The organism is Mesorhizobium sp. WSM4829, assembly GCF_055811475.1.
The window spans coordinates 1-55,275 of sequence record NZ_JBVVQJ010000006.1 but is presented as its reverse complement, the minus strand read 5'-3'; the positions used below and the strand labels follow the sequence as shown (position 1 = coordinate 55,275).

Annotated in this window: 56 protein-coding genes, 1 tRNA gene and 1 pseudogene (1 of these 58 only partly in view); 27 read left to right on the top strand and 31 right to left on the bottom strand. The window is 62.9% G+C overall.

Going from position 1 to position 55,275, the window contains the following annotated elements:
• The 3 genes from AC0L17_RS07865 to AC0L17_RS07855 all read left to right on the top strand — a co-directional run.
• Window positions 1-824, top strand: the 3' portion of a protein-coding gene (locus AC0L17_RS07865; RefSeq protein WP_473515398.1) for a GlxA family transcriptional regulator. Its footprint begins 145 nt before the window's first position; 824 of the gene's 969 nt are visible here — the last part of the coding sequence; its start codon lies off the left edge, out of view; the stop codon is at window positions 822-824.
• Window positions 825-990: 166 nt separating this feature from the next.
• Window positions 991-1,938, top strand: coding sequence for an aldo/keto reductase (locus AC0L17_RS07860; RefSeq protein ID WP_473515397.1), 948 nt, complete (start codon window positions 991-993; stop codon window positions 1,936-1,938).
• A gap of 147 nt (window positions 1,939-2,085) precedes the next feature.
• Window positions 2,086-2,703, top strand: a complete 618-nt coding sequence (locus tag AC0L17_RS07855) for a LysE family translocator (protein ID WP_473515396.1) — start codon at window positions 2,086-2,088, stop codon at window positions 2,701-2,703.
• 26 nt (window positions 2,704-2,729) lie between these two features.
• Here the strand turns inward: AC0L17_RS07855 and AC0L17_RS07850 are convergent, their stop codons facing one another.
• Both AC0L17_RS07850 and AC0L17_RS07845 read right to left on the bottom strand, forming a co-directional pair.
• Window positions 2,730-3,524 carry a lysophospholipid acyltransferase family protein gene (locus tag AC0L17_RS07850; RefSeq protein ID WP_473515395.1) on the bottom strand — a complete coding sequence of 265 codons (795 nt, stop codon included), beginning with the start codon at window positions 3,522-3,524 and terminating at the stop codon, window positions 2,730-2,732.
• Between the two features lie 79 nt (window positions 3,525-3,603).
• Complete coding sequence (locus tag AC0L17_RS07845) at window positions 3,604-4,515, bottom strand: LysR family transcriptional regulator (RefSeq protein WP_473515394.1); 912 nt, start codon at window positions 4,513-4,515, stop codon at window positions 3,604-3,606.
• 106 nt (window positions 4,516-4,621) lie between these two features.
• Here AC0L17_RS07845 and AC0L17_RS07840 point away from each other — a divergent pair, with 106 nt between their 5' ends.
• From AC0L17_RS07840 to AC0L17_RS07830, 3 genes are read left to right on the top strand one after another with little or no spacing between them, the layout of a single operon-like run.
• On the top strand, window positions 4,622-5,173 hold the full coding sequence (locus AC0L17_RS07840; protein WP_023797207.1) for a carboxymuconolactone decarboxylase family protein: 552 nt from the start codon (window positions 4,622-4,624) through the stop codon (window positions 5,171-5,173).
• 20 nt (window positions 5,174-5,193) lie between these two features.
• Window positions 5,194-5,664 carry a nuclear transport factor 2 family protein gene (locus AC0L17_RS07835; RefSeq protein ID WP_023797208.1) on the top strand — a complete coding sequence of 157 codons (471 nt, stop codon included), beginning with the start codon at window positions 5,194-5,196 and terminating at the stop codon, window positions 5,662-5,664.
• Window positions 5,665-5,676: 12 nt separating this feature from the next.
• Window positions 5,677-6,309 (top strand): pyridoxamine 5'-phosphate oxidase family protein, encoded by a 633-nt coding sequence (locus tag AC0L17_RS07830; RefSeq protein ID WP_091593088.1) that lies wholly within the window; start codon window positions 5,677-5,679, stop codon window positions 6,307-6,309.
• 24 nt (window positions 6,310-6,333) lie between these two features.
• Here the strand turns inward: AC0L17_RS07830 and AC0L17_RS07825 are convergent, their stop codons facing one another.
• The 3 genes from AC0L17_RS07825 to ftsE all read right to left on the bottom strand — a co-directional run bounded on the left by AC0L17_RS07825 (window position 6,334) and on the right by ftsE (window position 8,773).
• A complete protein-coding gene (locus AC0L17_RS07825; RefSeq protein WP_473515393.1) occupies window positions 6,334-7,053 on the bottom strand; it encodes a YdcF family protein in 720 nt (239 codons plus the stop codon).
• Between the two features lie 81 nt (window positions 7,054-7,134).
• Window positions 7,135-8,121, bottom strand: coding sequence for a cell division protein FtsX (locus AC0L17_RS07820; RefSeq protein WP_473515392.1), 987 nt, complete (start codon window positions 8,119-8,121; stop codon window positions 7,135-7,137).
• Window positions 8,114-8,773 carry a cell division ATP-binding protein FtsE gene (gene ftsE, locus AC0L17_RS07815; RefSeq protein WP_023797212.1) on the bottom strand — a complete coding sequence of 220 codons (660 nt, stop codon included), beginning with the start codon at window positions 8,771-8,773 and terminating at the stop codon, window positions 8,114-8,116. The genes AC0L17_RS07820 and ftsE overlap by 8 nt, the downstream gene beginning before the upstream one ends.
• A 194-nt stretch (window positions 8,774-8,967) precedes the next feature.
• Here ftsE and AC0L17_RS07810 point away from each other — a divergent pair, with 194 nt between their 5' ends.
• From AC0L17_RS07810 to AC0L17_RS07800, 3 genes are all read left to right on the top strand, one after another.
• Complete coding sequence (locus AC0L17_RS07810) at window positions 8,968-9,615, top strand: hypothetical protein (RefSeq protein WP_473515391.1); 648 nt, start codon at window positions 8,968-8,970, stop codon at window positions 9,613-9,615.
• Window positions 9,616-9,642: 27 nt separating this feature from the next.
• On the top strand, window positions 9,643-10,185 hold the full coding sequence (gene hpt / locus AC0L17_RS07805; protein ID WP_473515390.1) for a hypoxanthine phosphoribosyltransferase: 543 nt from the start codon (window positions 9,643-9,645) through the stop codon (window positions 10,183-10,185).
• Between the two features lie 61 nt (window positions 10,186-10,246).
• Window positions 10,247-10,618 (top strand): response regulator, encoded by a 372-nt coding sequence (locus AC0L17_RS07800; protein WP_473515389.1) that lies wholly within the window; start codon window positions 10,247-10,249, stop codon window positions 10,616-10,618.
• Window positions 10,619-10,630: 12 nt separating this feature from the next.
• Here the strand turns inward: AC0L17_RS07800 and AC0L17_RS07795 are convergent, their stop codons facing one another.
• Window positions 10,631-11,581, bottom strand: a complete 951-nt coding sequence (locus AC0L17_RS07795) for a DMT family transporter (RefSeq protein WP_287290927.1) — start codon at window positions 11,579-11,581, stop codon at window positions 10,631-10,633.
• A gap of 312 nt (window positions 11,582-11,893) precedes the next feature.
• Between AC0L17_RS07795 and AC0L17_RS07790 the strand changes: the two genes are divergently transcribed.
• On the top strand, window positions 11,894-12,751 hold the full coding sequence (locus AC0L17_RS07790) for a LysR family transcriptional regulator (RefSeq protein ID WP_473515388.1): 858 nt from the start codon (window positions 11,894-11,896) through the stop codon (window positions 12,749-12,751).
• Between the two features lie 12 nt (window positions 12,752-12,763).
• Here the strand turns inward: AC0L17_RS07790 and AC0L17_RS07785 are convergent, their stop codons facing one another.
• Both AC0L17_RS07785 and AC0L17_RS07780 read right to left on the bottom strand, forming a co-directional pair.
• Complete coding sequence (locus AC0L17_RS07785; protein WP_473515387.1) at window positions 12,764-15,418, bottom strand: TIGR02302 family protein; 2,655 nt, start codon at window positions 15,416-15,418, stop codon at window positions 12,764-12,766.
• Between the two features lie 173 nt (window positions 15,419-15,591).
• Complete coding sequence (locus tag AC0L17_RS07780) at window positions 15,592-16,533, bottom strand: threonine/serine dehydratase (protein WP_473515386.1); 942 nt, start codon at window positions 16,531-16,533, stop codon at window positions 15,592-15,594.
• Between the two features lie 50 nt (window positions 16,534-16,583).
• On the opposite strand from AC0L17_RS07780, the gene AC0L17_RS07775 reads away from it, so the two are divergent.
• Window positions 16,584-16,886, top strand: a complete 303-nt coding sequence (locus tag AC0L17_RS07775) for an ArsR/SmtB family transcription factor (protein WP_473515385.1) — start codon at window positions 16,584-16,586, stop codon at window positions 16,884-16,886.
• Window positions 16,887-16,955: 69 nt separating this feature from the next.
• Here the strand turns inward: AC0L17_RS07775 and lysA are convergent, their stop codons facing one another.
• The 3 genes from lysA to argH all read right to left on the bottom strand — a co-directional run bounded on the left by lysA (window position 16,956) and on the right by argH (window position 19,951).
• Window positions 16,956-18,224: a diaminopimelate decarboxylase gene (gene lysA, locus AC0L17_RS07770; RefSeq protein WP_473515384.1), complete on the bottom strand. Its 1,269-nt coding sequence runs from the start codon at window positions 18,222-18,224 to the stop codon at window positions 16,956-16,958.
• Window positions 18,225-18,276: 52 nt separating this feature from the next.
• Window positions 18,277-18,483 (bottom strand): hypothetical protein, encoded by a 207-nt coding sequence (locus AC0L17_RS07765; protein ID WP_473515383.1) that lies wholly within the window; start codon window positions 18,481-18,483, stop codon window positions 18,277-18,279.
• A 67-nt stretch (window positions 18,484-18,550) separates the two neighbouring features.
• Entirely contained in the window at window positions 18,551-19,951 is a 1,401-nt protein-coding gene (gene argH, locus AC0L17_RS07760; protein ID WP_473515382.1) for an argininosuccinate lyase, read from the bottom strand.
• A 34-nt stretch (window positions 19,952-19,985) separates the two neighbouring features.
• Between argH and tlpA the strand changes: the two genes are divergently transcribed.
• From tlpA to ugpC, 5 genes and pseudogenes are all read left to right on the top strand, one after another.
• Complete coding sequence (gene tlpA / locus AC0L17_RS07755) at window positions 19,986-20,672, top strand: thiol:disulfide interchange protein TlpA (RefSeq protein ID WP_128246101.1); 687 nt, start codon at window positions 19,986-19,988, stop codon at window positions 20,670-20,672.
• Window positions 20,673-20,929: 257 nt separating this feature from the next.
• Window positions 20,930-22,240 carry a sn-glycerol-3-phosphate ABC transporter substrate-binding protein UgpB gene (ugpB, locus tag AC0L17_RS07750; protein WP_027153376.1) on the top strand — a complete coding sequence of 437 codons (1,311 nt, stop codon included), beginning with the start codon at window positions 20,930-20,932 and terminating at the stop codon, window positions 22,238-22,240.
• Window positions 22,241-22,324: 84 nt separating this feature from the next.
• Window positions 22,325-23,209, top strand: coding sequence for a sn-glycerol-3-phosphate ABC transporter permease UgpA (gene ugpA, locus AC0L17_RS07745; RefSeq protein ID WP_473515517.1), 885 nt, complete (start codon window positions 22,325-22,327; stop codon window positions 23,207-23,209).
• An 8-nt stretch (window positions 23,210-23,217) separates the two neighbouring features.
• On the top strand, window positions 23,218-24,066 hold the full coding sequence (gene ugpE, locus AC0L17_RS07740) for a sn-glycerol-3-phosphate ABC transporter permease UgpE (protein WP_023797226.1): 849 nt from the start codon (window positions 23,218-23,220) through the stop codon (window positions 24,064-24,066).
• 7 nt (window positions 24,067-24,073) lie between these two features.
• Window positions 24,074-25,136: pseudogene (gene ugpC, locus AC0L17_RS07735) on the top strand (sn-glycerol-3-phosphate ABC transporter ATP-binding protein UgpC).
• A 48-nt stretch (window positions 25,137-25,184) separates the two neighbouring features.
• Here the strand turns inward: ugpC and AC0L17_RS07730 are convergent.
• The 3 genes from AC0L17_RS07730 to AC0L17_RS07720 all read right to left on the bottom strand — a co-directional run bounded on the left by AC0L17_RS07730 (window position 25,185) and on the right by AC0L17_RS07720 (window position 29,033).
• Window positions 25,185-26,267 (bottom strand): ABC transporter ATP-binding protein, encoded by a 1,083-nt coding sequence (locus AC0L17_RS07730; RefSeq protein WP_473515381.1) that lies wholly within the window; start codon window positions 26,265-26,267, stop codon window positions 25,185-25,187.
• Complete coding sequence (locus AC0L17_RS07725; RefSeq protein ID WP_473515380.1) at window positions 26,264-27,850, bottom strand: ABC transporter permease; 1,587 nt, start codon at window positions 27,848-27,850, stop codon at window positions 26,264-26,266. The genes AC0L17_RS07730 and AC0L17_RS07725 overlap by 4 nt, the downstream gene beginning before the upstream one ends.
• A 175-nt stretch (window positions 27,851-28,025) precedes the next feature.
• A complete protein-coding gene (locus tag AC0L17_RS07720) occupies window positions 28,026-29,033 on the bottom strand; it encodes an iron ABC transporter substrate-binding protein (protein ID WP_473515379.1) in 1,008 nt (335 codons plus the stop codon).
• A gap of 207 nt (window positions 29,034-29,240) precedes the next feature.
• On the opposite strand from AC0L17_RS07720, the gene AC0L17_RS07715 reads away from it, so the two are divergent.
• Window positions 29,241-29,792 carry a sigma-70 family RNA polymerase sigma factor gene (locus AC0L17_RS07715; RefSeq protein ID WP_473515378.1) on the top strand — a complete coding sequence of 184 codons (552 nt, stop codon included), beginning with the start codon at window positions 29,241-29,243 and terminating at the stop codon, window positions 29,790-29,792.
• Window position 29,793: 1 nt separating this feature from the next.
• Window positions 29,794-30,432 carry an NrsF family protein gene (locus AC0L17_RS07710; protein WP_473515377.1) on the top strand — a complete coding sequence of 213 codons (639 nt, stop codon included), beginning with the start codon at window positions 29,794-29,796 and terminating at the stop codon, window positions 30,430-30,432.
• A 274-nt stretch (window positions 30,433-30,706) separates the two neighbouring features.
• On the opposite strand, the gene AC0L17_RS07705 is transcribed toward AC0L17_RS07710, so the two are convergent.
• Window positions 30,707-31,483, bottom strand: a complete 777-nt coding sequence (locus AC0L17_RS07705; protein WP_473515376.1) for a transporter substrate-binding domain-containing protein — start codon at window positions 31,481-31,483, stop codon at window positions 30,707-30,709.
• Window positions 31,484-31,563: 80 nt separating this feature from the next.
• A complete protein-coding gene (locus AC0L17_RS07700; RefSeq protein ID WP_473515516.1) occupies window positions 31,564-32,652 on the bottom strand; it encodes a YcaO-like family protein in 1,089 nt (362 codons plus the stop codon).
• Window positions 32,653-33,094: 442 nt separating this feature from the next.
• Between AC0L17_RS07700 and AC0L17_RS07695 the strand changes: the two genes are divergently transcribed.
• Entirely contained in the window at window positions 33,095-35,623 is a 2,529-nt protein-coding gene (locus AC0L17_RS07695; protein WP_473515375.1) for a BTAD domain-containing putative transcriptional regulator, read from the top strand.
• Between the two features lie 324 nt (window positions 35,624-35,947).
• Here the strand turns inward: AC0L17_RS07695 and AC0L17_RS07690 are convergent, their stop codons facing one another.
• Window positions 35,948-37,549 (bottom strand): peroxidase family protein, encoded by a 1,602-nt coding sequence (locus tag AC0L17_RS07690; protein ID WP_473515374.1) that lies wholly within the window; start codon window positions 37,547-37,549, stop codon window positions 35,948-35,950.
• Between the two features lie 114 nt (window positions 37,550-37,663).
• On the opposite strand from AC0L17_RS07690, the gene AC0L17_RS07685 reads away from it, so the two are divergent.
• Together AC0L17_RS07685 and AC0L17_RS07680 are read left to right on the top strand one after the other, a co-directional pair.
• A complete protein-coding gene (locus AC0L17_RS07685) occupies window positions 37,664-38,350 on the top strand; it encodes a hypothetical protein (protein WP_473515373.1) in 687 nt (228 codons plus the stop codon).
• Between the two features lie 120 nt (window positions 38,351-38,470).
• Window positions 38,471-38,638, top strand: a complete 168-nt coding sequence (locus AC0L17_RS07680; RefSeq protein WP_473515372.1) for a hypothetical protein — start codon at window positions 38,471-38,473, stop codon at window positions 38,636-38,638.
• A 99-nt stretch (window positions 38,639-38,737) separates the two neighbouring features.
• On the opposite strand, the gene AC0L17_RS07675 is transcribed toward AC0L17_RS07680, so the two are convergent.
• The 7 genes from AC0L17_RS07675 to AC0L17_RS07645 all read right to left on the bottom strand — a co-directional run bounded on the left by AC0L17_RS07675 (window position 38,738) and on the right by AC0L17_RS07645 (window position 44,287).
• Entirely contained in the window at window positions 38,738-39,616 is an 879-nt protein-coding gene (locus AC0L17_RS07675) for a 3-hydroxybutyryl-CoA dehydrogenase (RefSeq protein ID WP_023797239.1), read from the bottom strand.
• Window positions 39,617-39,733: 117 nt separating this feature from the next.
• A complete protein-coding gene (locus AC0L17_RS07670) occupies window positions 39,734-40,663 on the bottom strand; it encodes an electron transfer flavoprotein subunit alpha/FixB family protein (RefSeq protein WP_473515371.1) in 930 nt (309 codons plus the stop codon).
• Window positions 40,664-40,683: 20 nt separating this feature from the next.
• Window positions 40,684-41,433, bottom strand: a complete 750-nt coding sequence (locus AC0L17_RS07665; protein ID WP_023797241.1) for an electron transfer flavoprotein subunit beta/FixA family protein — start codon at window positions 41,431-41,433, stop codon at window positions 40,684-40,686.
• A gap of 334 nt (window positions 41,434-41,767) precedes the next feature.
• Entirely contained in the window at window positions 41,768-42,571 is an 804-nt protein-coding gene (locus AC0L17_RS07660) for a rhomboid family intramembrane serine protease (RefSeq protein WP_236368698.1), read from the bottom strand.
• A gap of 23 nt (window positions 42,572-42,594) precedes the next feature.
• Window positions 42,595-43,176 (bottom strand): cob(I)yrinic acid a,c-diamide adenosyltransferase, encoded by a 582-nt coding sequence (locus AC0L17_RS07655; protein ID WP_091600130.1) that lies wholly within the window; start codon window positions 43,174-43,176, stop codon window positions 42,595-42,597.
• Window positions 43,177-43,204: 28 nt separating this feature from the next.
• Window positions 43,205-43,396 carry a twin transmembrane helix small protein gene (locus AC0L17_RS07650; RefSeq protein WP_023797244.1) on the bottom strand — a complete coding sequence of 64 codons (192 nt, stop codon included), beginning with the start codon at window positions 43,394-43,396 and terminating at the stop codon, window positions 43,205-43,207.
• Between the two features lie 24 nt (window positions 43,397-43,420).
• On the bottom strand, window positions 43,421-44,287 hold the full coding sequence (locus AC0L17_RS07645) for an SDR family oxidoreductase (protein ID WP_473515370.1): 867 nt from the start codon (window positions 44,285-44,287) through the stop codon (window positions 43,421-43,423).
• Between the two features lie 57 nt (window positions 44,288-44,344).
• Here AC0L17_RS07645 and AC0L17_RS07640 point away from each other — a divergent pair, with 57 nt between their 5' ends.
• Window positions 44,345-45,196: a YihY/virulence factor BrkB family protein gene (locus tag AC0L17_RS07640; protein WP_031254136.1), complete on the top strand. Its 852-nt coding sequence runs from the start codon at window positions 44,345-44,347 to the stop codon at window positions 45,194-45,196.
• 50 nt (window positions 45,197-45,246) lie between these two features.
• On the opposite strand, the gene AC0L17_RS07635 is transcribed toward AC0L17_RS07640, so the two are convergent.
• A complete protein-coding gene (locus AC0L17_RS07635; RefSeq protein WP_473495287.1) occupies window positions 45,247-46,122 on the bottom strand; it encodes a DMT family transporter in 876 nt (291 codons plus the stop codon).
• 406 nt (window positions 46,123-46,528) lie between these two features.
• Window positions 46,529-47,404 (bottom strand): tRNA glutamyl-Q(34) synthetase GluQRS, encoded by an 876-nt coding sequence (gene gluQRS, locus AC0L17_RS07630; RefSeq protein ID WP_473515369.1) that lies wholly within the window; start codon window positions 47,402-47,404, stop codon window positions 46,529-46,531.
• A gap of 91 nt (window positions 47,405-47,495) precedes the next feature.
• On the opposite strand from gluQRS, the gene AC0L17_RS07625 reads away from it, so the two are divergent.
• Together AC0L17_RS07625 and AC0L17_RS07620 are read left to right on the top strand one after the other, a co-directional pair.
• Entirely contained in the window at window positions 47,496-48,137 is a 642-nt protein-coding gene (locus tag AC0L17_RS07625) for a DNA-3-methyladenine glycosylase family protein (protein ID WP_473515368.1), read from the top strand.
• A 229-nt stretch (window positions 48,138-48,366) separates the two neighbouring features.
• The gene (locus AC0L17_RS07620) at window positions 48,367-48,924 is read left to right on the top strand and encodes an HNH endonuclease (RefSeq protein WP_023797250.1); all 558 of its coding nucleotides are present in this window, start codon (window positions 48,367-48,369) and stop codon (window positions 48,922-48,924) included.
• A 152-nt stretch (window positions 48,925-49,076) separates the two neighbouring features.
• Here AC0L17_RS07620 and AC0L17_RS07615 read toward each other — a convergent pair whose 3' ends face one another.
• Together AC0L17_RS07615 and AC0L17_RS07610 are read right to left on the bottom strand one after the other, a co-directional pair.
• Window positions 49,077-49,595 carry a disulfide bond formation protein B gene (locus AC0L17_RS07615; RefSeq protein WP_473515515.1) on the bottom strand — a complete coding sequence of 173 codons (519 nt, stop codon included), beginning with the start codon at window positions 49,593-49,595 and terminating at the stop codon, window positions 49,077-49,079.
• Between the two features lie 92 nt (window positions 49,596-49,687).
• Window positions 49,688-50,275 (bottom strand): YqaA family protein, encoded by a 588-nt coding sequence (locus AC0L17_RS07610; RefSeq protein WP_091600122.1) that lies wholly within the window; start codon window positions 50,273-50,275, stop codon window positions 49,688-49,690.
• A 287-nt stretch (window positions 50,276-50,562) separates the two neighbouring features.
• On the opposite strand from AC0L17_RS07610, the gene AC0L17_RS07605 reads away from it, so the two are divergent.
• Window positions 50,563-50,647, top strand: a tRNA-Leu gene (locus tag AC0L17_RS07605).
• A gap of 98 nt (window positions 50,648-50,745) precedes the next feature.
• Here AC0L17_RS07605 and AC0L17_RS07600 read toward each other — a convergent pair.
• A complete protein-coding gene (locus tag AC0L17_RS07600) occupies window positions 50,746-51,354 on the bottom strand; it encodes a hypothetical protein (RefSeq protein WP_027153358.1) in 609 nt (202 codons plus the stop codon).
• Window positions 51,355-51,855: 501 nt separating this feature from the next.
• Between AC0L17_RS07600 and AC0L17_RS07595 the strand changes: the two genes are divergently transcribed.
• Both AC0L17_RS07595 and AC0L17_RS07590 read left to right on the top strand, forming a co-directional pair.
• Window positions 51,856-52,014 (top strand): type II toxin-antitoxin system RelE/ParE family toxin, encoded by a 159-nt coding sequence (locus tag AC0L17_RS07595; RefSeq protein ID WP_473515367.1) that lies wholly within the window; start codon window positions 51,856-51,858, stop codon window positions 52,012-52,014.
• A 9-nt stretch (window positions 52,015-52,023) separates the two neighbouring features.
• On the top strand, window positions 52,024-52,320 hold the full coding sequence (locus AC0L17_RS07590; RefSeq protein ID WP_473515366.1) for a helix-turn-helix domain-containing protein: 297 nt from the start codon (window positions 52,024-52,026) through the stop codon (window positions 52,318-52,320).
• A 29-nt stretch (window positions 52,321-52,349) separates the two neighbouring features.
• On the opposite strand, the gene AC0L17_RS07585 is transcribed toward AC0L17_RS07590, so the two are convergent.
• Together AC0L17_RS07585 and AC0L17_RS07580 are read right to left on the bottom strand one after the other, a co-directional pair.
• Complete coding sequence (locus AC0L17_RS07585) at window positions 52,350-53,630, bottom strand: GNAT family N-acetyltransferase (protein WP_473515365.1); 1,281 nt, start codon at window positions 53,628-53,630, stop codon at window positions 52,350-52,352.
• On the bottom strand, window positions 53,630-55,030 hold the full coding sequence (locus tag AC0L17_RS07580) for a lipopolysaccharide biosynthesis protein (protein WP_473515514.1): 1,401 nt from the start codon (window positions 55,028-55,030) through the stop codon (window positions 53,630-53,632). Before AC0L17_RS07580 ends, AC0L17_RS07585 begins: the two co-directional genes overlap by 1 nt.
• Between the last annotated feature and the right edge of the window lie 245 nt (window positions 55,031-55,275).

Sequence of the window (55,275 nt, the reverse complement as noted above, 5' to 3'; positions counted from 1 at the left end):
CCGACGCCACGACGACGCGTGGAATCTCCTTTCACACCAGACGCGAACCCTCGCAGCGCATGGACCTGCTGATTCTGCTGGCCATGCCCGGCATGCAAGTCCCGGAGCTTGTTGCCGCGCTGGAGGAAGAGAGCCGCCACGCCGCGCCGCTTATCGCAAGGGCGCAACGCGACGGCGCCATTATCGCCGCGCATTGCGGGGCCGGTTACTTCTTGGCAGACGCCGGTCTTCTTGACCGAAAGCGCGCGACGATCTCCTGGTGGCTGAAGACCGATGCCCAGCGCCGCTTTCCGAAGGTGCGTTGGGACGCTTCACGTGTGCTGATCGGGGACGGACGGATTTATACTTGCGGCGGCGGTTTTTCAGGCCTGGAGCTCGGCAAGGCGCTTCTGCGGGATCTTGGCTTCGCCAGGGAGGAGGGCCTGGTTCGCAAGTTGCTGGTGCTGCCGCCGTCGCGGCAGATCCAGACACCCTACGAGTTCCCGCTCACCGATCTGCTGCCTTCGCAAGAGCCGTTCCGCGACCGGCTCGAAACGTTGTCCAGAAAACAGCTCGGAGCGCTCGACCTTGCCTTCCTTGGTGCGCAGCTCGGTCTGTCGCCGCGAACGCTTGCGCGCCGGTTTTCCGATGAATTGCACACCACTCCCGGCCGATGGATCCAGGACCGGCGCCTTGAGGCCGCGAAGGCGCTTCTTGAAAGCACCAAGCTCGGTATCTCGGAAATATGTTACCAGGTCGGATACCGGGATACGGCGTCATTCAGCCGGCTTTTCAACCGCGTGGTCGGACTGCCGCCTGGTGAATACCGGCGCCAGAGCCAGTAGGCATCGGCTGGAATGTGGAGCGCGGCGGATCGCGCCCCTGGGTCGCGCCCTTGTGAAGCACTGGTCCGTCGGAAAGAACGGCTAGGCCTTTGACCTCGGCGCGAGTGAGACCTAGGTAAGCGAGGGCTTTTCGCCCCGATCCTTCCCATCCTCACGGAGATCAGTCTTGCAGAAACGTCGTCTCGGTCAAACCGACCTGTCCATCGCGCCACTGGTTCTGGGTGGCAACGTCTTCGGCTGGACCGCCGACGAGAAAACCTCTTTCGACCTGCTCGACCGGTTCGTCGGCGCCGGCCTCAACGCCATCGACACCGCCGATTCCTATTCGCGCTGGGTTCCCGGCAACACGGGCGGCGAATCCGAAACGATCATCGGCAAATGGATGAAAAGCCGCGGCAATCGCGACAAGGTTGTGGTGATCACCAAGGTCGGGTCGGACATGGGGCAGGGCAGGAAAGACCTCTCCGCGGCCTATATCGAAAAGGCCATCGATGCGTCGCTGCAGCGGCTGCAGACCGAAGTCGTGGATCTCTATCTGTCGCACTGGCCGGACCCGGCCACCCCTTACGAGGAAACGCTTGGCGCCTATCAGAAGCTGCTCGACAAGGGCAAGATCCGCCACGTCGGCGCGTCCAATCTCGATGCTGGCCAGTTGCGTGCCGCGCTGGACGTGGCCAGCTTGCGGGGCCTGCCGCGCTATGCGGTGCTGCAGCCGGAGTATAATCTCTACGATCGCGCCTCTTTCGATGGGCCGCTGCGCGATCTGTGCGTGGCCGAGGATATCGGCGTCATCACCTATTTCAGCCTCGCCAAGGGGTTTTTGAGCGGCAAGTACCGCAGCCAGGCCGATCTCGGCAAAAGCGCGCGTGGCGACGACGTGAAGAACTATCTCAACGCGCGCGGCATGCGCATCCTGGCGGCACTCGACGCCGTATCGGGACGTCACGCGGCCAAGCCGGCGGAAGTGGCGCTCGCCTGGGTGATTGCGCGGCCCGGCGTCACCGCGCCGATCGCCAGCGCCACGACATTGGATCAGGTAGACAGCCTCGTCCGCGCCGCATCATTGGAGTTCGGTCCGGACGATATCGTCGAACTCGACAGCGCGAGTGCTTAGACGCCAGCGCGCAGCGGTAGCTCGATCAAACAGCAGCCAAGAGCCGTGCGCGGCCTGCGCCGGAAGGCTCCCTGCACGATCGTTCAAGACGCCCTGTTGTGCCTTGCCATACCATTGCCGGCATCGCGCCTGGATACTGGTATACAGATGGCCGAACAGGTCTTTTCCCATCCGGAACTATGGCAGCAATTGCTCGCGCTTGTGCTGGAATCGGCGGTCGTGATGGGCAGTCCGGGGCCGGCGACGATAAGCGTCACCGCCGTTGGCGCCGCCTTCGGCCCGCGCGATTCGCTCCGCTACGCCTCGGGCATCATTCTTGGTACGGTCGCCGTGCTTTTGGTCGTGGCGACGGGCATTACGGCCACGCTCGCCTCTGTGCCGACGCTCACACCCCTCCTGGCGGTGGCATCCGCAGCCTACATCCTCTACCTCGCCTTCAAGATAGCAACGGCCCCGCCTCTGGCAGCGCGTACCGGCGGCGCGGCGCGTCCCACATTCCTCGGCGGGTTTCTTCTGGCCGTTGCCAACCCAAAAGCCTATGTGGCGATTGCCGCCGTATTTGCCGGCACGTCGTCCGCTGGTGAGCTCGATGCAGGTCTCAAGCTGGCGGTCCTCGCTTCGATGATCATCGCCATCCATGTCCTGTGGCTTCTCGCCGGGGCAGCGTTTGCGCGCTTCCTGCGCAAGCCGCTGGCGTCGCGGATCATCAATCTGACGTTCGCGGCAACACTGGTTTTGACCACGGCGCTGGCTGTGATTCCCTAGGGGACAGTGCCGCAAGCTTAGATGGTTCAGGTCGGGGTGTCGGAGCCAAGTTCCCCCAGCCGCTTTACCGCCGTCGGCGGCATTGGCGGCGGGTTTGGCGCCTGGGACGCCTCGATGAGCAGCTGGTCGCAGGCGGCTTCCGTCCCGCCGATCAGCCGTTCCATGAATTCTTCCTTGCCCAAACCCGCCGGGATCGGCGGCAGGAAGCGGGCCTTGATCGTGCCGGGATAGCGCAGGAATTTCCGCCGCGGCCAATAGAGGCCGGCGACATGGGCGACCGGCACCACCGGAATGCCAAGCTGGGTATAGAGCTCGACGATGCCGTATTTATAGGCCGGATCGTCGCCCGGCGCCCGGCGCGTGCCCTCGGGATAGATGATCAGCTGGCGGGGATTGCGCGCCAGTTCCTGCCTGGTCGCGGCGACCACCGCTTTCAGCGCCTTCGAGCGGCTGCCGCGGTCGACCGGGATCATTCGCATTTTCAGGATGTACCAGCCGAAGAACGGGATCCAGGTCAGTTCCCGCTTCAGGATGTAGATCGGATCCTGCAGGAACGGGAAAAAGGCGATCGCGTCCCAGAAGGACTGATGCTTCGGCGCCAGGATGAAGGAACCCTCGGGTAGGTTTTCCTGGCCGGTGATCTCGCTTTTGGTGCCGGCGATCTTGTCATAGAGCCACATGCTGGTGTGTGACCAGAATTTCGGCACGAACCAGGCGCGGTGGCGCGGCGACAGGAAATAGTACGGGGTCCAGAGGATCATCTGGACGATCAGATTGACGTAGAAGACGAAGTTGAACGCCAGCGAGCGGACATAAAGCATGCAGGAAGAGCCCGGTGAGGAGGTGTGCGTTGGTTACACCAAGCGCGGGCAAAAAGGAAACGGTGCGATGGCCCGTTCGTCAGGTCTGCCACGTCTCTTGCACCAGCCGTTTCTTCAGGCGTGGGGCGGCGAAATCGAGGAACGCACGCAGTTTCACCGGCAGCAGACCCTGGCCGGCATGCACGAGGCTGACCGGCCATGGCTGCGGCTCGAATGCCTCCAGCACGGTGCGGAGGGTGCCCGACCGCACTGCAGCTGTGATCTGGTAGGAAAGCACCCTCGTCAACCCGATGCCGGCAATCGCGGCATCGATCGCCGCTTCCGCGGTGTTGACCCGAAGCCGTGAGCGGATCGGAACGGTGAGTTCGGTCTTGCCCGTGGCAAAAGTCCATGCGGCGGGAGCGGTGAGTCCCTCGAAGGTGACGCAGTCGTGTGCCGCGAGGTCTTTCGGCGTCCGCGGCGTGCCGTGCTCGGCCAGATAGGCAGGGCTCGCGCAGACAACGCGCCGAATCGAGCCGATGCGGGTGGCCACCAGACTGGAGTCGGGAAGCTGGCCGATGCGGATGGCGAGATCGATGTGCTCCTCGGTCAACTGGGTTATCCGGTCCGCAAGCATCAGCCGAATAGCTACGTCGGGGTAGGCAGCGAGAAAGCCGGTGACGACCGGCAGCACATGCAGGCGGCCAAAGACGATCGGTGCGGTGATGATCAGTTCGCCTGTCGGGGCGCTGTATTCGCCGGCGGCAGTCCGCTCGGCCTCGCCGACCTCGTCGAGAATGCGACGGCAGGCAGCGAGGTAGGCGTGACCTGTGTCGGTCAGCGTCAGCTGCCGCGTCGAGCGATTCAGAAGACGCGTCTTCAGATGCCGCTCCAGGTCGGAGACCTTGCGGCTGACCGTTGCAAGCGGGATGCCGAAATGGCGTCCGGCGGCCGAAAGGCTGCCGGCCTCCGCCGCGGCGACAAAAAGCGACATGGCCTCGAGGCGATCCATATTTCTCCCGGAAAATGGAAGGATAGGTTGCAAATATGGCATCTACATCCGAGCGATGGAAGGGGCCATGTTTTGGCGGCGAGCTGATCAACGAGAAGGAATGCCGATGCCCCGTATCCCTACACCAGCGTCCATAGAGGCCGCGCCTGCTGCGTCGCAGCCGATGTTACATGCCGTCGAGAAGCAACTCGGCGTCGTGCCTAACCTCTTCAGGCTTGTTTCCAATAGCCCGGCTGCGCTTGAAGGCTATCTCAGCCTGTCTGGAGCGCTTGCCAAAGGCCGACTGCCCGCGCCGACGCGCGAGCGCATTGCTCTGGCGGTTGCCGAGGTCAATGGCTGCAACTACTGCCTTTCCGCTCACACCTATCTCGGCAAGAATCTCGCCAAGCTTGATGATGCCGAAATGGTCGCCAATCGCGCGGGCAGTTCCAACGATCCCAAGGCCGCCGCAGCCGTGCGTTTCGCCACCAAGATTGCGCGCGACCGCGGCCATATCGGTGACGAGGATCTCAGCGCCGTCAGGCTCGCAGGCTACGACGATGCGCAGATCATCGAGATCGTCCAGCATGTCGCTCTCAATGTCTGGACCAACTATGTCAATGAGGTCGCCAGGACGGAAATCGACTTTCCGGTCGTTTCTGCCCGCAGGGCAGCCTGAGTCAGTCGCAAGGAGTTCCCATGTCTGAAAGCCGCCCGCCGCTCCCGCCATTCACCGCCGAGACCGCCGCACAGAAGGCACGCATGGCTGAGGATGCCTGGAACTCCCGTGATCCGGCACGGGTCGCGCTTGCCTACACAATCGACAGCCGCTGGCGCAACCGGGCCGAGTTCCTGCAAGGGCGCGAGGCTATCCAGACATTCCTCACACGCAAATGGGGTCGCGAACGCGACTACCGGCTCATCAAGGAGGTCTGGGCCTTCCGCGACAACCGTATCGCCGTGCGTTTCGCTTATGAATGGCACGACCACAGCGGCTCGTGGTTTCGCAGCTACGGCAATGAGAACTGGGAGTTTGATGAGCTTGGATTGATGCGCCTGCGCATCGCCAGCATCAACGACCTGCCGATCCTCGAGGCCGACCGCAAATATCATTGGCCGCTTGGCCGCCGGCCGGACGGTCATCCCTCTCTATCGGAACTCGGCCTTTGAAGGAGGCTTTCCATGAATGCTCACCTCTTCACCAGCGATGTCGCCTTTACGCCAACCGTCAAGGCGATCCAGGCCCGCAAAGGCTCACGCGAGGCCTATGCCCGCGTCGAGGAGCGCGGCAGCTGGCAAGCTGATATCACGCCCGATCTCGCCGCCTTCATCGAGGCGCAGACCAGCGTCTTCCTGTCGACGGCCAATGGTGAGGGCCAGCCCTACATCCAGCATCGCGGCGGGCCGGCCGGCTTCCTCAAGGTGCTCGACGAGCGGACGATCGGCTTCGCCGATTTTTCCGGCAACAAGCAATTCATCACCCAAGGCAATCTGGACGACAACCCGCGGGCTTTCCTGTTCCTGATCGACTATGCGCATCGGCAGCGCATCAAGATCTGGGGCAGCGCACGGGTCGTCGAACAGGACGCCGAACTGATGGCGAAGCTGATGCCGGAAGGCTACAAGGCGCGCCCGGAGCAGATCATCCTGTTCACGGTTTCGGCCTGGGATTCCAATTGTCCGCAGCACATTCCACAGCGTTTCGAAGCGGCCGATGTGGCGGCGGCGCTGGCCGAGCGGGACAAGCGTATCGAACGTCTCGAACACGAGATCGCGCGGCTGCGCAGCGTCTCAAGCGCCACGCTCAAGGAATGATAGCGCTGCCGGTTCCAGATCGGCTCAGTTCGGCGCAACAGCCTCGGCCAGCGCGATGCCGGTTGGCGTTGGCTTGACCGGCACGATGCCGCGCGCCAGCGCCAGTAGATATTTGTTGTATTCGGTGAACAGCACGCGCAAGGCTCTCGGCTTGGTCAGCCAGCCGCCATTGCCAAGATTGCTGTTGACCACCGGATAGGGCTCGAGCCTGGCCTTGTGCAGCAGCCGGCCCATTTCCAGCAGGCTGCGCGGCATGTGATAGTTGTTGGTGACGAGGATCACGGTGCCATAGGCGTGGTCTTCCACCCACTTGGCGCTTTCCTCGGCATTGCCGATCGTGTCGAGCGCGGCACGGTCGATGTCGACGCAGCAGGAAAACAATTCCTTGTCGCCGCGGGTCGCGACCTGAAGCTGGCGGCGGCTGGCGGAAGGATGCACGCCACTGATCAGCAGCCGCTCGCCCTTGCCGGACGCCAGCAGGCCCATGGCCGCGTCGAGACGCGAATGGCCGCCGGTCAGCACGATGATGGCATCGGCCCTTGCCGGATTGGCGGGCGTCGCGAGACGGCTGACGGTGCTGGCGAACCAGCCAAAGCCGCCGGCAAACAACGTTGCCAGCACGAGCAGAAAGAAAGCGGAGATGCGCAGCGCGCTCGCCAATCGACCGGGCTTGACGCGCTCGCTTGAACGCGTGATCACCAAGGGCAACTGTCCAGCCATTCCGGTCGAGTCGCGCGCGTCCATCGTCCTTATCGTTAACTCCGAAATACGGCGTTTAGTAGGTCGGAAAGCACAAATTTCGTTACGCTAATTCTCTATTCGTGATCACCCTGCGTCCGGCTGGCGGACATCGATGTCGCTGAGATAGGTGACGACGGTGACATGGGAGGTTGCCGCCGTCAGCGCACCGATGACCAGCACCATGAGAACAACGCCGAGATAGCCCGCCGAACCAATGGCGAAATTGCCGAACAGGGCGGTCGCCTGATCGGCCTGCGGCGTCGCCATGTTTCGCGACGACCACCACGAGAAGACGATGAAGACGAACACCGCCGCCGCACCCCCGGCGGCGGCGCCCTTCATGCCGGTGACGAGAAAGTGGTGGCGGAATTCGCGCGCGATAAAGCGCGCTTCGGCGCCGACGAAATGCAGCACCTCGATGATGTGGCCGTTGCCGGCCATGGCGCCGCGCGTCGCGAACACCACGGTCAGCACGGTTGCCGCCAGCATCAGCGCCAACACGGCGATGCCGATGGTCACCGTGGTGCGGGCCATGGCGACCAGCCGGTCGACCCAGGTGCGATGGTCGTCAAGCGAGGCACTGGGCAGTTTCGGCATGATCGCGGCGCGCATTGCGGCGAAATCGGGAGGGTTGGTCTCGTCTATGGTGACGATGATCAGACGCGGCACCGGCAGCTCGTCGATGTTGAGACCCGAACCGAGCCAGGGTTCCAAAAGCCGCGCCGTGGCATCGCGGTCGACGATCCTGGCGCTCTTCACGCCAGGAAATTCGCCGGCGATCTGCGAGGCCTGGGCAAGGGCTGCCTCGATGTCGAGGCCGTCCATCGGCTTGATCTGGATCGTCGCCTCGCGTGAGATCTGGTTCTCCCAGACCGAGGCGGTGTCGCGCACCAGCGTCACCGCGCCGAAAGTCAGGCAGGAGAGGAACGTCATGATGGCAATGACCAGGACCAGCGCCCGGCCGGCGATGTTCTGCGCCGGCACGATCGGCGCCATCTTGCGCTGAACGCGCTGCGTCCCGGCCCTCTCAGTGTGTTGGCCTTCGACATGGTGAGCGGACAGGTCAGTCATAGATATCCAGCCTTCCGCCGGACAGGATCATGCGGCGTGCGTCGACCTGTTCCATCAGGCCGAGGTCGTGCGTTGCGATCACCACGGCGGTGCCCAGCCGGTTGAGTTCGATGAACAGCCGCAACAGCCGTCGCGCCAGCGGCGGGTCGACATTCCCGGTCGGCTCATCGGCAAGCAGGATTTCGGGCTGCTCGATCAGCGCCCTGGCGATTGCGGCGCGCTGCTTCTCGCCACCCGATAGCACCGGTGGCAGCACATGCATGCGCTCGCCAAGGCCGACCCATTTCAAGAGCTCGGTCACATCGGTGCGGTAGCTGGCTTCCTCGCGCCCGCGCACGCGCAGCGGCAAGGCCACATTCTCATAGGTCGTCATGTGGTCGAGCAGGCGAAAGTCCTGGAACACCACGCCGATGCGCCGCCGCAGATGCGGCAGCTCGGCGCGCGAGATGCGCGAGCGGTCTTTGCCGAAGATGGTGATCAGCCCACGCGTCGGCTTGAGCGACATGAACAAAAGCCGCAGCAGCGTCGTCTTGCCGGCGCCCGAAGGGCCGCTCAGGAACTGGAAGGAGCGCTCCGGTATGTGCAAGGAAATGTCGCGGAGGATTTCCGGACCCATGCCATAGCGGAGGCCGACATTTTCGAAGCGGATCACGTTCGACGACCTGAAACTTGCGGCGGCGACGAGGCAGCCTTCTCTGAGAAAAGACCATCGGCCGGCATGGTTAACCGGCGGTTAATTTTGGGTTTTTTTGGGCGCGTCACAAGGGGTTTCCGGGGGAAACGTTAACCATTTCCGTTTACGCATAAGAAACGAAGAGCGAACAAGTGCGAAGTGCTGGGGCCGCGATGGCTGACGATCGAACCGCGCGCCCGGTTTCCGGCGAAATCATGACCGATACGGCCGCAAATCCTGCGCCGGAACGCATCATGCGTGATCCGCCTGGTGACATCGTCGACGCCGATTACGAGGTGCTGCCGCGTTTAACCGCCAGCACGGGCGTTTCACCGCCGCTTTTGCGCGTGATCACGACGCCATCGATCAAAGGCATGGACATGCTGCGCAAGCCGGTAGCGGCGATGGAACGGCTGCGGGCGTCGCGCGGCGGGCCGATCTTCTGGATCGCCGGCCTCAGTGCCGCGTTTGCAGCCTTCTGGATCTCGGGCGGGCACGCACTGGTGCGCCAGACGCCGCTTCTTCTGGCGGCGCGACAAGCGGGCGCTGCCCTGACCATTTCAGGCGTTACGTCGCGTATTGATGCGTCCGGGCCGCAACCTGTCCTGTTCGTCGGTGGCGAGGCCGCAAATGACGGCGCCAGCCCGTCGCCATTGCCACCGCTGGAAGTCCGGGTCACCGGCAATGACAGGCGCACAACCCGTTATAGGCTGGCGACATTTAACCGTTCGCTGGCGCCCGGCGAAAGATTTGGCTTTTCCAGCCGGCTCGACGTGCCTAGAAACGGGGTCAAGACCGTCTCGGTCAGTTTCGCCAATTAGCGGCAATCATTTCTGGAAGGGCAGCCAATGCCAATCGTGCGCGGCAAGGATATCGAGGTCCTGTTTTCGGCGTCGGCGATCGCCCGCCGCAATCTGGAGCTCGCCAAGGAGATCGCCGGGCACGATTATCACGACCTTCTGGTGATTTCGGTGCTGAAGGGATCGTTCATCTTCGCCGCCGACCTCATCCGCGCCATGCACGATGTCGGCCTGTCGCCCGAGGTCGAGTTCATCTTCATCTCCAGCTACGGCGCCGGCACCACCAGCGGCGAGGTGAGGGTGCTGCGCGACATCGACAATGAGGTCGCCGGCCGAGACGTGCTGTTGATCGACGACATCCTCGAATCCGGCAAGACGCTGTCGTTTACCCGCGACCTGATGCTGTCGCGCGGCGCCCAAAGCTGCGCCATCGCCGTGCTGCTCGACAAGCGCATGCGCCGCCAGACCACGCTCAACGCCGACTATGTCGGCTTCGACTGCCCCGACTATTTCGTCGTCGGCTACGGCATGGATGTGGCCCACGCCTTTCGCGAACTGCCGTTTGTCGGCGTCGTCAAGGGCGACGCCTAGATTTATCTTCGATGCGGTTGCGGTTCAGGAAAAGTCAACTTTTCCACGCCAACATTCGGCTATGGCAAAGCTCCTGATCGTTGAGGACGATGAGTCCGTCCGCACCCTCGCCGCTCGCGCGCTCGAACGCGCCGGGCATATGATCGACATCGCCGCCGACGGCGCGCAGGGGCTTTCCCTGATCCGCGCTGCACGTGGCGGCTACGACCTTGTCGTCTCGGATATCCGGATGCCGGAGATGGACGGCATCCAAATGGCCAAGGCGGCTGCATCGCTTTTCCCGGCGATGAAGATCTTGCTGATGACCGGCTATGCCGACCAGCGCGAGCGCGCCGAGGAATTGAACGGCGTCATTGTGGACGTCGTGCAGAAGCCGTTCACGCTGGCCGAAATCCGCGCGCGCGTCGAACAGGCGCTCGCCTGTTTCGCTTAAGATTCCGCGCAGTCAGGCCGGATCGCAGGTCGCTGCGATTGCCGGTGCGCTGCTCCGGCGCCGGCTGGCGTTGAGCGCGAACAGACCGGCGCCGATGATGAGGGCGGCGCCGATGACGGTGGTCGATCGCGGCACTTCGGCAAAGAACAGGAAGCCCCACAGCGGCGACCAGATGATGCCGGTGTATTCGAAGGTGGCGACGCCGTTGGCCGGCGCCAGCCGGTAGGCCTGCGACAACAAGATCATCCCGGCCGAAGCCACGACGCCGCAGGCGGCCATCGTCAGGAAGTCGATTGACGTCGGCCAGATCCATGGCCTGACCAGGAATTCGAGGCTCGGATGCGTGGCATGAGCTATTCCTGCCAGCCAGAACAGCCCGGCGACCGCTGCAGCGCCCAGGAGATAGACGCCGTTTTGATAGAACGCCATGACCGTGGATGATTCGGTGTCGCCGAGCTTGCGGGCCATCAACTGCGAAAAACCGTACAGCACCGCCGAGGCCAGCGACAGCAGCGCCGCCCAGTCGAACAGCCCGGCGCCGGGTCGCAGCATCACCAGCACGCCGAGCATGCCGACCATGACGGTGACCAGCGTCTGCCCCGCTACCCGTTCGCCGAGATAGGGGCCGGCAAGCGCCATGATGAACAGCGGTGCCATGAAATAGAGCGCCACCGCGTCGGCAAGCGGCAGGGCGGCGATCGCCAGGTAGTAGAGCGTGTAGGAGGTGAACAGGATCAAGGCGCGCATCGTCAACATGCGAAACCGTTTCGAAAAGATCGCCCTGAGCCCGACATCGGCATGAACCAGCACGAGAAGAATGGGCAGGGCGACGATCGAGCGGATCGCCATCACCTCGGTCACCGGATAGGTGCCCGATACGGCCTTGATCAGCGGATCCTGGAGCGAGAACACCAGGACGCCGAGGCAAAGGCTTGCCATGCCGAGGACGATCCGGTTCTGCATGGCGTTCGACGGCTCCTTGCGTGCGCGGCCCGAGAGCCGGGCCCGCGTAACTTTGTTTTATGCATATCGCCCAAAACCGCTTCGCACCCTCGGGTCAGGCCCAGGGTCGGGCCCGAGGACATGCTTTTGGGCGACCTGCATCAAAAAGAACCCGCCACCTTTTCGGGCAGCGGGTACGAGTGAGGACTTTTTTGGTCCGCAGCCGATTTCGCAGCCGCATATCCAATGGGTGAAGCGACTATTATCCGCCGTTTGACATGTTGCAAACGAATTGGAATGATGCCAGCGATCAGATTTTCTTATGGCGGACAAATGAAGCCCACGCTCGACAGCGATCTGCTGCGCACCTTCGTCGCGGTCGCCGACGCCGGCAATTTCACCAAGGCTGCGGTGCAGGCCGGCCGTACCCAGTCGGCGGTTTCGATGCAGATGAAGAAGCTCGAAGATATGGTCGGCGACAGCCTGTTCGAGCGCGGCTCGCGGGGTGTGGCGCTGACGCGCCGCGGCGGCGAACTCATCGTCAACGCCCGCCGCATCGTGTCGCTGCTGGACGAGACGGCGGCATCGATGGTCGCGACGCCGCTTGGCGGACCGGTGCGCATCGGCATTCCGGAGGAATATGGCCACGCGATCCTGTCGCGCGCTCTCGGCGCCTTTGCCAAGCGCCATCCTCAGGTCGACATCACCGTCCGCTACGCGCATTCCGGTGCGCAGATCGCGGCGCTCGCCTCCGGCGAGCTCGATCTGGCGGTGGTGTTCGAATGGCAGGACCTCTCCGGCGGTGAGGTGCTGATGCATGATCCGACCGTGTGGGTGACGTCGGAGCTGCACCATATGCATGAGGAGCGGCCGGTGCCGATCGCGCTCTACAATCGCGCCGGCTGGTGCAAGGATTTTGCGATCAAGTCGCTGGAACAGCGTGGTCTCGCCTATCGTGTCGCCTATACCAGCGATACCAATGGCGGCCTGCGGCTTGCCGTCACCTCCGGGCTGGCGATTGCGCCGATCTCGCGCAGCAACATCCCGGCCGGCTGCCGCGAGCTTACCGCCGCCGACGGATTCGGCGACATCGATTCCTCGAACGTGGTGCTGCGGCGCAATCCGAACGCTTCCGGCGAGGCCATCGTCAGCATGGAAGAGGCGATCCGCGAGGCGTTCACCAACCGTTAGAGCAGGCCGGCTTTACTTCAACTCCAGCAGCCGCTCCAGATAGCTGCGCTCGATATCGGGGCTGAGCGCGTTGCCGAGCCGCTTGCGGATCGCGTCGAGGATCTGGCGGGCGCGTTGCACGTCGATCTCGTCCGGCACCTTCACCGAATCGCCGAAATCTGGACCCTCGGTGGCGCGTGGCCGGCCGAGCGGATCGCGGTCGGCGTTCTGCTGGCGGCCGCCGCGCTGGCCTTCGCCCTCGTCGCCCTGCATGGCCTGCAATTGCTTCATCATGTCCTTGGCGCCCTTGCGCAACGCTTCCAGCGCGCGGCCCTGGTGACCGACCGCCTGATCGCCATCGCTGTCGCCAAGCGCCTGTTCGGCATCGCCCATGGATTTGCCGGCCTCGCCAAATCCCTCATTGGGCTCGAGCCCCATACCTTCGAGACCCTTTCTCAACTGGTCGAGCTCGCTTTGCAGTTTGCCCTGGCCTTCCTGCAACTGCTTCAGCGCGTCGGCGAATTCCTCCGGCGTCATCGGCTTCGGCCGGCCGAGCGGATCGCGGTCTTCGCCTGGGCCGGGCTGCTCGCCCTGTTCGCCCATTTGGCCCTGCTCGCCGTTCTCGCCGAGTTGCTCGTCTCGGTTCTGCCCACGCTGTTGCTGGCCGCGCTGCATCTGGTCCATGCGGAAGGTTTCGTTCATCATCTCCTGCTGGCGCCGCATGATCTCGCCGAGCTTGTCCATCTGCTGGCGCATTTCGCTGTTCTGCTGGCCGCCCTGCTGCTGACGTCCGGCCTGCAGGTTGTTCATCATGTCCTGCAGTTGCGAAAGCAATTCCTGCGCGCTGTCGCGATCGCCGGACTTCGCCAGATTCTCGATCTGGTCCATCATCCGTTCGATATCACTCTGGCGCAGCTCCTGGCCGTTCTGCTGCATCTGCGGCGCGTTCGGATTCTGCTGCGCACGCTGGGCGAATTCCTGCAGGAATTGGTTCATCGCCTCGCGCAGTTCCTTCATCGCCTTGTCGATTTCCTCGTCGCTGGCGCCGTTCTTGATCGCGTCCTGCAACGCCTGCTGCGCCTGGCGCAGCCGCCGCTCGGCGTCCGAAAGATTGCCTTCCTCGATGCCGAGCGCGATCTCCCAGAGATAGGCGACTTCGTCGCGCAATTTGTCGTCGTTGTCGGCCATCTTCAGCCGGGTGCGGGCGCTCATGATGGCGAGGTAGTGCGCCATATTGTCGAACGTGTCTTCGGGCCTGAGCGTGATCGCATCCATCAGGTCGAGCACGCGGCTCTTGGCGTTGGCGTCGAGCGCCAGCGCGCGGCGCTGCTCGATCACGGCCCTGGCCAGCGGATTGGAGAATGGCCGCTCCGGCATCACCAGGGTCCTGGTTTCGCTGGTTGCCGTATGGCCGGCATCGTCGGTGGCGACAAGCCTGAGCTTGATGTCGCCGCCGGCCCAGACATGCTCGGTCAGGTCCTTCGTGGTCTTGGCGGCATTCCCCTTGACGCCGCGGCGCGGCAGCGTCAGCGGCATTTCGGGCGGGCCATAGAGCGGATGCGCATTCGGCGCCGGTGGGTCGGCCAATACGAAATCCGCCTTGGCGGAGGCCGCGCCATAGTCGTCGTCGATCTGGTAGTTGAGTTCGAAGGAGCCGTTGACGGCGCGTTTCGGCTCGCCGACGAAGCGGATTTGTGGCGGCTTGTCCGGGATCACCGCGAAGGCCCAGCTGCCGAGTTCGTCGCCGCCCGAGTTCAGCGTCAGCGTGCCGTTGGCGGTCAGCTTGCCGGTGAACTGGCGCACCGTTGAGGCCGCCGGCTTGGCCGCAGCCGGCTTGCCCGCAGCCGACTGGGCCGCGTCGGCCTGCTGCCCGGCCGGCTCGATGGTGCGGGCGTTGCCGTCGGCGTCGGCATAGCTCAGCGTTTCCTCGCCCGAGCCGCCGGTGACGCGCAGCGAAACATCGCTGCCTTCCGGAACGGTGAAGGTGGATGGCGCCTGATTGGCATTGCTGGCGAGGGCCGGGTTGGCGAGGGCTGGGGAAGTGAGGAAGACCGGTGCCCTGCCGGTGTAGGCCGGCGGCGTCACCCAGGCGTCGATGCGCGGCGGCACGGCGTCGCGCGCCGCGTGGGCACTGAACCCGTCCGCGATGCGGCCGCCCGACGGTCCGAACGAGAAGGCGAAAGCGGTGACCAACACAAGCGCCGCCACGGCGCGCAGCCCCCACGGGTCGCGCTCCGGCACCCGGGTGCGTGGCAGGTCGCCACCGAGGTTGCCGAGTTTTTCGGCCATGCGTTTCTGGTGCTCGCGCCACAGCGCTTGCGAAAAAATGCTCTCCCTGCCGCTCGGCCGGTCGGTCTGCACCAGCACCGGGCTGTGCAGCAATAAGTTGGCGGCCTCGATGCGCCGATCGATCTCGGCACTGGACGGCACCCGGAAGAAACGCAGGGGATAGAGCGCGACAAGGGCTGCGATGGCGAACACAGCCACAAGACCGATGCGCGCCATGTCGGGCAGCAAAAGGAAGAGGCCGAGCCACGAGACGCTGAGGAACAGGCTGGCGACGATGACGAGCGGCAGCAGCAACGGCCAGCCACGCTCGACCGTCATCGAGACCCGCGTCGCCAGCCGGCTCAGGGCAAGGCGTCCGGCCAGGCTGCGATCGCTGGTTAAGGTGGGTCGTTGCGTCATCGGCCCTTCCTGTTCGGGCGGGATAACCCGAACCTCACAAATCTATCGCACCGGCCCGAAAATCGGATGCGAAGGACTCAAAGTCTTAGATGCACGTCGCTCCAAACATACCAAGAAACACGGCGAAGGCGAGGCAGTTCCCTAAAACGTGAACAGGACTGCCCCCGCTATCGTCAGAATTTAGCCGGATTGGCGTTTGCGCCGCAGACCAGCACGGCGACACGCTCGCCCGCAGCCGGCGCGTAGCGGCCGGACAGGAGCGCCGCGAAGGCCGCGGCGCCGCCCGGCTCGGAGATGATTCGCACCCGGTCCCAAAGCGCCGCCTGCGCGGCGATGATCTCGTCGTCGCTGACCAGTATGGAACGCTCGACGAAGGCCTCGGCGATCGGAAACATCATTTCGCCGACGCGCTTCGGCGCCAGCGAATCGGCGGCGATGCCCTCAGTCGGCGCATCGACGGGCCGGCCGGCCTCGAAGGCGCGATGAAGCGTCGGCGCGCCCTCCGGCTCGACGGCGATGATCCTGATGCGGCCGGCAAACCAGGCGGCGATGCCGCCGATCAGGCCGCCGCCGCCGACGGCGACCAGCAGCGTGTCGAGTTCAGGCAGGTCGGTCTCGATCTCAAGGCCGAGCGTGCCTTGCCCGATCAGCGTTTCCTCCTGGTTGAACGCATGGATCTGCAGCGCGCCGGACCTTTCGGCAAAGTCTTCGCTGGCGGCCAGCGCTTCGGCATAGCGTGCGCCACCGACGACCAGCTCGGCGCCATAGCCGCGGATGCGTTCCAGCTTGGCCGGCGGGCTGACTTCGGGAACGAAGATGGTTGCCTTGTGGCCAAGCCGCATGGCGGCGTAGGCGACCGCGGCACCATGATTGCCGCCCGATGCCGCGACGACGCCAGCCTCGGGAACCGGCCGCTCGAGAAGATTGGTGAACGCGCCGCGCGCCTTGAACGAGCCGGAATGCTGCAGGCATTCGAGCTTCAGGTCGACGCTAAGTGGCGGGCGGCCGAAATCGGACATGTCGACGCGCAGCACCGGCGTGTGGCGCACGAAGGGCCGGATGCGCGGCTCCATTGCGGCGATGCGTTCGCGGGTGATGCTATTGCCGTTCAGCATGGTCTGCTCCCAAGGGTTGACATCACTTAGTAACTTAGCAAAATGGCTAAATGCAAGAGATTGACGTCTTCAAGGCGATCGCCAACGAGCGCAGGCTGCAAATCCTCAATTGGCTGAAGGATCCGCGAGCGCATTTTCCGCCGCAGACGGATGGCGATCTGGTCGAGGACGGCGTCTGCGCGCTGCTGATCGCCGAAAAGCTGGGGATTACCCAGGCGACGCTCAGCGAGCATATGCGGGTGCTGACCCAGGCGGGCCTTCTGCGCAGCAAACGTATCAAGCAGTGGACGTTCTATCGCCGCGACGAGGGCAGGATCGCCGAAACCAGGGCGCTCCTCCAGCACCGGCTGTAGCGCTGCAGACGATCCATTTCTTGTTTGACCATGATCTTTTCCGAAACCGACTTTTTCGGGATCATGGGTCTATTCCAGCCAATCGGGCAGCGAATCCAGGCCGATCAGCTCGTCATAGGTCTGGCGCCGGCGCACGATATGGAAACGGTCGCCGTCGACCAGCACTTCAGGCACCAACAGGCGGGTGTTGTAGGTGCCGGCCTGCACCGCGCCATAGGCGCCGGCGGTGGCGACGGCGATCAGGTCGCCGGCCTTCAGCCGCGGCAGGTCGCGGTCGAGGCCGAGATAATCGCCGGTCTCGCAGACCGGGCCGACCACGTCGACCGTCATGCGCGGCGCCGCGGCCGGCTGCTGCACCACCGGCTTGATGTCATGGAAGGCGTCATAGAGCGTCGGCCGGATCAGATCGTTCATCGCGGCGTCGACGACCAGGAAATTCTTGGCGTCGCCCTCCTTCACGAAGATCACTTGCGAGACCAGGATGCCGGCATTGCCTGATATCAGCCGGCCCGGCTCGAACATCACCTTCAGCCCGAGCTTGGCGACGTGCTTCTTGACGATCTGAGCATAAGCGTCCGGCAGGGGAGGCGGGCTGTTGTCGACGCGGTAGGGAATGCCGAGGCCGCCGCCGAGGTCGATATGCTCGATGGCGTGCCCGTCGGCGCGCAGCACGCCGACCAGCTCCACCAGCAGCGCAAAGGCGTCGTCGAAGGGCTGCAACTCGGTGATCTGGCTGCCGATATGAGTGTCGATGCCGGTGACCTTGATGCAAGGCAGCTCAGCTGCGCGGGCATAGACCTTTCGCGCCTTCTGCCAGGGAATGCCGAACTTGTTCTCGGCCCTGCCGGTGGAGATCTTCTTGTGGGTCTTGGCGTCGACATCCGGATTGATGCGCAGCGAGATCGGCGCCACCTTGCCCAGCGCCGCGGCGCGGGCTGACAGCAATTCCAGTTCCGGCTCGGATTCGACGTTGAAGCACAAAATGCCGGCCGAGAGTGCAAGATCCATTTCGCGCGCGGTCTTGCCGACGCCGGAAAACAGGATCTTGTTGGCCGGAATGCCGGCGGCCAGCGCGCGGCGCAATTCGCCTTCCGAGACCACGTCGGCGCCGGCGCCGAGTTTTGCCAGGATTTTTAGCACAGCCTGGTTGGAATTCGCCTTCATGGCGTAGCAGACCAGCGCGTCGAGCCCGGCAAAGGCCTGCGCAAACACGCGGAAATGCCTGGTCAGCGTCGCCGTCGAATAGCAATAAAACGGCGTGCCGATGCTTGCGGCGATTTCTGATATCGCCACGTCCTCGGCATGCAGCACGCCGTCGCGGTAGTCGAAATGATTCACGAGAGTGGTTCCGGAAGTTGGAGCACGACGAGATCGGCCGATCTCATCGGCTCTAGATCAACGGGTCGAGAATGAACTTCTTGTCCTCGACGGGTTTTTCCGGCTCCGGCGGCACGGGCTGCTCGGCCTTTTGTGCGTCCTTGCGCGCCTGCACGGCCGCCTCATAGGGCGTATCGAGCCCGGCTTTCCTGCCGCAGGCCGTTACGGTTGCCAGCGCCGCCAGCAGCGTCAGCGTCGCCAAAATCCTGCTTGCGGTCATCGATCCATCCGTCCGAAACTTTTGCCCGCCGCTTTTAGCGGAGTTTTTCCGGCATTGCACCCCGGCATCACGCCCTCGCAATGCGCTTTTTCCAGTATCGGATCTGCTTCCTCACTTCCGACGGCGCGGTGCCGCCGAAGCTGGTGCGGCTCTTCACCGAGTTCTGCACGGCAAGCACCGAAAACACGTCCGTCGTGATGCCGGGGTGAATGGACTGCAAGTCTTCCAGCGGCAGCCTGTCGAGCCCGATTTTCCTCTCTTCGGCCAGCGCCACGGCGCGGCCGGTGACGTGGTGCGCCTCGCGGAACGGCAGACCGAGGCTACGCACCAGCCAGTCGGCGAGATCGGTCGCGGTCGCATAGCCTGACCCGGCGGCCTTCTTCATGGCGGCGGCATTCACCGTCATGTCGCGCACCATGCCGGTCATCGCCGCCAGCATCAGGTCGAGCGTCTCGGCGGCGTCGAACACGGATTCCTTGTCTTCCTGCATGTCCTTGCCGTAGGTCAGCGGCATGCCCTTCATGACAGTCAGCAGGCCAACCAGATGGCCGGTGACGCGGCCGGTCTTGCCGCGCACCAGCTCGGCGGCGTCGGGGTTCTTTTTCTGCGGCATGATCGAGGAGCCGGTGGAGAATGAGTCCGACAGCCTGACGAAGCCGAATTGCGGCGTCGACCAGATGATGATTTCTTCGGCCAGTCGCGACAGATGCGTCGCGCAGATCGCCGCCAGCCCCAAAAACTCGAGCGCGAAATCGCGGTCCGAAACGCTGTCGAGGGAATTGCGCATCGGCTCACGGAAGCCGAGCGCCCTGGCCGTCTGGTGCCGGTCGATCGGAAAGCTGGTGCCGGCAAGCGCGGCCGCACCGAGCGGGCTTTCGTCCATCCGTTCGATAGCGTCGCGAACACGCGACAGGTCGCGCGAAAACATCTCGACATAGGCCATGCAGTGATGGCCGAAGGTTACCGGTTGCGCCGCCTGCATGTGGGTGAAGCCCGGCATCACCGTTGCCGCATGCTCCTCGGCCCGCTCCAGGAACGCCGTGATCAGGCCCTTCAGCGCCTCGGCGACGCGAAAGCACTCGTCCTTGACCCATAGCCTGAGATCGACCGCCACCTGGTCGTTGCGCGAACGGGCGGTATGCAGGCGGCCGGCAGCCGGGCCGATCAGCTCGGCAAGGCGGGCCTCGACATTCATGTGGATGTCTTCCAGCCTGGTCGAGAACTCGAACGTGCCGGCTTCGATCTCTGCCAGGATCGTGTTCAGCCCGTGAGCGATTTTTTCTTGGTCGGCCGCCGAAATAATGCCGGTTTGCGCCAGCATCTCGCTATGGGCGATCGAGCCTCGGATGTCCTGCGCGTAGAGTTTGCGGTCGAACGAGATCGACGCGTTGATCGCTTCCATGATCGCGGCCGGACCCGAGGCAAAACGTCCGCCCCACATCTGGTTGCTGGCCTTCTTGTCGCTCATCGCTATAACCCGTGCTCCGGAGCAGTTTTAAAAAATGGCAGACGGCAATCGATTTTTCCCGGCCCCGCGCCTCATCCTCGCCGCTTTGGTGGCAGGCGTGCTTGCCGGCGCGGTCGCGGTATATGTCAGCGAAAGCGGTTCTGGCAACAACGCCCCCGCTCAAGTCGCGGTTGGCGACAGCAAGGACGATGTCGCCTGCGCCGCCAAGGCCGACCGCGCCAAGACGGTCGCGGCGGCTGCCACCGGCCAGGTTGCAGCACTTTTGCCGGCCGATCCGCCGCAATCGCTGAAGGGCCTTGCCTTCAACAGCCCCGACGGCAAGCCGATGACGCTCGCCGACCATGCCGGCAAGACGGTGCTGCTCAATCTGTGGGCGACATGGTGCGCGCCCTGCCGCGCCGAAATGCCGGCGCTCGACGCGCTGCAGAACGAAATGGGCAGCGATGCCTTCGAGGTCGTCGCGGTCAATGTCGATGCCGGCGACGACAGCAAGCCGAAGAAGTTCCTCGAGGAGACCGGCGTCAAGGCGCTCGGCTACTACCGCGATTCGACGATGGCGCTGTTCAACGATCTCAAGACACGCGGCCTGGCGCTCGGCCTGCCGGTCACCATGCTGATCGACGGTGAAGGCTGCCTGATTGCCCACATGAACGGCCCGGCAGAATGGTCGAGCCCGGACGCCAAGCGGCTGGTCGAGACGGCGCTCGGCAAGTCGGACTAATGCATGTCGCGCAAAAGCATGCCCTCGGGCTTGAACCGAGGGTGCGACGCGCTTTTAGGCGCCGACGATTATTGCCGGTTTGTTCGTAAGCCGGCTTGGCAATTCCTTTCCACCGGCTCCTATTCGGAAGCGTGCGCTACTTTAAGTGGAAATCAAGTTCATCGGTCCGCAACAAAACCGTTGTCCAATTGTCACGGGCGGCACATATTGGCTTTGCGAGAGTGCCCCTTTCGCCAATGACAAACGGGAGATGAAACATGAAGTTCTTCGGCTTCGCGGCCGGTGTCGCCGCCACCTTGACCCTGCTTTCCACCACCTCCGCCTTCGCCGTCACGCAGATCAGCTGGTGGCACGCCATGACCGGCGCCAACGCCGAGGTCGTCGGCAAGATCTCCAAGGATTTCAACGCCAGCCAGAGCGACTATGAACTGGTTCCGGTGTTCAAGGGCACCTATCCGGAGACGCTGAACGCCGGCATCGCCGCTTTCCGCGCTGGCCAGGCGCCCGACATCCTCCAGGTGTTCGACGTCGGCACCGGCGTGATGATGGCGGCCGAGGGTGCGATCAAGCCGGTGGCCGAGGTGATGACCGGTGCCGGGATGACCTTCGACAAGAGCCAGTACCTGCCCGGTATCGTCGGCTATTATTCGAAGCCGGACGGCACCATGCTGTCCTTTCCCTACAACTCCTCCTCGCCGATCCTCTACTACAACAAGGATATCTTCCAGAAGGCCGGCCTCGACGTGAACAATCCGCCCAAGACCTGGAATGAGGTGTGGGAAGCCGCCAAGAAGATCAAGACGAGCGGCGCCGCCCCTTGTGGCTATACGTCGACCTGGCTGACCTGGATCCATCTGGAGAATTTCGCGGCGTGGAATGATGTGTCGTGGGCGACCCAGCAGAACGGTCTGGCCGGCGGTGATGTCGAACTCAAGATCAACGCGCCGATTTTCGTCAACCACTTCCAGGCGCTCGCAGACCTCGCCAAGGACGGCACCTTCAAATATGGCGGGCGTACCTCCGAAGCCAAGCAGATCTTCCTTGCCGGCGAATGCGGCATCTTCACCGAATCGTCGGGCGGCCTCGGCGACATCGTCAAGTCCGGCATGAACTACGGCATCGGCCAGCTTCCCTACGACAGCGACGCCAAGGGCGCACCGCAGAACACCACGCCGGGCGGCGCCAGCCTGTGGGTGTTCGGCGCCAAGTCGGACGAGCAATACAAGGGCGTCGCGGCTTTTTTCGCCTATTTGTCCAAGACCGATGTGCAGGAATATCTGCACCAGAAGTCGGGATACCTGCCGGTGACGCTCGCTGCCTACGAGGCGACCAAGAAATCGGGCTTCTATGACAAGAACCCCGGCCGTGAGACACCCATCCTGCAAATGACGGGCAAGGCGCCGACCGACAACTCGAAGGGCGTGCGCCTGCCGAACCTGCCGCAGGTGCGCGATATCCAGAACGAGGAGTTCGAGAAGATGCTGGCCGGCCAGCAAACCGCTCAGCAGGCGCTTGACAACGCGGTCACGCGCGGCAACGCCGCAATCAAGGAAGCGCTGGAGAACTGACGAGATATTCTCGGTTGGTGTCTGTTTGAATATCGCCCACGCGAGCTCGCGTGGGCGTCTCCCGAGATAGCGAAGGAAATCAGCCTGTCTCCCCGCGTCGTCTTTCCCAACAAGATCCTGCCCTACCTGCTGGTGGCGCCACAACTCGCCATAACACTGGTTTTCTTCTACTGGCCGGCCGGTCAGGCGCTTTACCAGTCGATGCTCAGACAGGATCCGTTCGGGCTGAGGACCAGGTTCGTCTGGTTTGCCAATTTCCGCAAGGTGCTGGCCGATCCGGCCTACCTCAATTCGATCAAGGTCACCGTGGTGTTCTCGCTTGCGACCGCGATCGTCGCGATGTGCGTGGCCCTTTTGCTTGCGGTCATGGCCGAGAAGGCGGTGCGCGGCAAAGGCCTCTACCGCACGCTGTTGATATGGCCTTATGCCGTGGCGCCGGCGATTGCCGGCATGCTGTGGCTGTTTCTGTTCCATCCTTCGATCGGCTCGTTGGCGTATTTGCTGAGAAGCCTCGGCATCGCATGGGATCCGCTGCTCAACGGCACCCATGCCATGATCCTGCTGGTGTCGGCGGCTGCCTGGAAGCAGATCAGCTACAATTTCCTGTTCTTCGTCGCCGGTCTGCAGGCAGTGCCGAAAACGCTGATCGAGGCGGCGGCCATGGACGGCGCCGGCGAGACCAAGCGCTTCTGGACCATCGTCTTCCCGCTGCTCGCGCCGACCACCTTTTTCCTGCTGGTCGTCAACACCGTCTATGCCCTGTTCGACACGTTCGGCATCGTTCATGCCGTCACCGGCGGCGGGCCGGGCAAGGCGACCGAGACGCTGGTCTACAAGGTCTACAATGACGGCTTCGTCAATCTGATCCTGGGCGACTCGGCGGCGCAGTCGGTCATCCTGATGGCGATCGTCATTGCGCTCACCGCTATCCAGTTCCGCTACGTGGAACGCAAAGTCCACTACGGCTGAGGGCGGCGATGATCGGCCAGTCCCCGCTCCGCACCTTCATCGCCCACGCCGTGCTTATCCTCGGCATATTGATCGTGGCTTTCCCGATCTACTACACGTTCGTCGCCTCGACACACACGCTGCAAACGATCCTCAGGCCGCCGCTGCCGCTTTTGCCCGGCGGCCAGCTCTGGAACAACTACAGCGAGGCGCTGTTCGGCGGCATTGGCCGCATCGGCGGTGTCAGCGTCGGCCAACTGCTCCTCAACACCACGATCATGGCGCTCGGCGTTGCGGTGGGAAAGATCTGCATCTCGATCCTGTCGGCCTATGCGATCGTGTTCTTCCGCTTTCCCCTGCGCATGACCTTCTTCTGGCTGATCTTCATCACCTTGATGCTTCCGGTGGAAGTGCGCATTCTTCCGACCTACAAGGTAATGGTCGATCTCGGCATGATCGACACCTATGCCGGCCTGATTATCCCGCTGATCGCCTCGGCCACCGCGACGCTGCTGTTCCGCCAGTTCTTCATGACCATACCGGGCGAATTGGTCGAGGCGGCGCGCGTCGACGGCGCCGGGCCATGGCGCTTCTTCTTCGATATCCTGTTGCCATTGTCGCGCACCAATATCGCGGCGCTGTTCGTGATCCTCTTCATCTACGGCTGGACGCAGTATCTTTGGCCGCTGCTGGTCACCAACAGCAACGACATGAACACCATCGTCATCGCGTTGAGAAAGATGGTTTCCTTTGCCGATGCCGATACCGAATGGCACCTGGTCATGGTCACCGCGATGCTGGCCATCGTGCCGCCGATCCTGGTGGTGGTGCTGATGCAACGCTGGTTCGTGCGCGGCCTGGTCGAATCCGAAAAGTGAGAAGCTGATGGCGACCGTCGATCTGAAGGACGTGAAGAAGGTCTATCCGAGCGGCGTCGAAGCCGTGAAGGGGGTCTCCATCGCCATTCCCGACAAGGAGCTTTGCGTGCTGGTCGGTCCATCCGGCTGCGGCAAGTCGACGCTGCTGAGGATGATCGCCGGGTTGGAGACCATTTCCGCCGGCACGGTCGCCATCGACGGCAAGGTGGTCAACGCCATCGGCCCGACCGAGCGCGACATCGCCATGGTGTTCCAGAACTACGCGCTTTACCCGCATATGAAAGTCTATGACAACATGGCCTATGGCCTGCGCAATCGCGGCACGCCGAAGGACGAGATCGACAGCAGGGTGCGTTCGACCGCCAAGGTGCTGGAGCTTTCGGCGCTGCTCGACCGCCGGCCGCGCGAGCTTTCCGGCGGCCAGCGCCAGCGTGTCGCCATGGGCCGCGCCATCGTGCGCAATCCGAAAGTCTTCCTGTTCGACGAGCCGCTCAGCAATCTCGATGCCAAATTGCGCGGGCAGATGCGGGTCGAGATCAAGAACTTGCAGCGCAAGCGTCACCTCGGTCTATGTCACCCACGACCAGCTCGAGGCGATGACGCTGGCCGACATCCTTGTTGTCATGAACGCCGGGTTGGTCGAGCAAACGGGCGCGCCGCTCGACATCTACGAAAAGCCGGCGTCGATCTTCGTCGCTTCCTTCATCGGCGCGCCGCCGATGAATCTTCTGGCGCTGACCGGAAGTTCCTCAGGCCCGATGCTGGCTGACGGAACCGCGATCGGCTTTGCGGCTCCCGGAACACAAGCCGTGACGCTGGGGTTTCGCCCTGAAGATGCCGACGTCACCTTCAATGCGGAGGCGCTGCCCGGTGCGCTCGTCCTGCCGGCGACAGTCGAAGCGGTCGAGCCGGTCGGGGCCGAAAGCTTTCTTCACTGCGCCGCAGCCGGCAGCCGTATCATCGTGCGCGTCTCAGGGCGCGCCACCGCAAAGCCCGGCGACCAGTTGCGTGTCGTGGCCATTGCCGAAAAGCTGCACTGGTTCGATCAGGCTGGCAAGCGGGTCGATTGAAGCCGGCCTGTCGGCCTGATCGGCGAACTGCGCGAGACGCAAGACCGTTCAGGCGAACACATGCGCCTTGCCCGACACCGTCAGCCGGACGATCTCGCCAACCGTCGGTGTGTCCATGCCCGGCTTGCGCAGGACCAGTGGCGTGTTGCCGATCGCGGCTGCGTCCGGCGGATCGGGACTGTTCAAGAGCCGCACCGCGATAGTGCACATCGAGCCGGCGAATTCGGATTCCGTCACCTCGCCGAACAGCATGTCCGGCGTGCCCGACATGCCTTCGCGCGATGTCCGTTTCAACAGCACCTGTTCCGGCCGCAGCATGATGCGGACGAGATCGCGCCGCTCGGTGCTGTCGACGGCGATGCGGCCGAGCGGCGAGCTGGCGAAGCCGTCTGCGATCCTGGCCGGCAGGATGATGGCGTCGCCGAGGAATTCGGCGACCATCCGGTCCTTCGGCTTGAGATAAAGCTCGCGCGGCGTGCCGACCTGCGAGAATTTGCCGTCGCGCATCACCGCGACCTGGCTGGCAAAGGACAGCGCCTCGGCCTGGTCGTGCGTGACCAGGATCGTGGTGATGCCGGCGGTCTCCAGAAGCTCGGCCACCGCCTTGCGCATCGAGGCGCGCAGGCCGGTGTCGAGCGCCGAGAACGGCTCGTCGAGCAGCATCAGCCGCGGCTTCATGGCCATGGCGCGGGCCAGCGCCACACGCTGCTGCTGGCCGCCTGAGAGCTCGTGCGGCCGCCGTTTCAGGATCGCCTTGTCGAGCCCGACGATATAGGCGAGCTCGGCGATACGCTCGCTGCGCTTGTCCTGGTGATGCCGCATGCCGAAACCGATATTGGCGGCGATGCTCAGATGCGGGAACAGGGCGCCGTCCTGCGCCACCACGCCGATGCCGCGCCGATATGCCGGCACGGCGGCGCTGCCATTGGCCAGCACCTCGCCGTCGAGCACGATGCGACCCTGGTCCGGCGCTTCGAAGCCGGCGATCAACCTCAGCAAGGTCGTCTTGCCGCAGCCGGACGGCCCGACGATCGCCGTGCGGCTGCCGCTGGCCACGCTGAGGTCGACGCCGGCCAGTGCGGCCACCGGGCCGTAGTGCTTGTGCACATCGGCGAGTTCGAGGAAGCTCATCGTCCGGCCATCCGCTTCGACTGGACGTAGAGCAGCCAGGTCAGCGGCAGCGACATCGCCACCATGATCAGCGCGTAGGGTGCGGCGGACGCATAGTCGATCTCGCCGCTGTGGGCCCAGAACGCCATCGCCAGCGTGCGGGTGCCGTTGGGCGCCAGCATCTGGGTGGCGGTCAATTCGTTCATGATGCCGAGCGCCACCAGCGCCATGCCCGCCGCGGCACCCGGCGCCGACAGGCGGATCGTCGTCGACCACAGCGCCCTGAGCGGTGGCCGGCCGAGACTGGCGGCGGCGCGTTCGAGCTCGACCGGCGCCTGGGCGATCGACGCCCGCAGGCTGATCAGGGCGCGCGGCAGGAACATCAGCGCATAGGCAACGAGGATCGTGAACAGGGTCTGATAGAGCGGCAGCGCGATGCGCACCGTGATGGTGACCAGCGCCAGCGCCACGACGACGCCGGGCAGCGATCCGACGATGTAGTTGCAGCCCTCCAGAAGGCGCTGCAGCGGCCCCGGTGCCCGGATCGAAATCCACGCCATCGGCATGGCGGCGATAGTGGCGAGCAGGGCGCCGGCGAGCGCCAGGAACAGGGTCTGGCCGAGCGCCAGGCCGATCTCATCGAGGCGCCAGACATCGGCGCCGCCGGCCACAAGCCAGCGGCCGATGGTGACGAACGGCACGCCGAGCGCCAGCAGCGCGGTGACAACGGGCAGAGCCAAGCACGGGATGGTGGCGCGGCCGAGCCTTGTGCGTTGCTGCTGCCGAGCGGCGCCCGAGCCGACGCGGGCATAGCGCTCCTCGCCGCGCACCAGCACTTCGATCCCGAGCAGCACGAAACAGCATGTCACCAGCACCGCAGCCAGCATGTTGGCGGCGGGGCCGTTGAAGGTCGACTGGAACTGGTCGACGATCGCCGTGGTGAAGGTATCGAAGCGGATGAACACGTAGAGGCCGTACTCGGCCAGGAGATGCAGGCCGACCAGCAGCGAGCCGCCGCAGATGGCGAGCCTGAGCTGCGGCAGCACGACCCGCCGGAACACGCGCCATGGCCCGAGGCCGACGGCTGCCGCGGCATCTTCGAGAGCAGGATCGAGCCGGCGCAAGGCTGCCGCCACCGGCAGATAGAGGAACGGGAAATAGGCGACGACGGAAACCAGGACGCCGGCCCACAGCCCGTGCAGTCCCGGCACGAGGGTGATCCAGGCGTAGCTGTGGACGAAGGCGGGGATGGCGAGCGGCGCCACCGACAGCCAGGCCCACAGCCGGGCACCGGGAAGGCTGCTGCGTTCGGTCAGCCAGGCCAGCGCCACCGAGAGCACAATGCAGATCGGCACCGCCAGCACCACCAAAAGCAGGGTGTTGACCAGGAGCTCGCCGACACGTGGCCGGAAGACCAATGCCGATACGGTTTCCCAGCCGGTCTGCACGGCAATCCAGATGATGAAGGCGAGCGGCAGCAGCGAGAACAGTGAGACCAGGATGGCGGCGAGCGAAATCCAGGATATCGGCCGCCGGCGCCTCCATTGCCCAGCCGCCACGCCGGTCGGCAAGCCTGAACGTGCAAGGTCGGCCGCAGGCAGCATCAGCTCAGACGCCGAGCTGTTGCCGCCCGGTGGCGGAAACGATCACAGAGCCGCAAACACGGCCAAAAACGCAGCTTGTCGTCATGGACGAATGCCACCTCGAAAAACAGAGCGCTCCTGCGGAAGCGAATTCCCGCAGGAGCGCAGTCGGCTGCCGTTTTAGGACGAACGCGAACTAAAGCAAGCCGGCTGCCGTCATCAGGTCGGTCACCTTCCTGGAGTTCAGCGTCGTCGCGTCGACCTTCGGCGCCTGCAGATCGGCCAGCGGCACCAGCGCCGGATTGGACTCCGCGCCCTTGCCAACCGCGTATTCGAAGGAATTGCCGGTCTTCAGCACGTCCTGACCACCCTTGCCGGTCACCCATTTCAGGAAGGCCTGGGCTTCCTTCGGGTGCTTGCTGGAGGCCAGCACGCCACCGCCGGAAACCGAGACGAAGGCGCCCGGATCCTGGTTCTTGAAATAATGCAGCCCGACATTCCTGCTGTTCTCGCCGGTCTTGGCTTGGTCGCCGTAGTAATAATAGTGATAGATCACGCCGCCATCGACCTCGCCGGCATTGACCGCCTTCATCACCGTGCTGTTGCCTTTGTAGGCGGTAAAATTCTCCTTCATCGCCTTCAGCCAGTCGGCCGTTGCGGCTTCACCCCTAAGTTGCAAAAGCGCGCTGACGATCGCCTGGAAATCGGCGCCGGACGGCGAAGCGGCCCAGCGTCCCTTCCAGCTCGGATCGGCGAGTTCAAGCAGCGACTTGGGCAACTGCTCGGCGCTCAGCCTGGTCTTGTTGTAAGCAAAGACGGTGCTGCGCGCGGCGATGCCCACCCACTTGCCGCTGGCCGGCTGGTACTCCTTGGGAATCTGCGCCAGCGTGTCGGCGTCCACCGGCGCGAACAGGCCTGATGACTCGACCAGCACCATGGCGGGTGAGTTTTCCGTCAGGAACACGTCGGCCGGCGAGGCGGCGCCTTCGGCAACGATCTGGTTGGAAAAATCGCTGTCGCCGCCGTGGCGAACGGTGACCTTGATGCCGGTTTCCTTGGTGAAACCTTCCACCCAGGCATTGGTCAGGCTCTCATGCTGGGCATTGTAGACGACGATGCCGCTGTCCTGGGCCATAACCGGGCTGGCGACCAGGCTGATTGCAAGTGCTGTGGCTCCGGCAAGGACGGAAAGAGCATGTTTCATGGACGTCACCCCGCTCGATCTCGATGGTCTTTGATTTAGCATGGCTGCACTATCAATTCCTGATCGGGTTAGTCAACATTGATGCGCTGCGCAATCGGCCGCCGGAGGTGAAACCTTCGTGATAGTCCTTAATTTGGCTTGGACATTATTTCGCCGGCCACGTAACAAATCAGCGCCGAGGCGCGAATTATCGGGGAGTGAACTCTTGTGACCGGCAAGGACGAGGCCGAGCTTTCCCGGCTGATGCGGGCCGCGATCGCCGGAGATGAAAGGGCCTACGCCGACTTTCTGCGCCGGACGGCTGCCCTCGTTCGCGGCTTCATCAGGCGCAAGATCGTTCAGGGCGGGGTCGATCCCGAGGATGTCGTGCAGGAAACCTTGCTGGCCATTCATGTGAAGCGGCATACTTGGCGCCAGGATTTACCTGTGCTGCCCTGGGTCTACGCCATCGCGCGCTTCAAGCTGATCGATGCCTTTCGACGGCGCGGGCGGCGCATCGAGATCGAGATCGACGAGATCGCCGAGACCTTCGCCGAACCGGAGGCCGAAACGGTCAGCGGGCGTGACATCAACCGGGCCCTGGATGGCCTGCCGCCGGCGCAGCGTTCGGTGGTTTCGTCGGTGTCGGTCGAAGGCCGCTCCATCGGCGAGACGGCAGTGAGATTCGGCATCAGCGAGACGGCGGTGCGCGTGTCGCTGCATCGCGGTCTCGCAGCCATTGCCAAACGGTTCGGAGCCAAGCAGTTCAGGCGGGAATGACATGAGGACCGACGATCTCATCAAGGCGCTCGACGCCGATGTCCGCAGCACGGCGATGCCGCTTGGCTCGGCCTGGTGGATAGGCGCAGGTGCGGCTACACTGATCGCGGCGGTGGTGTTCTGGCTGGCGATCGGCCCACGCACCGACATCGCCACCGCCATGTATACGACGCGTTTCGTTGCCAAGTTCGTGTTCACGATGGCTCTGGCTGTCAGCGCCTTCGCCTTGATCCGCGCCCTGTCGACACCCGGTGCAGCGACGAGCAGGGCGGCAGCCTTGATGATTGCCGCACCGCTGCTGGTGGCCGTAGCGGTGGGGCTGGAACTCCTTTCGGTGCCTGCGGCCGACTGGAGCAGGCGGCTGGTCGGCAGCAACATGGTTATCTGCCTGACCTTCATTCCGCTGATCGGCATCGGTCCGCTTGCCGTCTTCCTGGCGGTGCTGCGCTATGGCGCGCCGACGCGGCCGGTGCTTGCCGGCACCGTGGCGGGCCTGCTCGCCGGCGGGCTGGCGGCAACCTTCTATGCCGCACACTGCTTCGACGACTCGCCGCTCTTCGTTGCCACCTGGTATACGATCGCGATTGCCATCCTCGCCACGCTCGGCGCGCTCGGCGGGCGGCTTTTCGTGCGCTGGTAGGGACCGCACGCCAGCGGGGACCGTGATGCTCTAACGTCAAAACATTTCTGAACGATCTGGTTCGACCGTTACGGAAGTTCGTTCGAATTCACGCCCTTGACCCTAGTCGGACATTCCCGGCTCAAATTTGCACCCGGAAGCGGACCTTCACCGGAACCAGCGGATTTGACCCACTGCCGACTACCGAGCGGTCAGATTGAGATGTCCAGAATCCAGCGGTTTCTGGACATTCCGATGGAACGCAAAATGCCAGATACCACAGCCTTAACGCTCCTCACTCGCCGTAAATGTCGAAGGTGAAGTATTTCTTTGAGATCTCGCCGTACCTGCCGTTTTCGCGGATGCCCTTGATGGCGGCGTTGACCTTTTCCCTGAGCGCGTCGTCTTCCTTCCGGAAGCCGAAGCCCGCTCCGAGCCCGAGCAACTCCGGATCGTCCGGGACGTTGCCCTTCACCTCACAGCAGGCCTTTCCGGGGTCCGAACCGAGAAACCCCTCCGCGGCTATCGCTTCGACCTGAACCGCGTCGACCCGTCCCGCCACGAGGTCCTGGAAAGCCTCGTCCTGCGTCTGGTAGCCCTTGATCTCGGCCACGGCCGTGGCGAAGTGCTTCCGCGCGTAGGCTTCGTGGGTGCTGGACACCTGGACGCCGAGGATCTTGCCCTTGAGGGTTTCCGCCGTCGCTCCGATGTCCGTCTCCTTGGCTGCCACCACGACAACTGGGCTCTTGTAGTAGCGGTCGGAGAAATCGATCGTTTTCATCCGCTCCTCGGTGATCGACATGGAGGCGGCGATCATGTCGATCTTCCCGACCGTCAGGGCGAGGATGATGCCATCCCACGCGGTCGGAGTGAGAACGCAGTCGAGCCTGGCCTCCACGCAGAGCGCGTCGACGATCTCGAGTTCCCATCCGCCCCATTTGCCTGTCGCATCGGGTAAGAAAAAGGGCGGGTAAGGTTCCGGAGTGAAACCCACCCGGACGGTGTCGGCATGTGCCGCGCCGCCGAACGCGAGAACCAAGGCTAGAACTGCTGCCGCGCCGGTCTCCTTCATTTCCCTCTCCACTTGTTTTAGCGGATGCGAATACTCTCCCAGTCTGGTAGATTTTGCGAGAGTTTTTTTACCGTCTTTCCTTATGCGGTCATCGGGACCAGATTCATTTCTGCGGCTGACATCCGCCTCTCCTGCCAACCCAACCTCACTGGGACGTCGAACAGCCGTCCAGCCGCCAGGCGGCGGCGCAGCGGCCGCATGCCGGGCACGATGGCGCGAACGACGGGAACGCCGATCTCCGGCCGCGTAAGGTCTACGGCAAGGAACCGCAGGCCCGCCTCGCGACATACTCTGATACATTCGGAGACAGTTGGCTCGCCCGCAGGACCGGCGGGCCGGAGACTTTTGCCCGATGGCAGGAGGTATGGCATCGAAGGGAACGACACGCGCCGGAGCCAGAAGCCGAACGCGTCCCTGTCATCCAGCGGCGCCATCCTGGTCCGCAAGGCGATCGAGAACTCGGCCTGCAGCATTTCGGTCAGCGCCGCAGCGGCGGCCCGGCCGACATCAAAGTGTGCGGCGGTGCCGACGGCGACAGCGTCTCCTCCCGGTTCTGCTGAGACGGCCGCGCATACGGGGATTCCGAGGTCAGTCGTCAAATCCAGAAGGTGGAGGGTGCGTGCGCGCGCCTTGAGAACAGCCACAAGGTCCGTCGTTTCTCCAACGGCGCCGGGACTCAACGCCGGACGCGCGTGACCGCCGTACCACCAGATAGACACCGCGTCGCGCTCGACAAGCTCCAGGAAGGCGGAAATGGAAGCTTCCTCCATGGTGGCGCCTGCAGCGCACCCACTGCTGTCGGCAATCGCGAAGGCTTTCTCGTCTTCCTGTTCGAAGTATCCGATGTAGACGCACGCAGCAGGAACCAGCGCGCGGTCTGACCCGTCTGGCGACGTGGCTTCGACCCAGTCGACTGGCAGGGTTTCGTCGAACCTGGCAGGCAGCCAGTCGAAAGCGCCGTGCACGGCATTCCACTTGTCGCGGTTCCGGAGCTGAGCTTCGCTAGCCAGCACTAGAGAAGCCGGGTGGACTGCCTGGCCGTCAACGTCCCGCCAAGACGCGCGCAGGAGCGCCTCGCTGCCCCGGAAGCAGGCACTCGCCAGCTCGGCAGCCTCTCCAAGGCAGCTTGCGCGGGCCTGCTCATCCGTCAGCCCCCGCCCACACGCCATTCGGCCGGCCTCGGGCCGCGCCGAGGGGGGGAGCCACTCGGCGGTTTCTCCCGGAGCCGTCCGGGGCAGTGCGGCGGCCAAGCGGACCCCGTTGACGGGTCCGCTGAACAGCGCCACCTCAAACAGTCCGTCCACTCTCGCAAACATTCGACGGTTCATAGAACATTCACCTGCCCGGGTTGCGCTGGCTGGCGCAGTCGCCGTCCTTATGCTATGAGTTCATTAGCATCAATTTGTGGAGCAAACTCTAAAATTCACAAGAGGGGTCTTACTGCTCCGTTTCACTACTGCATTACAGCGCCTACTTGGAGATTCACTGATGTCTTCAGGTCACGCGAGGACCGAGAAAAATGCTCGCAAGTTCATGTTCGGCGCGTTTATGCTGACGAAGTGCCGTTGATGACGGAATGACAGCGACATGGTGGCGGAAGGGAAGCAACGTTTGACCGCCACCCCACCCCCTTCCGCTTTGAGGGCGATCCTCGTCGCCGACGCGGAGCAGTATTCCAGGCACGTCCATGCCCACGAGCAGGCGACGCTGAACTTCGTGGAACGCTGCTTCGCCGTCTTCCGCGATCTCTCCCCCGCGCACGACGGCCAGGTGCTGAAGACCACGGGCGATGGCGCGATTGTGGAATTCACGTCGGCGACCGAGGCGCTGCTCTACGCGCTTGCCGCCCAGGAACGGCTGGCGGCGCTCGCCGACAGCCAGCCCAAAGGCCACCAGCTCCGCTTCCGGATCGGCATTCACCTCGGCGAGGTGAAGCACCGCGGCGGAGACGTCTATGGCCATATCGTCAACGTTGCTTCGCGTCTTGAACACCTGGCCGAGCCTGGAGGGGTCTGCATTTCCCAAGCCGTGTTCGAACAGGTACGGCAGGCGGTTCCCGCCACTTTCGGGAGCCTTGGACCGCGCAGCCTGAAAAACATCCCGCAGCCCGTCGTCGCTTACCGGGTCCGCCGCAGCAACGGGCCTCCATCGGAAGGGCAGGCGCCCGAGCCAGGAGAGGTTTCCGTCTCCCTAATCGAAAGGCTGTCGCTGTCCGATGCCGAAGGCAACGAGATCGCCCTGAGATCGATGAAGGCGCAGGCGCTTGTCGGCTACCTCGTGCTCAGCCAGCACAACCAGGAAGCGAAGGACCGCATCCTTGGCCTTCTGTGGAGCAGCCTGGACCTGCAGCACGCGCAGCAGGAGTACCGGTCCGTTGTCCGGCAGGTCCAGCAGGCGTTCCAGAAGGCGGGTTCGGACGCTTTCCACGCGACTCCCGGCCAGGTCCGCATGATAATGTCCGCTCTGCAGGTGGACCTCCTGACGGTCAGCGAACAACTCAGCGAGGGATTCGTCACGCCCGATCTCATTGAAGGGCGGGTTTCTCCGGACCAGATCATGGCAGGCCTCGAGCGGACCGACCAGGTTTTCGAATCCTGGCTGAGGGTGACGCGCCACCGCTGGCGAGACCGGCTAATCGGGCAGCTGGAGGCCTGCCTCGACCGCGAATCCGGCGGTCTGTCCGGCAAGCACGCCGCAATCGCGCTCCTCGCCATTGATTCCACGCATGAACCTGCCGCGCGGGCGCTCATGAACGCCTACGCGGCGGGGGGCAATACAGCGGCCGCGATCCGCGTCTACCAGTCGCTGCGGGAGGTCCTGGCGAAGGACTTCAGCGTCGAGCCTTCGGCGGAAACCCAGAAAGCGATCCAGCGGATTCGGGCGGGCGGGTCACCGCCGGCCGATGAGAGGGAGGCGAAAGAAGCAGGCGCGGCCGGATACGAAGGGCGGCTCCCGGTCATCGCAGTCGGCCCGTTTGCTCCGGCAGGGCATCGGGACAAGGAGCATCTGCTCGCCGGATTTCGCGCGGAGGTTATTTCCTGCCTGGTCAAGTTCCGCGACTGGGTGATCGTCGAGGAGCAGGAAGGCCAGTGCCTGCCGGACGTAGGTTCCGGAGCTGCCGTCGACTACCGCCTCGAGTCCCACATGCAGCCGTCCACTTCGGAAGAGGCCGTGCGGTTCACGCTCGTCGACGCCGCCAGCGAACGCATCGTCTGGAGTGAACGGTTTCCGCTCCAGCTGCAGGAATGGGCGACAGTCTCCAGCGGAATCGCGCGCAAGACCGCAGCCGTGCTGGACATCTATCTCTCCGCGGAACGCGTATCAGGACATCCGGGCAGGCGCGACATTTCGCTCTCGGCATATGACGACTGGCTGCGCGGAGAGAACCTGCTCACCCTCTGGCAGCCGGATGCGGAACTCGAGGCCGAGCGTCTCTTCAAGTCGGTCATCCAGCAGATGCCGCGGTTCGCTCCCGCCTACTCCAGCCTCGCCAGCATCTACAACGTTCGCCACCTGATAGTCGCGGGGTTCCGGCGCGACCCCGCGCTCGAGGCCGAAGCGCTCAGGCTGGCGAAGAAGGCTGTCCAGATCGATCCGCTCGAGACCCGGGCGCACTTGACCCTGGCGTGGTCGTGCCTGATGGCGGGGAAGTACGACCAAGCGGACATCCACTACGACCTCGCCTTCGACCTCAATCCGAACAACCCTAAGGCGCTGCTGTCCTGCGCGCACGGCCTCGCTTTCACCGGCAGGATCGAAGGGGCAAGGGAGCTTGCGCGCCTCGCGCTCAGTCTAACTCCCTTCGTTACTCCCTTCCAGTGGGAGTACCTCACGGGAATCCGGTTCATTATCGGCGACTACTCGGGTGCCGTCGCCGCGGCAAACATGGGCGCCGGAAGCATGCATGATACTCTCATGTGGAAAGCGGCCGCGCTAGCGCTTATGGGCAGGGAGGATGAAGCGCGCCGCGCGGCAGACGAGTTTCTCGCCGGAGCGCGTGCGCAGTGGACAGGAGAACCTCCCGGCGACCGCGAGATCGTCGAGTGGGTCCGATGCGGTCCTCCGATCAAGGAAACGGAGACGCGCCGGCGGCTGGAGGATGGATTAAGGCAGGCTGGACTTCTAGAAGGCGAGCAGTAACCACGACGCTAAGCGACATGGCCGACGGATTGCACCGCGCCAAGGAATACGGCTGTTCAGGTTCGTATCACAGGCACATGTTCAAGGGACAGATGATTGCATCGGCGACACCTGCTATCATTTCGGATCTTCGAGGGCGCATCGCCTATCTCGAGGGCGGAAATGCCCAAGGACTGTGCTCCCCTTTGGGGTCGCAGCGATCGACCGGTAAAACCACCCTTGGGGGGCACTATTGCAGGAGAACTACAGCTCGCAGGGCGGGACCTTCGTTCTGTATTGCGTCCAGAATGGTTCGCATGTGGCGAGATCTGGGAGCCGTGTCTATTATCCTCCACGTAGGACAAAAGAAGCAATATCACTCATCAAGACCATTTTTGGGTCTGCGGTTGGAATAATGGGCTTCCAGCTTCTATTGCGAAGAATTGATGTCTCGTCCTGCCTAAGGAGGCCTATAATAGTCTCGGCGACGATCATAGATCCGAGAGGTCCCAATCTCTGCCCTTGCTCCAGAACCTCGGCTTCTTTCAATAGGTAATAGAATAGCGGCGTCTCATTTACAAAATCTGCCTGCCCCAATTTGCCCAGGATGCCGGATTCGACGTCTAGTGGCTCTAGAGGGGGGAGGTCATAACCGTGAGCCCGCAGCCAGGCTAACGAGGTTTGTCCGCTGGGGACAATTCCATTGCTAGTATAGAGATCTACCAGGCCCAATGTTGGCGCTCGACCTAGCGGCATTTTGAGGAGCCGTTGAGTTTGAATGTCGAAGTCAGGCAGGACGAAATTGAGGAGGTCGGAGGTCACGTATGGATCAATTGGGCGGCTAAAGTTCACAAGAGGGTCGGCTTGCTCAACTGAAGTAGGAAAGAAAAGCGACCAATCGATCACTAGGCCTGGATCCAACGGGAACAAATCTGGTCCACCCAAGCCGGTCAACCGCAGAACTTCTGGAAAATTAAGATATCTTTGCCGGGTGATCTGATATCTTGATCGCGTCATCGTATGAAGCCGAAACGCGGCGTTAGAAAACTCGTAAGGAACAAAGGCACCGCGAGTTTCGCCGTAGAGTGGGGCCTCGTCAAGTATGACTTTTTGCAAGACAGTCCTGTTCAGCAGTCTAGGCAGTAGGTCATTGAGGATCGCAGATTGATAATGAAGGGTCACTTGCTCGCGGGCCCTCTCAAACGGCAGGTTGAGCCGATCAGCGAGGGTATTGTGAAAGCGCATAAAGAGCGCGGTGAGTTGCGCTAGAATGAAATTATTGTCGTTTCTCTGCTCCGGTATTGTTGCTCCTCTATGGGGCGCTCGGGGCAAGTCATAGTCGTTACCGTCTGCAGTCTTTCCGAGGCGGAAGCGCAAAACTCCCCCTATGCCCGCTTCGTATAGATGGAGATTTGCGCCGGGTGTTTCTCCATAAAGGCCGGGTGTTTCTCCATAAAGGGAGTCTAAATTGAGACGGGGCGTGCGGCTTGCTAGTACACCGGTTGGGCGTCCCAGGAGTCTGGTGTTGTAGAGGACATCATGATTCAGGAATTGAGCCAAGTAGGTGTAGCCAGCGGGAATCGCCGTGTTATCCGATCGTGTTGCCTTCTTGAAGTAAACTGTATCCAATTCAGTCATTCGATCTGACAGGCGTGCGAGTTCATCGGGTGGAAACCGGGCGGTCTTACTGCCTTGAAAAAGAAGTAGGTCATCGGTTCCCCGCGTCTTTGAGACCGGGACGCCCTGTGTTTCCATGGCAACAATCAGGCTTCCGAGGCTTCTCGTTCTTGGGATGACGAGATAGGAGAGGGGAAGAAATCGGAGCGGCTTGAACTTAAATTCGAAACTGACCTGCCTGGGGCTGGTAACGACATTTGTTATGTCAGGCAATATGGCCCGCTGGATCTCTGTGAGGGTGGCAAGCTTGGCGGACGCTAGTAGGGCCAACTCTGGTGCTCCCTGTTTGAAAGGGGTCGTAGGGATCGACAATTGCCTACGGGCATAACCTAGCGTAACCTGTAGCGTGCTGAAGCAACAGTCCAGAAAAAATAGGGGAGTGCCGTGACAATAATGATCGTTGAGGCAAGGCCGGTGCGTGTCGGCAAGTTGGCATTTCGGCTACGTTGGGCCAAGGACAGGTCTCTGACATTTACAGCCGTGGCCGCTTCTGATCTTCTGACGTTGGCCGCTAACAACCTGGTGACTGGTGATTCAGTCTGGGTCGTTTCGGCAAATTTGCTTCCCACTCCCCTGATCCCAAATACAAAATATTTCTATATAAATATCAATAATACTACCGGCAAATTTGCAACCACAAAGGCAAATGCGATTGCGGGTACTGCGATAGATTTAACTGACGCTGGTACGGGAGTTCATACCATAATGTTTGCCTCGGGTGAGGCAGCAGCTGACTATGGGCCCTTGGTGGTAAGAGCGAGTATTCCGGGCGACAAGGCAAACCGCGCAGCTCGCCTGAATAAGGCCGGTATAGACAAGAAGGTTGATAGTGCAGCGGATACAACTGATAACTCAGACGACGTCCCGATCGATGGAGATGAGCTGTCGATCGTATTTGACAATGACACCGCCAACCAGACAGCGCTTGGGAATAGAACCGTCATGGTCATCCCTACAGAACCAGACCTCGGGTATCTATGGCAGGTAGATAACGTCTTTAGAGATCGAAAAAGCATTTCCCAGGAGGATTTCGGCGAGCTGGGAAGGTATCTCCTAAAGAAGTGCAGGTAGCGAGCTTCGCTTTTCAAATCGAATTCGGGTTTGCCGGAAATATCTAGCCCAGAAGAGTATCAGGATGCTCGGCGGCGTAGTCTACGGCCCCCGCGGCTCAAATCCCGCTTGCCGCCGCCCATGAATTCGCGCAAGGCACCCAAATCTCAGGAGATCGACATCAAGGATGCGCAGATCCGCAGCGAAGCTGCTATCGCGACCCCGACAGCGCGAGGGGTAGACATGAAGCTCGAGGTCATTCCCGTTTCGGATGTCGACCGCGTCAAGCATCCGCGGCTTGAGTTTTGACCCTAAAGCGGAATGCGTTTGGATTGAACCTGCATTCCGATCTATCTCTTTAGCCGCATTTGTGCGACGCTAAGTGATTCCACTTGGCTGCAAAATGGTTCAGCGCGTCGGAACGGGGTGCTCGCCGCGATAGTCGTAGAAGCCGCGCCCGGTCTTGCGGCCGAGCCAGCCGGCCTCGACATATTTCACCAGCAGCGGGCAGGGCCGGTATTTCGAATCCGACAGGCCGTCATGCAGCACCTGCATGATCGACAGGCAGGTGTCGAGGCCGATGAAATCGGCAAGCTGCAGCGGTCCCATCGGATGGTTGGCGCCGAGCCGCATGGCGGTGTCGATCGCGTCGACCGAGCCGACCCCTTCATAGAGCGTGTAGATCGCCTCGTTGATCATCGGCAGCAGGATGCGGTTGACGATGAAGGCTGGAAAATCCTCCGAGACGGTGATCGTCTTCTCGAGATGGTTCACATAGGCCTTTGCCGCTTCGAAGGTCTGGTCCTCGGTGGCAATGCCGCGCACCAGTTCGACCAGCTTCATGACTGGAACCGGATTCATGAAATGGATGCCGATGAAACGCTCCGGCCTGTCGGTCTGCGCGGCGAGACGCGTGATCGAGATCGATGAGGTGTTCGTCGCCAGGATGGCTTCCGGATTGAGCTGCGGGCAGAGCTGGGCGTAGATCTTGCGCTTGACCGTCTCGTCCTCGGTCGCTGCCTCGATCACCAGATCGGCACCGGCAAGGTCGGCCATGGTCGGTGCTGACGAAATGCGCGCCATCGCCTCGTTGCGCAGCTTTTCCTCGAGTTTGCCGGAGCCGACCTGGCGGGCCATGTTGCCGCTGATCGTGGCGATACCCTTTTCGATGCGCTCGGGCGAGATGTCGTAAACCAGCACCTTGTAGCCCGCCAGCGCGGACACATGGGCGATGCCGCCGCCCATCTGGCCCGCCCCGATGATGCCGATCGTCTCGATCTTGTTCATTACACCGATCCCGTCAAATGGCCTTTGCGGCCTGCTTTTTGTGCGGTGCAAACTAAAAGGGCGGGGCGACTTCGTCTACCCCGCCCTTCACAATTTAATACGCTTTGGCAGAAGGCGTCAAAGCGCCTTTTGCAGTTCCGGCAGAATGACGAAAAGGTCGCCGACGAGGCCGTAGTCGGCGACCTGGAAGATCGGCGCCTCCTCGTCCTTGTTGATAGCGACGATGACCTTCGAATCCTTCATGCCGGCAAGATGCTGGATGGCGCCGGAGATGCCGACGGCGATGTAGAGATCGGGTGCGACCACCTTGCCGGTCTGGCCGACCTGCCAGTCGTTCGGCGCATAGCCGGCATCGACTGCGGCACGAGAGGCGCCGACGGCGGCGCCGAGCTTGTCGGCGATCGGCAGGATGACTTCCTGGAACTTCTCCGAGGAGCCCAGCGCGCGGCCGCCCGAGATGATGATCCTGGCCGAAGTCAATTCCGGACGATCGGTCTCGGAAAGCCTGTTCTCGACGAAGCTCGACAGGCCGGGATTGACTGCTGCCTGAACCGTCTCGACCGGGGCTGAACCGCCCTCGGGTGCAGCCTGGAAGGAGGCGGTGCGCACGGTGATCACCTTCTTGGCGTCGCTCGACTGCACCGTCTGGATGGCGTTGCCGGCATAGATCGGCCGCTTGAAGGTGTCGGGCGAGACAATCTCGATGATCTCCGACACCTGCGCGACATCGAGCAGGGCTGCCACGCGCGGCGCGACATTCTTGCCCGAGGAGGTCGCTGGCGCGACGAACGTGTCATAGGCATCGGCGATGCCGACGACGAGCGCCGCCAGCGGTTCGGCGAGACGCTCGGTGAGCTCGTCGGCTTCGGCAAGCAGCACCTTGCTCACGCCCTTGAGCTTGGCGGCGGCGTCCGCTGCCGGCTTGGCGCCGTTGCCGGCGACCAGCACATGCACGTCGGAGCCGATCTGCAGTGCCGCCGAAAGCGCCTTGGCGGTCTGGTCGGAAAGCGTCGCATTGTCGTGTTCGGCAATCAGAAGAATTGTCATCTTTTTGTCCCTTCCCAGCCCTACAGGACGCCGGCTTCGTTCTTGAGCTTGTCGACCAGTTCGGCGACGCTCTTGACCTTGACGCCCGCCTTGCGGCCGCCCGGCTCCTCGGTCTTGATCACCTTCAGCCGCGGCTTGACGTCGGCGCCGTAATCGGCGGGAGATTTCTCGTCGAGCGGCTTCTTCTTGGCCTTCATGATGTTGGGCAGCGAGGCATAGCGCGGCTGGTTGAGGCGAAGATCCGCGGTGACAATCGCCGGCATCTTCAGCTCCACCGTCTGCAGGCCGCCATCGACCTCGCGCGTCACTTTGGCCTTGTCGCCATCGATAACGACCTTGGAGGCAAAAGTGCCTTGCGCCCAGCCCAGAAGTGCGGCCAGCATCTGGCCGGTCTGGTTCGAATCGTCGTCGATCGCCTGCTTGCCGAGAATGACGAGACCGGGCTTTTCCGCCTCGACCACGCCCTTCAGCACCTTGGCGACACCCAGCGGCTCGGTCTGCTCGTCGGTCTTGACCAGGATGGCGCGGTCGGCGCCCATGGCGAGCGCGGTGCGCAAGGTCTCCTGCGCCTGCTGCGGCCCGATCGAGACAACGATGATCTCCTCCGCCTTGCCGGCCTCCTTCAGCCGGATCGCCTCTTCGACCGCGATCTCGTCGAACGGGTTCATCGCCATCTTGACGTTGGCGAGTTCCACCGCCGAACCGTCAGCCTTCACACGAACCTTCACATTCGCATCCACAACCCGCTTCACGGGCACAAGGATCTTCATTTGCCTGTCACCTCTTTCACGATAGCCACCTCTTTCAAGATAGTCGGGCGCGCTATAGCAGTGTGCGCCTCTTCAGAGTTGTCGAAAGCCGACATTCCGGACGGAATTCTGGTCTCCGACCGTCTAAAGCGCGTCGCATTTGGCCGACCTCACGCGACGCGCTTCAGGTTGTGTGTTCCATGCATGCCGTTATCGCAAAACCGCTGCACAGTTTTGCGCGACATGCATTGGTGTGGGAACGCTTCCGTAGTTGCGGCGACCCCGCACGTCAATATCCGGGGCGCGCCCAAATCATCCGCGCCGCACTCAAATCGGTTCAGTCCGGAAAATCGGGTCAGTCCGGACTGGAGGCGCTTGCCCGTCCCCAGCGCGGCGCCGGCTGCGCCGGCAGCGGCTCGCCTGGCGCCGGCTCTGCGGCAACAGGCATTTGGCCGGCGACCACCACTGCCTCTTCGTCCGCACCGGCAAGCAGCGGTACGGCGCGATTGCGCAAGACGAGCACCAGCACGGCCCCGGCGATGATGCCGCCGACATGGCAGGCCCAGGAAATCTGATCCTCGCCACCGGCGGCAAACATCACGATCTGGAACAGGATCCACAGGATGAGCGGGATGAAGGCCGGGATGCGCAGCGGAATGCGGGCGAAGGCCAGCACCCATACCTTCACCCTGGGATAGAGGATCAGATAGGCGGCGACCACGCCGGCAATGGCGCCTGAGGCGCCGATCAGCGGAACTTGCGAGTCCCACGCGATCAGGCCCTGGAAGAAGGCGCCGGCGATGGCGCACAGCAGGTAGAAGGCGAGAAAGCGGATATGACCGAGCGCGTCCTCGACATTGTCGCCGAACACCCACAGGAACAGCATGTTGCCGCCGAGATGGAAAATATCGGCATGCAGGAAGGAATAGGTGACGTAGCTCAGGCTCTCCGGGATCACGACAAACTGCGGAGCCAGTTCGGCGCTGTCATGGACTACCGACGGGATGAAGCCGAGCCCCAGCACAGCGGCGTTGGTGAATTGCTCGCCGCCAAGCGCGGTGGCGAAGTAGATGAGCGTGTTGAACGCGATCAGGCCGATCGTGACATATTGCTGCTTGATGTGGCGCAGCCGGTTGGTGTCATAAAGCGGGATGAACATCGGACCCCTCCGCCTCGGCAGATTCAGCGGTTCTTGCCGGGAATCCATAGCACGTCGGCGTTTCCATTGTCATTGACCGCGCGTGCGGCGACGAACAGAAAGTCCGATACGCGGTTGATGTATCTTATCGCCTCGCGGTTGAGATGCTCGCCTGGGTTTTGCGTCAAAGCCACCATGATGCGCTCGGCCCGCCGCGCCACGGTGCGGGCAAGGTGAAGGGCCGCCGCCGCCGGCGTGCCGCCGTTGAGCACGAAGGATTTGAGCGGCTGCAGATCCTTGTTGAGCAGGTCGATATCCTTTTCGACACGGTCGGTCTGCACAGCGGTGATGCGCAGCGGCTCATAGCCGAGCGGCTTGCCGTCATCCGGCACCGCCAGATCGGCGCCGAGGTCGAAAAGGTCGTTCTGGATGCGGCCGAGCATAGCGTCGATCGCCGGATATGTTGCCGCGGTGTGGATGCGGGCCATGCCGATGCAGGCATTGGCTTCGTCGATCGTGCCATAGGCGTCGATGCGCAGATCGGATTTCAGCCGCCGCTCACCGGTGCCGAGGCCGGTGGTGCCGTCGTCGCCGGTACGGGTGTAGATCTTGTTGAGCTTGACCACGCTCTGCCTCCCGAAATCGCCATCCGCGTCACTTGCGGGTGAAATACACCGCCAGCATGATCAGCACCAATGCCACGAACTGCAGCAGCACGCGCGTCTGCATCAGCTTGTTGGAGGTCATGCCGGAGCCGCCGCGCATCATGTTGATGAGGCCGCGGATCAGCACGATCACCACGGCGACCATGACGAGAACAGCGAGGATGTTGAAGACGGTTGCCATAGTGTGTTTTCCAGTCGATTGCATTCAGGCGCGTTTGCCAAGCAGACGGTAGAGCATTGATGCCGGCAGGATGCGTTTGAGGACGACGCCGATCCTGGCCGGCACCGTTACCACATAATGCGGACGCGGGCGCCGCGACAGAAGCGCATGGCGCAAGGCCGCATGAACCACCTCCGGCCCGGGCTTCAGCCGTGACGTGCTGCCGCCGGCCTGCAGCCGTTGCAGCTGCGCCTCGTAAGCGAGGCGGTGCACGGAATTCTCACGGTCGATATTCCTGAGAAACCACACAAGGCCGTTGCTGGCGATCTTCGATGTCACTGGCCCCGGCTCGATCAGCGAGACATGGATGCCGCTGCCCTGGAGTTCCTGATGCATGCACAGCATCAGCCCTTCGATCGCGTGCTTCGACGCCGAATAGGCGCCGCGAAAGGGCAGCGGCGCCAGGCCGAGGATCGAGGAGCAGTGGACAAGACGGCCATGGCCCTGGCGCCGCATCACCGGCACGACACGGCGGGTGAGGTCATGCCAGCCGAAGACATTCGCCTCGAATTGCTCCCTGAGCGCCGCGACCGGCAGGTCCTCGACGGCGCCGGGCTGGGCGTAGGCGCCGTTGTTGAACAGGGCATCGAGCCGTCCGCCGGTCCGCTCCAGCACCGACGCCACCAGCGTCTCGATGGATCCCGGTTCGCGATAATCCAGATAGAAAGCCTCGATGCCGTCGGCCTCGAGGGCGGCGATGTCCTCCGGCTTGCGTGCCGTCGCGAACACCCGCCAGCCTTCCGCCTTCAGCGCCCGGGTGCAATAGGCGCCTATCCCGGAAGAAGCTCCGGTGACGATGATGATGCGCAACTCTTCTCCAGGAGGAAGCGTGCTTTGACCTAGGCTTGCCATTTGCCGCAATCCCTTCCCATATTCGCGGCGTCGAGACAATCGAAGGGAACGCGGTTCTTGTTGCGGAAGATCGTAGCCCTCAAGCGCGTGCTCTATGACGCGTTCGGCCATTTCGATGCAGACGATGGCTGGGCGATGGCCAGTCATCTGGCGATCACGGCGCTGATGGCGCTGTTCCCTTTTCTGATTTTCGCCACGACGCTGGCCAGCTTCCTCGGCGCACAGGCTTTCGCCGACACCGCCGTGCATATCGTGTTCGACACCTGGCCCGAGCAGATCGCCGAGCCGATCGCGCGCGAGGTGCTCAACGTGCTCACCGTGCAGCGCACCGACCTGTTGACCTATGGCGTGCTGCTTGCCGCCTTCTTCGCCTCGAACGGCATCGAGGCGCTGCGCACCTCGCTCAACCGCGCCTACCGCGTTTCCGAAACGCGCGGCATCATATACCGCCGGGTACAGAGCATCGCCTTCGTGCTGATCGCCACGGCAGGTTTTCTGGCGATCAGCGTGCTTCTGGTGTTTGCGCCGTTGCTGGCGCGGCTGGCCGAAGCCAATTTCGAATGGGTAAAACCCTATATGGGAACGATCACGCTGTGGCGTTACATCATCGCCTCGGTCGTCATCGTCGGCGGGCTGTTCGCGGTGCATTACTGGCTGCCTGCGGGCAAGCGCCGCTTCGTCTCGATCATACCGGGCATCATCTTCACGCTGATTGCCTGGCTTATCGGGTCGACCATCTTCGCCGCCTATCTCGACCGTTTCTCGTCCTATGTGACGACCTATGCCGGCCTTGCCTCGATCATGGTCGCGGTCGTCTTCCTCTATATGGTCTCGGCGATCTTCATTCTCGGCGGTGAACTCAATGCCGCGATCAGCCGCTATCTGGAAGCACGCGCGCGCGTTGGCTGATTCTTGTTTTGAGCATGATCTTTTCCGAAACCGGTTCCCACTTTTTGGGATCATGCTTTGGTTGGCTGAGCGGTTGCCAGCCCGACGCCGAACGTCGCGATCGCCATGCCGACGATCTGGACCAGGTTCAACTGTTCGCCGAACAACAGCCAGGCGATGACCGCGGTGACGGCTGGGACCAGATAGAACAGCGAAGCGACTTTCGACATCTCGCCGTCGCGGATCATTACCATCAACAGGAAGATGGCGCCGATCGACAGCACCAGAACCAGCCATGCCATGGCGAAGATCAACTCGCCATTGACGATGACGGTTCGCGTCTCGAAAGCGAGCGAGGCCAAAGCCATCACCGATGCACCGCCGACATATTGCCAAGTGGTGGCTGCCACGAGATCGCCGCCGGAGGCGAAGCGCTTCTGCCAGATCGTGCCGGCGCTCATGCCAAGCACCGAGACAAGCGAGGCGGCCAGCGTCTCGGCCGTCACGCCGCCGCCGAGCGTTCCGAGCTTCGGCCAAAGCACGATGACCACGCCGGCAAGTCCGACAGTGAGGCCGACCCAATGGCGCGGCAGGATCGCCTCGCCGAGAAATCGGCCGGCCATCACTGCGGTGATCAGCGGCTGCAGCCCGACGATCAAGGCCGATAACCCGGCCGGCATGCCCCTGTGGATGGCCCAGAACACGCCGCCGAGATAGACGCCATGCATCAGGATGCCGGCGCCGGTCGCGTGAAACGCCTCCTTGCGCGTCGCCCGCCTGGAGCCGAGTGCTGCCATCAAGGCGGCCAACAGCACGGCGGCCAGCACGAAACGAGCGGCCAGGAAGGTGAAAGGCTCGGCCCACGGCATGGCATAACGCGCGCCAATGAAGCCGGTCGCCCACAGGACGACGAAAGAGGCGGGGATGAACCGCTTGATGCTGTGCATTTTTGAAAGGCTGCCGCGTGCTCGGTGAGGGGTTTTGTACGGGACCGCTGTAATGCGGTTCAACCCGGCTGGCAAAACCAAACGGTTGATCCATAGGCTCATCCGAATTGAAGGATGCGCTCTGGGTCAGGGAGGATCAAAACATGATCCAGTTCCACTCGGACAAATGCTCATCTGTCGTGATCCTTCGCGCCCCCCTCTGTCCTGCCGGACATCTCCCCCACTTGGGGGGAGATTGGCAGCTTTGGCGTACCGCTCGCTCCCGCGACGGTGGCGGTTCGCGAAGGCGGTGGTGACGGCGATCTCCCCCCTTGTGGGGGAGATGTCCGGCAGGACAGAGGGGGGCGCCTCGCTCCGCCATCAAAGGTTCTGCACCGTCGTGACGTTCTGAGGTAACGGAATTGATTTAAATCCCAACCAACCGCCGGACGTCTTCCGGTGATGCGCCGGCCTCGCGCAAGGCGGCAAGGCCGGTATCGGCAAAACTCTTCGACAGCTTTCGTCCGTCCGGGCCCAGGACCAGACGATGGTGGAAGTAGCTTGGTTGCGGCAGGCCGAGGAGTTCCTGGAGCAGGCGCTGCACGCCGGTGGCGGAATAGAGGTCCTGGCCGCGCACCACATGGCTGACGCCTTGCAGCGCGTCGTCGACGACGACGGCGAGATGATAGCTTGTCGGGATTTCACGGCGCGCCACGATCACGTCGCCCCAGTCCTGCGGCCGGGCTTCTATCGTGCGTGTCGCGGAAAGGCTTTCATCGGAAAATTCCAGCCATGACAGACCCGTGCCGACGCGCGCCACCGCAGCATCGACGTCGAGCCGCCAGGCGAAGGGCACATTCTCGGCCATCCGTTGCTGGCGTTCCTTCATAGTCAGCGCCTTGTCGAAGGCGGGATAGAGCGGCACCCCGTCCGGGTCGCGCGGCCAGTCGCGGCCGCGCCTTTCGCGGTCGGCAATGAAGGCGCGGATTTCGCCACGGCTCATGAAGGCCGGGTAGATGAGTTCCTCGCTGATCAGCCGATCGAGCACCGCCTGATAGTCCGAAAAATGCTCGGACTGACGGCGCACCGGTTGTTCCCAGCCAAGCCCGAGCCATTCCAGGTCGCGAAAAATACCGGCCTCGAATTCCGGTGTGCAGCGCGTCGTGTCAATGTCCTCGATGCGCAGCAACAGCCGCCCGCCGGTTGCGCTGGCCAACTTTTGATTGAGCAGCGCCGAATAGGCATGGCCGAGATGCAGTTCGCCATTCGGGCTCGGCGCGAAGCGGAATGTCAGGAGTGGCATCGTTCGGCGGCAATCGGGTTGTGCGGCGCTTTCGCCAGTTGCTACTTTGCGCCTGATTACATCTGCCACTTTGCGCCGGGAACAAGCAGACATGCAACGCATCGCCACGCTCGACGACGTCTCGCAAGGGCTCGACGCGCTCTGCCTGCTCGACCCGCGCCTGGAAAAGGTGCGCGGCATGGCCGGCGAGGTGCCGCTTCGGCTGTCCGAGCCGGGATTCAGAAGCCTTGCCTCGATCATCGTCTCGCAGCAGGTATCCCGCGCCAGCGCCGACGCGATCTTCGGGCGGCTGACAAAACTCGTCGATCCACTGGCGCCGCAAGCCATCCTTGCCGCTGACGAAGCCATCTTTCGCCAAGCCGGACTGTCGCGGCCGAAACAGCGCGGGCTGATCGCCGTCGCCCAGGCGGTGGTCGATGGGCTCGACCTCGATCATCTCTGTTTGCTCGACGCCGCGGAGGCGATCGCGGCGATGACCAAGGTGTCAGGCATCGGTCCGTGGACGGCGGAAGTCTATCTTCTGTTCGCCGCCGGCCACCCCGACGTCTTCCCGGCACGCGACGTTGCCCTGCAGAGCGCGGTCGGCCACGCGCTCGGCATCGACCCGCGCCCGCCCGAGAAAACGCTGATCAAGCTCGCCGAATCATGGAGCCCGTGGCGCGGTGTCGCATCACGGCTTTTTTGGGCGTATTATCGTGAAACCCGGGGCAGGGACGCCGCGCCGCCTGGCTGAATCCGTAAAAAAGCATGAAAATCATGCATTTTTAGCGCTGCGATTGATCGACAAGCCGCTTCACATCCCTGTCATGTCGGGCTTACAGTATCCGCGCCGACAGGCTACAGCGCCGCGCATCCAGTTGGATGTGCAAAGGACGCTGTAGGACTTTTTGAAGCTGCGCATGATCCCTTCCGAAAATCGAACCGATTTCGGGATCATGCGCTGAACCAAGGAGGTCAATGACGTGACGGTTGCCGTATCTCCGGATGGGCTTCCAGCACTGGTGCTGAACGCGGATTACCGTCCGCTCAGCTATTACCCCCTGTCGCTCTGGTCGTGGCAGGACGCCATCAAGGCGGTGTTCCTCGAGCGGGTCAACATCGTCGCCGAATACGAGCACGCGGTGTCGTCGCCGACCTTCTCGATGAAGCTGCCGAGCGTCGTCAGCCTGAAAGCTTATGTGAAGCCATCGCGGCATCCGGCCTTCACCCGCTTCAACGTCTTCCTGCGCGACCGTTTCCAGTGCCAGTATTGCGGCACGCCGGAGGATCTGACCTTCGACCATGTCGTTCCCCGCCATCGCGGCGGCGCAACGACGTGGGAGAATGTCGTCGCCGCCTGCTCGCCCTGCAATCTGAGGAAGGGCGGCATGATGCCGGCGCACGCCAAGATGTGGCCGCTGCAGAAACCTTTTCAGCCGACGGTGCACGATCTGCACAACAATGGCCGTCTGTTCCCGCCCAACCATCTGCATGAAAGCTGGATGGATTATCTCTACTGGGATGTCGAACTGGAGCCATAGAGTTCGGCAGAAATCCGCCATGCCGGTCGCCTGACGCAGCTTTTTGCGCTTCCGGTGCTCACATACTGTAAGTACGCTCCGCTTCGGTTCTCGAAACCCACGTCATGCGCTCCGGCCTGACGAATTTCTGGACGAACTCTGCGCTGTGCAGCTCAGTCGCGGGCAAAGGCGCCGCGGAAGGCGATGACGGCCAGGACAAAACTGGCGATGGCGTTCCAGCCGGCCAGCGACAGGCCAAGGATGCGCACGGCCGCCTTGTCGCAGGAGGGCGGGACGTATCTGTCGAGCGCATCGAGCACGCCCTTGCCGCCGGTATCGACCGGACCGGCAGCCGCTGCACAGTCGGTCGGCCCCGGCCACCACGCCCATTCGACACCGGAGTGATAGACGCCGAGATAGACGCCGTAGACCATCAGCAGGCCGCCGACGGCCAGCAGGCCGCGTGTCAGCCACGCGGGGGCGCGCAATGTCGACGCAGCCGCCGCCAGCAGCATCAGCGGCACGCCGATGTAATAGGGGGTGCGTTGCTCCAGGCAGAGCTTGCAGGGGATGTAGCCGCCGAGATGCTGGAAGGCGAGCGCTGAGCCGACGGTGGCGGCCATGGCGGCGGCGAGGAACAACGCCGTCCGCATGCGCTGGCGTCCAGGGTCGGCATTCACGGTCGCTGTCATCGATCTGCCGTTCGCCTTGTTGTTGAGCATGATCTTTTCCGAATGCCGGCGCCCACTTTTTGCTACGCTGACCTTCGGTTCGGGATCATGCTCTAAAACGCGTATTTGACGACGATATAGAGCGAAATCAGGGCAGCGGCGCCAGCGCCGGCGATCATGCCGAGGCGTTTTTCGATGAACTCGCGGATCGGTTCGCCATAGCGGCGCAGCAGCCAAGCGAGGAACAGGAAGCGGGCGCCGCGCGCCACGATCGCCAGCACGATGAACAGCAGCAAAGGCGTGCCGATGACGCCGGACAGGATCGTCACCACCTTGATCGGCGGCAGATGGGCGAGGCCGGAGGTGATCAGCATCAGGACGATGAATCCGGTGCCCGCCGAGACACGCAGTGTCTCGAAGTCGTCATACTTGCCGTAGAATTCAAGGATCGGCCGCGCCACCGAGTCATAGGCGTAGTGGCCGATGTACCAGCCGGCTATGCCACCCAGAACGGAGGCCAGCGTGGCGACCAGCGCGTAGCGATAGGCGCGATCCGGCCGCGACAGAGCCATAGGCAGGTAGAGCACATCGGCCGGCACCAGAAACACCGAGCTTTCGACGAAAGCGATGAAGGCCAGCCACCATTCGGCGGATTTCTTGGCCGCCAGCGACAAGGTCCAGTCGTAAAGTCCGCGAAGCATCGGCACTCCTGATGCACGTCACCCAAAATGCGCAGCGCCTTTGGGACAACAATGCATAAAAACCAAGACCAAAAGCGCGCCAGATGAATCTCTCCAGACGCGACGCGCTTCAATGCGCTGCCTGTCTAGAAAGATTTTTCGCGCCGCACAATGGCCGTAGCTTCACGAAATCGAAAGGCCGCGGCCGAGCGAAAGCCACATGCCCGGAATTGGCCACCCCGAATTGGCCAGTTGACGAACAGGCCTCCAACCGTATAGTCCGCGCCCATCCAGGCCGCCCGGCCTGAGCCCCTATGGCGGAATTGGTAGACGCGCTCGACTCAAAATCGAGTTCCGCAAGGAGTGCTGGTTCGATCCCGGCTAGGGGCACCATTTTCTACCCGACACCTTGAGAGCTCGGTGGGAGGTTATCCCAGGCGCACCTGGGATAACGCAATTGAGGCCGGGCCATTGCGTAAACTAAGTCGCCATTACATCGGCCCCGGCACCATCTTGGTCGGCTGCTCCGGCATCGGAAACGCGTAATTGTCGCATTTCACGTCGGGGTTCGTCGGGCTGAACATTCCAAGTGGGTTGTCTTTGAACAGCCAGACGTGAAGATCGTAATGGTAGAACTCCACCGGAATAAGCGGATAATGCCCCTCCATCGGCCCCTGGAACGTCTGTCCAAACAGTTTCGGCGGCTCCTTGGTGTCGGGCGTCAGCGGAACAAGCCATTCCACGGCCACCAGGCGCAAGCCGCCGTCAACCGGCTCATAGATAAGGACATTGGGGCGCGTCGGATCTGGTGTCGGGCTGACGCTCGCGACGTTGACGAAATGAATGCCCATCGCGCCCTTCGGGTAATCCATGGCTCCAGCCACTTTTTCGCCGCTGTAATAAACGCATCCGACCGTCGACAGGTAGAGGTCGCGAATGGCGGCCTTGTAGTCTTCGTACTTCGAAAGCGATTGTTTCAGGGCATCGATCTCGACCTTGCCGGGCTCGGCGGCCTGACCCGCGGCCGCAGTCAGGCAGGCGCCGATGAGGCCGGTCAAAGCGAGAATACTGCGACGCCTGAAGTGAATTGTTTTCGTCATGCATTCCTCCCAGATTTTTGTTCTGGCCGTGCAGGACCGAGGCGGCAATGATGCTGGGTTGCGCGGCCGAGATTGTCGCCGATGCTAATCCTTTCCGCTGGTTGGGAGAATTAACCCTGATGACCTAGGCCTAGACACAGCCGAAGAATACAGCGGCCAAGAATGGCGCTTGTATCCGCGCCATGATGCGCCATTAAAGTTCGGGACCAACACCTTGGGTGTTTGTTCCATTCCTTTCGCTGCGTGCACTCTACTGCCCTTGCAGGGGGTGCCTTATTTATGGTACATGCATATTAAATGAGGCCAAATGCCGACTGCTGCGCCGCCTCGAATTCCGGTGGTCTTTTACCGCACGGCAGGCGGCAACGAGGTCGTACGGGATTGGCTACGCAGCCTCGACGAGGTGGATCGACAGGCCATCGGGCTAGACCTGATGCGGGTCCAATACCGCTGGCCGGTCGGAATGCCGCTCTGCAGGCCGCTCAGCGGCGGATTGTGGAGGTGCGCACATCACTTCCCAGCGGGCGGATTGCCCGCGTGCTGTTTTGTGTGCGGGAGGCGAGGATCCTGGTGCTTTCGGGATTCATCAAGAAAACCCAGAAAACCCCGGACGAGGAACTGGCGCTGGCCCGCAAGCGAATGAAGGAATTCTTGCCATAGGAGGCAGTCATGACCAATGAACCCATCCGCTCGACCGATGACCTTACCACACTCGACGACTTTCTCGGCGAGGAAGGAAGGCGCGAGGAGTTTGAGGCGGTCGCCATCAAGGAAGTGCTTGCGTGGCAGCTTGAGAATGCCATGCGGGAGGGCAAGCTCTCAAAACGGCGACTGGCGGAGAAGATGGGAACCAGTCGCAGCCAGATCGACCGCCTGCTTGATCCCAAGGACGGCAATGTAACGCTTACAACGTTGCAACGCGCTGCCGAAATGGTGGGGCGAAAGGTGCGCATCGAGTTCGTATAATCAGCGCCAATCCCACCACGACTGCAAGCCTACCGCCGTCCCAGCAAACTCTTCACCCGGTTGCGCAGCAGGCGCGCCATGTTGCGGGTTTCGCGGTAGAGGTGGATCTGCGACGCCGCCTGGCGGGCGAGGCGGTCGGCGTCCGGCGTCAGGCCGAGGACCAGCGTGCCGATCGGCCGGCGCTCCGTCCATAGCCGGCTCATCACCGGATGGTCGGGCACGGCGCAGGAATCGGTCATCATGATGTTGGGATCGTCGAGATGCTGCCTGGTCACCTCGATCATCAGCAGCGTGCCCGGCGAATAGGCGGCGAGCGTCTCGTCATAGGCCGTCTTCCAGGTGTAGGCGACGCCGGCCTCGACGAAGACGACCAGGCAAGCGATGGTGCGGTCATCGAGCGTCAGTGAATGGATGCGGCACAGGTCCCGTTCGGCCAGCCGGTGCACGGCCTCGCGGGCAAAGGCGGCGCGGTAGCGGTCGATGGCCATGGCGGTGCGCTCGCGGCCTTTCCAGCCGGCGGCCTCGAGCGTCAAAAAACGCTCGATGGCATGGCGGATGTTTTCCGGTCCGCGCGCCACCTGATGCTCCAGCCTGCCAAGGTCGGCGAGGCGGCGTTTTAGGCGGCGGAACTCGCGATAATGGTGCGAGCGCAGCGAGGCCTTCAGATACTCATCGCCGTCGATCTCGCTTTCGAGCATCGGCCGTTCGGCCTTGCCGGTGGTGACCAGCGTCAGGCCACGCGTCTCGGCGACGGTCGCCAGCAGGCTGGCCACCGGGCCGTCGAGCCGGATGTCGGGCAGCACGAAGACTTTTGGCAGTTTGAGATGCGGCCGCGACAGCATCGCGAAGAAATCCTCGATGACGCCGACGGGATCGTCGCGGTCGACCAGCGGCGTGCCGATCGGCCCGAACGGACTCGACCATGTGCGCATCACCCGCACGCCGAGCGGCGTCGCCGGCCGCTCCACCGAGAACGGCACCAGCAAGCGCAGCCGGTTGCGGTATTCGTCGCCGTCGCGGATGACCGCCAGCCGCACCTCGCGGTCTTCCAGTCGCGGCATGGCGGGTGCCAGGAAGCGCGGGTTGAAGAACACGTTGGGCTCGATGGTGCGGGCGCAGAGATAGTCGAGTTCCTCGACCAGGTCGAAGCCGGCGGAGGCGGCGTAAATTGCCATTTTGCGCTGGGGCCGGCCGTTGGCCAACAATTCGATATGGGCGGGATCGGCTTCGCGGGCGAGCCCGGCGAGGCCCGACACCAGGGCGCCGGCCGGGCCGCCGCTGGTTTCCTCGAGCAACGGGATGGCAGCCATCACGCGGCTCCTTTGGCGGCTACAAAAATGACCATGACGATGCCGAGCCTGCGCCAGACCGTGAAGGACAGCGCGCCGGCTTCGAAGATCATCGCGAAGGCGGTGGCCATCGCCGCGCCCCACAGGCCGAAAAGCGGGATCAGCACCAGATTGAGGCCGATGTTGAAGGCCAGCGTCATGGCGTAGACGGAGGCGCAGATATTCTGGTTGCCGCTCATGGTGAGCAGACTTTCGCAGGGGCCGACGGCGGCGCGGGCGACGACGCCGAAGACCAGCAGGAACAACAGCGGGTAGCCGGCAACGAATTCAGGCCCGAACAAACTCAGCATCGGCTCGCCCAGCACCAGCACCAGCAGCGCCATCAACAGCGATGGCCAGAACGTCCACGACACGGTTTCGCGGGCGAAGGCGGCGAGCTTTTCCGGCTCGCCATGGGTGAATTGCGCGTAGCGCTGGGCAACGCCCGCCTTGACCGCAAAATAGACGAAATGCACCAGCGCCAGCGTCTTGACCGTGGCGAAATAGACGGCGACGTCGTTGGGATTCATATAGGCGCCGACCATCAGCACGTCGGCATTGGTGAGCAGGAAGAAGAAGCCTTCGACCAGGAAGATCGGCAGCGACACGAGGAACCATTGCGCGAAATGCAGCTTCCTCGGCCCGGCTGGGATTTCTTTGCCGATGCGCGCAGTGATGCCGATGAGCTGGCCGAGCGTGGTGGCATAGGTGGCGGCGATCGAGGCGAAAATTGCCGTCCTGGCATCGGGCGCAAAGCCGACCAGAAGCATCAGCACCATCAGCGCCAGGATCAGCACCGGCCGCACCAGATAGGTCGGCGCCAGCGCAAACAGCGCCCATGAGTTGGCCCGCGCCAGCCCCTGCAGCAGGTCGGACATGGCGATCATCGGCATGCAGATGAGGCCGAGGATGAACGGCACGACATAGTAGTTCTCGATAAAGGGCGAAAGCAGCCAAACACCGAACGCGCCCAGCCCGGCGATCGCCGTCGAGGCGACCAGCACGAACAGGCGGCTGGTCAGCACGATGCCGCGCAGTTCGGCCAGCATGTTGCGCTCGCGATATTCGGGAATGAAGCGGATGATCGAGGTGTGGAAGCCGAGGCAGGCGAGGTTGCCGACGATGACCATCGTCACCCAGACAAGGACAAAAATGCCGTACTCGAACGAGCCCATCCAGCGCGCCATCAGCACCTGACTGACGAAAGCGATGACGGCGCTGACGATGCGGATGGAAAAGGCAATCAGCGACATGCGGCTGGCTTCGCCGCGCTCGTCGGCGGTGAACAGCACGGCATCGATGCGGCCAAGCAACGGCTTTGCGCGCAGCGCAAGGCGCTGCGGCAGGAACCGCCCGGCTGTCGTCGCCGCGGAAAAGCGCACCCTGATCACACTCCGTTTTCGGCTTCTTTTCGGGTCTGGGTGTAGTCAAAACACATTAAGAAACGGTTGGGTGGGAGGTGGGAGTGCTCCCTTCTCCCCGTTCACGGGGAGAAGGTGCCGGCAGGCGGATGAGGGGCGCCAGCTTTGTGCCATGTTCACCGTTCGCGGGATAGTGTCCTGAAGGTTCTGCAAAAAGTTCTGGAGAGAGAACCGCCCATGCTCTGAGGCGAGGGGCGGCCATGGCA

Excerpts from the sequence above, each read along its gene's own strand:
- AC0L17_RS07855 (WP_473515396.1), top strand. The coding sequence starts at position 2,086 with ATGGCCGAACAGGTCTTTTCCCATCCGGAACTATGGCAGCAATTGCTC.
- AC0L17_RS07850 (WP_473515395.1), bottom strand. The coding sequence starts at position 3,524 with ATGCTTTATGTCCGCTCGCTGGCGTTCAACTTCGTCTTCTACGTCAAT.
- AC0L17_RS07845 (WP_473515394.1), bottom strand. The coding sequence starts at position 4,515 with ATGGATCGCCTCGAGGCCATGTCGCTTTTTGTCGCCGCGGCGGAGGCC.
- AC0L17_RS07840 (WP_023797207.1), top strand. The coding sequence starts at position 4,622 with ATGCCCCGTATCCCTACACCAGCGTCCATAGAGGCCGCGCCTGCTGCG.
- AC0L17_RS07835 (WP_023797208.1), top strand. The coding sequence starts at position 5,194 with ATGTCTGAAAGCCGCCCGCCGCTCCCGCCATTCACCGCCGAGACCGCC.
- AC0L17_RS07830 (WP_091593088.1), top strand. The coding sequence starts at position 5,677 with ATGAATGCTCACCTCTTCACCAGCGATGTCGCCTTTACGCCAACCGTC.
- AC0L17_RS07825 (WP_473515393.1), bottom strand. The coding sequence starts at position 7,053 with ATGGACGCGCGCGACTCGACCGGAATGGCTGGACAGTTGCCCTTGGTG.
- AC0L17_RS07820 (WP_473515392.1), bottom strand. The coding sequence starts at position 8,121 with ATGACTGACCTGTCCGCTCACCATGTCGAAGGCCAACACACTGAGAGG.
- AC0L17_RS07810 (WP_473515391.1), top strand. The coding sequence starts at position 8,968 with ATGGCTGACGATCGAACCGCGCGCCCGGTTTCCGGCGAAATCATGACC.
- hpt (WP_473515390.1), top strand. The coding sequence starts at position 9,643 with ATGCCAATCGTGCGCGGCAAGGATATCGAGGTCCTGTTTTCGGCGTCG.
- AC0L17_RS07800 (WP_473515389.1), top strand. The coding sequence starts at position 10,247 with ATGGCAAAGCTCCTGATCGTTGAGGACGATGAGTCCGTCCGCACCCTC.
- AC0L17_RS07795 (WP_287290927.1), bottom strand. The coding sequence starts at position 11,581 with ATGCAGAACCGGATCGTCCTCGGCATGGCAAGCCTTTGCCTCGGCGTC.
- AC0L17_RS07790 (WP_473515388.1), top strand. The coding sequence starts at position 11,894 with ATGAAGCCCACGCTCGACAGCGATCTGCTGCGCACCTTCGTCGCGGTC.
- AC0L17_RS07785 (WP_473515387.1), bottom strand. The coding sequence starts at position 15,418 with ATGACGCAACGACCCACCTTAACCAGCGATCGCAGCCTGGCCGGACGC.
- AC0L17_RS07780 (WP_473515386.1), bottom strand. The coding sequence starts at position 16,533 with ATGCTGAACGGCAATAGCATCACCCGCGAACGCATCGCCGCAATGGAG.
- AC0L17_RS07775 (WP_473515385.1), top strand. The coding sequence starts at position 16,584 with ATGCAAGAGATTGACGTCTTCAAGGCGATCGCCAACGAGCGCAGGCTG.
- AC0L17_RS07765 (WP_473515383.1), bottom strand. The coding sequence starts at position 18,483 with ATGACCGCAAGCAGGATTTTGGCGACGCTGACGCTGCTGGCGGCGCTG.
- argH (WP_473515382.1), bottom strand. The coding sequence starts at position 19,951 with ATGAGCGACAAGAAGGCCAGCAACCAGATGTGGGGCGGACGTTTTGCC.
- tlpA (WP_128246101.1), top strand. The coding sequence starts at position 19,986 with ATGGCAGACGGCAATCGATTTTTCCCGGCCCCGCGCCTCATCCTCGCC.
- ugpB (WP_027153376.1), top strand. The coding sequence starts at position 20,930 with ATGAAGTTCTTCGGCTTCGCGGCCGGTGTCGCCGCCACCTTGACCCTG.
- ugpE (WP_023797226.1), top strand. The coding sequence starts at position 23,218 with ATGATCGGCCAGTCCCCGCTCCGCACCTTCATCGCCCACGCCGTGCTT.
- AC0L17_RS07730 (WP_473515381.1), bottom strand. The coding sequence starts at position 26,267 with ATGAGCTTCCTCGAACTCGCCGATGTGCACAAGCACTACGGCCCGGTG.
- AC0L17_RS07725 (WP_473515380.1), bottom strand. The coding sequence starts at position 27,850 with ATGCTGCCTGCGGCCGACCTTGCACGTTCAGGCTTGCCGACCGGCGTG.
- AC0L17_RS07720 (WP_473515379.1), bottom strand. The coding sequence starts at position 29,033 with ATGAAACATGCTCTTTCCGTCCTTGCCGGAGCCACAGCACTTGCAATC.
- AC0L17_RS07710 (WP_473515377.1), top strand. The coding sequence starts at position 29,794 with ATGAGGACCGACGATCTCATCAAGGCGCTCGACGCCGATGTCCGCAGC.
- AC0L17_RS07705 (WP_473515376.1), bottom strand. The coding sequence starts at position 31,483 with ATGAAGGAGACCGGCGCGGCAGCAGTTCTAGCCTTGGTTCTCGCGTTC.
- AC0L17_RS07700 (WP_473515516.1), bottom strand. The coding sequence starts at position 32,652 with ATGGCGTGTGGGCGGGGGCTGACGGATGAGCAGGCCCGCGCAAGCTGC.
- AC0L17_RS07680 (WP_473515372.1), top strand. The coding sequence starts at position 38,471 with ATGAATTCGCGCAAGGCACCCAAATCTCAGGAGATCGACATCAAGGAT.
- AC0L17_RS07675 (WP_023797239.1), bottom strand. The coding sequence starts at position 39,616 with ATGAACAAGATCGAGACGATCGGCATCATCGGGGCGGGCCAGATGGGC.
- AC0L17_RS07670 (WP_473515371.1), bottom strand. The coding sequence starts at position 40,663 with ATGACAATTCTTCTGATTGCCGAACACGACAATGCGACGCTTTCCGAC.
- AC0L17_RS07665 (WP_023797241.1), bottom strand. The coding sequence starts at position 41,433 with ATGAAGATCCTTGTGCCCGTGAAGCGGGTTGTGGATGCGAATGTGAAG.
- AC0L17_RS07660 (WP_236368698.1), bottom strand. The coding sequence starts at position 42,571 with ATGTTCATCCCGCTTTATGACACCAACCGGCTGCGCCACATCAAGCAG.
- AC0L17_RS07650 (WP_023797244.1), bottom strand. The coding sequence starts at position 43,396 with ATGGCAACCGTCTTCAACATCCTCGCTGTTCTCGTCATGGTCGCCGTG.
- AC0L17_RS07645 (WP_473515370.1), bottom strand. The coding sequence starts at position 44,287 with ATGGCAAGCCTAGGTCAAAGCACGCTTCCTCCTGGAGAAGAGTTGCGC.
- AC0L17_RS07635 (WP_473495287.1), bottom strand. The coding sequence starts at position 46,122 with ATGCACAGCATCAAGCGGTTCATCCCCGCCTCTTTCGTCGTCCTGTGG.
- gluQRS (WP_473515369.1), bottom strand. The coding sequence starts at position 47,404 with ATGCCACTCCTGACATTCCGCTTCGCGCCGAGCCCGAATGGCGAACTG.
- AC0L17_RS07625 (WP_473515368.1), top strand. The coding sequence starts at position 47,496 with ATGCAACGCATCGCCACGCTCGACGACGTCTCGCAAGGGCTCGACGCG.
- AC0L17_RS07615 (WP_473515515.1), bottom strand. The coding sequence starts at position 49,595 with ATGACAGCGACCGTGAATGCCGACCCTGGACGCCAGCGCATGCGGACG.
- AC0L17_RS07610 (WP_091600122.1), bottom strand. The coding sequence starts at position 50,275 with ATGCTTCGCGGACTTTACGACTGGACCTTGTCGCTGGCGGCCAAGAAA.
- AC0L17_RS07600 (WP_027153358.1), bottom strand. The coding sequence starts at position 51,354 with ATGACGAAAACAATTCACTTCAGGCGTCGCAGTATTCTCGCTTTGACC.
- AC0L17_RS07590 (WP_473515366.1), top strand. The coding sequence starts at position 52,024 with ATGACCAATGAACCCATCCGCTCGACCGATGACCTTACCACACTCGAC.
- AC0L17_RS07585 (WP_473515365.1), bottom strand. The coding sequence starts at position 53,630 with ATGGCTGCCATCCCGTTGCTCGAGGAAACCAGCGGCGGCCCGGCCGGC.